50 protein-coding genes and 1 tRNA gene (2 of these 51 running past the window's edge) are annotated in these 56,194 nt (G+C 70.3%); 32 read left to right on the top strand and 19 right to left on the bottom strand.

The features are described from left to right. The 6 genes from galE to D2K64_RS12700 all read left to right on the top strand — a co-directional run. Nucleotides 1–995: the 3' portion of a UDP-glucose 4-epimerase GalE gene (gene galE / locus D2K64_RS12725; RefSeq protein ID WP_120008742.1), read on the top strand. It extends 43 nt beyond the left edge of the window; only the last 995 of its 1,038 coding nucleotides appear in the window; its start codon lies beyond the left edge, outside the window; the stop codon is at nucleotides 993–995. A 122-nt stretch (nucleotides 996–1,117) separates the two neighbouring features. Then, entirely contained in the window at nucleotides 1,118–2,734 is a 1,617-nt protein-coding gene (gene crtI, locus D2K64_RS12720; protein WP_120008741.1) for a phytoene desaturase family protein, read from the top strand. Next, a complete protein-coding gene (locus tag D2K64_RS12715) occupies nucleotides 2,731–4,311 on the top strand; it encodes a phytoene desaturase family protein (protein WP_120008740.1) in 1,581 nt (526 codons plus the stop codon). Before crtI ends, D2K64_RS12715 begins: the two co-directional genes overlap by 4 nt. A gap of 7 nt (nucleotides 4,312–4,318) precedes the next feature. After that, entirely contained in the window at nucleotides 4,319–5,158 is an 840-nt protein-coding gene (locus tag D2K64_RS12710) for a lysophospholipid acyltransferase family protein (RefSeq protein ID WP_238384163.1), read from the top strand. After that, nucleotides 5,155–6,258 (top strand): glycosyltransferase family 2 protein, encoded by a 1,104-nt coding sequence (locus D2K64_RS12705; protein WP_120008739.1) that lies wholly within the window; start codon nucleotides 5,155–5,157, stop codon nucleotides 6,256–6,258. The genes D2K64_RS12710 and D2K64_RS12705 overlap by 4 nt, the downstream gene beginning before the upstream one ends. After that, nucleotides 6,255–7,535 (top strand): aldehyde dehydrogenase family protein, encoded by a 1,281-nt coding sequence (locus D2K64_RS12700; RefSeq protein ID WP_162306190.1) that lies wholly within the window; start codon nucleotides 6,255–6,257, stop codon nucleotides 7,533–7,535. Before D2K64_RS12705 ends, D2K64_RS12700 begins: the two co-directional genes overlap by 4 nt. Before the next feature lie 33 nt (nucleotides 7,536–7,568). Here D2K64_RS12700 and D2K64_RS12695 read toward each other — a convergent pair whose 3' ends face one another. From D2K64_RS12695 to D2K64_RS12655, 9 genes are all read right to left on the bottom strand, one after another. Continuing rightward, nucleotides 7,569–7,946 (bottom strand): PRC-barrel domain-containing protein, encoded by a 378-nt coding sequence (locus tag D2K64_RS12695; protein ID WP_120008737.1) that lies wholly within the window; start codon nucleotides 7,944–7,946, stop codon nucleotides 7,569–7,571. 14 nt (nucleotides 7,947–7,960) lie between these two features. Then, complete coding sequence (locus D2K64_RS12690) at nucleotides 7,961–8,227, bottom strand: hypothetical protein (RefSeq protein ID WP_120008736.1); 267 nt, start codon at nucleotides 8,225–8,227, stop codon at nucleotides 7,961–7,963. 81 nt (nucleotides 8,228–8,308) lie between these two features. Continuing rightward, complete coding sequence (locus D2K64_RS12685) at nucleotides 8,309–10,570, bottom strand: xanthine dehydrogenase family protein molybdopterin-binding subunit (RefSeq protein WP_120008735.1); 2,262 nt, start codon at nucleotides 10,568–10,570, stop codon at nucleotides 8,309–8,311. 14 nt (nucleotides 10,571–10,584) lie between these two features. Next, nucleotides 10,585–11,598 carry an FAD binding domain-containing protein gene (locus D2K64_RS12680; RefSeq protein WP_120008734.1) on the bottom strand — a complete coding sequence of 338 codons (1,014 nt, stop codon included), beginning with the start codon at nucleotides 11,596–11,598 and terminating at the stop codon, nucleotides 10,585–10,587. Continuing rightward, nucleotides 11,595–12,116: a (2Fe-2S)-binding protein gene (locus D2K64_RS12675; RefSeq protein WP_120008733.1), complete on the bottom strand. Its 522-nt coding sequence runs from the start codon at nucleotides 12,114–12,116 to the stop codon at nucleotides 11,595–11,597. The genes D2K64_RS12680 and D2K64_RS12675 overlap by 4 nt, the downstream gene beginning before the upstream one ends. A gap of 464 nt (nucleotides 12,117–12,580) precedes the next feature. Next, a tRNA-Leu gene (locus D2K64_RS12670) sits at nucleotides 12,581–12,667 on the bottom strand. Between the two features lie 139 nt (nucleotides 12,668–12,806). Next, the gene (locus tag D2K64_RS12665) at nucleotides 12,807–14,285 is read right to left on the bottom strand and encodes an efflux transporter outer membrane subunit (RefSeq protein ID WP_120008732.1); all 1,479 of its coding nucleotides are present in this window, start codon (nucleotides 14,283–14,285) and stop codon (nucleotides 12,807–12,809) included. 5 nt (nucleotides 14,286–14,290) lie between these two features. Beyond that, entirely contained in the window at nucleotides 14,291–17,458 is a 3,168-nt protein-coding gene (locus tag D2K64_RS12660) for an efflux RND transporter permease subunit (RefSeq protein ID WP_120008731.1), read from the bottom strand. A gap of 7 nt (nucleotides 17,459–17,465) precedes the next feature. Beyond that, nucleotides 17,466–18,716, bottom strand: coding sequence for an efflux RND transporter periplasmic adaptor subunit (locus D2K64_RS12655; RefSeq protein ID WP_274379303.1), 1,251 nt, complete (start codon nucleotides 18,714–18,716; stop codon nucleotides 17,466–17,468). Nucleotides 18,717–18,827: 111 nt separating this feature from the next. Between D2K64_RS12655 and D2K64_RS12650 the strand changes: the two genes are divergently transcribed. The 5 genes from D2K64_RS12650 to D2K64_RS12630 all read left to right on the top strand — a co-directional run bounded on the left by D2K64_RS12650 (nucleotide 18,828) and on the right by D2K64_RS12630 (nucleotide 24,555). After that, nucleotides 18,828–19,460, top strand: a complete 633-nt coding sequence (locus D2K64_RS12650; RefSeq protein WP_162306189.1) for a TetR/AcrR family transcriptional regulator — start codon at nucleotides 18,828–18,830, stop codon at nucleotides 19,458–19,460. A gap of 109 nt (nucleotides 19,461–19,569) precedes the next feature. Then, nucleotides 19,570–20,970 (top strand): LLM class flavin-dependent oxidoreductase, encoded by a 1,401-nt coding sequence (locus tag D2K64_RS12645; protein ID WP_202910650.1) that lies wholly within the window; start codon nucleotides 19,570–19,572, stop codon nucleotides 20,968–20,970. Then, complete coding sequence (locus tag D2K64_RS12640) at nucleotides 20,970–22,289, top strand: paraquat-inducible protein A (RefSeq protein ID WP_120008729.1); 1,320 nt, start codon at nucleotides 20,970–20,972, stop codon at nucleotides 22,287–22,289. Before D2K64_RS12645 ends, D2K64_RS12640 begins: the two co-directional genes overlap by 1 nt. After that, nucleotides 22,286–23,983: a PqiB family protein gene (locus D2K64_RS12635; protein ID WP_120008728.1), complete on the top strand. Its 1,698-nt coding sequence runs from the start codon at nucleotides 22,286–22,288 to the stop codon at nucleotides 23,981–23,983. The genes D2K64_RS12640 and D2K64_RS12635 overlap by 4 nt, the downstream gene beginning before the upstream one ends. Before the next feature lie 8 nt (nucleotides 23,984–23,991). Beyond that, a complete protein-coding gene (locus D2K64_RS12630) occupies nucleotides 23,992–24,555 on the top strand; it encodes a PqiC family protein (protein WP_120008727.1) in 564 nt (187 codons plus the stop codon). Between the two features lie 19 nt (nucleotides 24,556–24,574). Here the strand turns inward: D2K64_RS12630 and egtD are convergent, their stop codons facing one another. The 4 genes from egtD to D2K64_RS12610 all read right to left on the bottom strand — a co-directional run bounded on the left by egtD (nucleotide 24,575) and on the right by D2K64_RS12610 (nucleotide 29,076). Further along, nucleotides 24,575–25,525 (bottom strand): L-histidine N(alpha)-methyltransferase, encoded by a 951-nt coding sequence (gene egtD / locus D2K64_RS12625; protein WP_202910649.1) that lies wholly within the window; start codon nucleotides 25,523–25,525, stop codon nucleotides 24,575–24,577. A 1-nt stretch (nucleotide 25,526) separates the two neighbouring features. Next, on the bottom strand, nucleotides 25,527–26,792 hold the full coding sequence (egtB, locus tag D2K64_RS12620; RefSeq protein ID WP_120008725.1) for an ergothioneine biosynthesis protein EgtB: 1,266 nt from the start codon (nucleotides 26,790–26,792) through the stop codon (nucleotides 25,527–25,529). Nucleotides 26,793–26,882: 90 nt separating this feature from the next. Further along, nucleotides 26,883–27,275, bottom strand: a complete 393-nt coding sequence (locus D2K64_RS12615; RefSeq protein ID WP_120008724.1) for a DUF427 domain-containing protein — start codon at nucleotides 27,273–27,275, stop codon at nucleotides 26,883–26,885. A 112-nt stretch (nucleotides 27,276–27,387) separates the two neighbouring features. Beyond that, on the bottom strand, nucleotides 27,388–29,076 hold the full coding sequence (locus D2K64_RS12610) for a methyl-accepting chemotaxis protein (RefSeq protein WP_162306188.1): 1,689 nt from the start codon (nucleotides 29,074–29,076) through the stop codon (nucleotides 27,388–27,390). Nucleotides 29,077–29,324: 248 nt separating this feature from the next. On the opposite strand from D2K64_RS12610, the gene D2K64_RS12605 reads away from it, so the two are divergent. Further along, the gene (locus D2K64_RS12605; RefSeq protein WP_120008722.1) at nucleotides 29,325–30,521 is read left to right on the top strand and encodes an acyltransferase family protein; all 1,197 of its coding nucleotides are present in this window, start codon (nucleotides 29,325–29,327) and stop codon (nucleotides 30,519–30,521) included. 101 nt (nucleotides 30,522–30,622) lie between these two features. Here D2K64_RS12605 and ilvD read toward each other — a convergent pair whose 3' ends face one another. Continuing rightward, nucleotides 30,623–32,473: a dihydroxy-acid dehydratase gene (gene ilvD, locus D2K64_RS12600; protein ID WP_120008721.1), complete on the bottom strand. Its 1,851-nt coding sequence runs from the start codon at nucleotides 32,471–32,473 to the stop codon at nucleotides 30,623–30,625. Between the two features lie 351 nt (nucleotides 32,474–32,824). Then, nucleotides 32,825–33,718: a LysR family transcriptional regulator gene (locus D2K64_RS12595; RefSeq protein WP_120008720.1), complete on the bottom strand. Its 894-nt coding sequence runs from the start codon at nucleotides 33,716–33,718 to the stop codon at nucleotides 32,825–32,827. Nucleotides 33,719–33,843: 125 nt separating this feature from the next. Here D2K64_RS12595 and D2K64_RS12590 point away from each other — a divergent pair, with 125 nt between their 5' ends. The 12 genes from D2K64_RS12590 (at nucleotide 33,844) to D2K64_RS12535 (ending at nucleotide 45,578) form a co-directional block, all read left to right on the top strand. Beyond that, entirely contained in the window at nucleotides 33,844–35,220 is a 1,377-nt protein-coding gene (locus D2K64_RS12590) for an ABC transporter substrate-binding protein (protein WP_120008719.1), read from the top strand. Between the two features lie 10 nt (nucleotides 35,221–35,230). Next, nucleotides 35,231–36,166, top strand: coding sequence for a branched-chain amino acid ABC transporter permease (locus D2K64_RS12585; protein WP_120008718.1), 936 nt, complete (start codon nucleotides 35,231–35,233; stop codon nucleotides 36,164–36,166). Next, entirely contained in the window at nucleotides 36,163–37,104 is a 942-nt protein-coding gene (locus D2K64_RS12580) for a branched-chain amino acid ABC transporter permease (protein WP_120008717.1), read from the top strand. Before D2K64_RS12585 ends, D2K64_RS12580 begins: the two co-directional genes overlap by 4 nt. Next, nucleotides 37,101–37,871 (top strand): ABC transporter ATP-binding protein, encoded by a 771-nt coding sequence (locus tag D2K64_RS12575; RefSeq protein WP_120008716.1) that lies wholly within the window; start codon nucleotides 37,101–37,103, stop codon nucleotides 37,869–37,871. Before D2K64_RS12580 ends, D2K64_RS12575 begins: the two co-directional genes overlap by 4 nt. Continuing rightward, nucleotides 37,858–38,514, top strand: a complete 657-nt coding sequence (locus D2K64_RS12570; RefSeq protein ID WP_120008715.1) for an ABC transporter ATP-binding protein — start codon at nucleotides 37,858–37,860, stop codon at nucleotides 38,512–38,514. The genes D2K64_RS12575 and D2K64_RS12570 overlap by 14 nt, the downstream gene beginning before the upstream one ends. Beyond that, the gene (locus D2K64_RS12565; protein WP_120008714.1) at nucleotides 38,511–39,428 is read left to right on the top strand and encodes an HpcH/HpaI aldolase/citrate lyase family protein; all 918 of its coding nucleotides are present in this window, start codon (nucleotides 38,511–38,513) and stop codon (nucleotides 39,426–39,428) included. The genes D2K64_RS12570 and D2K64_RS12565 overlap by 4 nt, the downstream gene beginning before the upstream one ends. Nucleotides 39,429–39,486: 58 nt before the next feature. After that, a complete protein-coding gene (locus tag D2K64_RS12560) occupies nucleotides 39,487–40,641 on the top strand; it encodes a CaiB/BaiF CoA transferase family protein (protein WP_120008713.1) in 1,155 nt (384 codons plus the stop codon). After that, the gene (locus tag D2K64_RS12555) at nucleotides 40,638–42,014 is read left to right on the top strand and encodes an MmgE/PrpD family protein (protein WP_120008712.1); all 1,377 of its coding nucleotides are present in this window, start codon (nucleotides 40,638–40,640) and stop codon (nucleotides 42,012–42,014) included. Before D2K64_RS12560 ends, D2K64_RS12555 begins: the two co-directional genes overlap by 4 nt. 14 nt (nucleotides 42,015–42,028) lie before the next feature. Next, nucleotides 42,029–43,198: an acyl-CoA dehydrogenase family protein gene (locus tag D2K64_RS12550; RefSeq protein WP_238384162.1), complete on the top strand. Its 1,170-nt coding sequence runs from the start codon at nucleotides 42,029–42,031 to the stop codon at nucleotides 43,196–43,198. Nucleotides 43,199–43,201: 3 nt separating this feature from the next. Further along, the gene (locus tag D2K64_RS12545; RefSeq protein WP_120008711.1) at nucleotides 43,202–44,050 is read left to right on the top strand and encodes an FAS1-like dehydratase domain-containing protein; all 849 of its coding nucleotides are present in this window, start codon (nucleotides 43,202–43,204) and stop codon (nucleotides 44,048–44,050) included. Between the two features lie 43 nt (nucleotides 44,051–44,093). Continuing rightward, nucleotides 44,094–45,086: a Bug family tripartite tricarboxylate transporter substrate binding protein gene (locus D2K64_RS12540; RefSeq protein ID WP_157985830.1), complete on the top strand. Its 993-nt coding sequence runs from the start codon at nucleotides 44,094–44,096 to the stop codon at nucleotides 45,084–45,086. Nucleotides 45,087–45,149: 63 nt separating this feature from the next. Continuing rightward, complete coding sequence (locus D2K64_RS12535) at nucleotides 45,150–45,578, top strand: VOC family protein (protein WP_120008709.1); 429 nt, start codon at nucleotides 45,150–45,152, stop codon at nucleotides 45,576–45,578. Between the two features lie 7 nt (nucleotides 45,579–45,585). Here the strand turns inward: D2K64_RS12535 and D2K64_RS12530 are convergent, their stop codons facing one another. After that, the gene (locus D2K64_RS12530) at nucleotides 45,586–47,697 is read right to left on the bottom strand and encodes a putative bifunctional diguanylate cyclase/phosphodiesterase (protein ID WP_120008708.1); all 2,112 of its coding nucleotides are present in this window, start codon (nucleotides 47,695–47,697) and stop codon (nucleotides 45,586–45,588) included. Nucleotides 47,698–47,883: 186 nt separating this feature from the next. On the opposite strand from D2K64_RS12530, the gene D2K64_RS12525 reads away from it, so the two are divergent. Beyond that, the gene (locus tag D2K64_RS12525; RefSeq protein WP_120008707.1) at nucleotides 47,884–48,723 is read left to right on the top strand and encodes a hypothetical protein; all 840 of its coding nucleotides are present in this window, start codon (nucleotides 47,884–47,886) and stop codon (nucleotides 48,721–48,723) included. Nucleotides 48,724–48,868: 145 nt separating this feature from the next. Next, the gene (locus D2K64_RS12520; protein ID WP_120008706.1) at nucleotides 48,869–49,372 is read left to right on the top strand and encodes an MOSC domain-containing protein; all 504 of its coding nucleotides are present in this window, start codon (nucleotides 48,869–48,871) and stop codon (nucleotides 49,370–49,372) included. A 160-nt stretch (nucleotides 49,373–49,532) separates the two neighbouring features. Here the strand turns inward: D2K64_RS12520 and D2K64_RS24390 are convergent, their stop codons facing one another. Then, nucleotides 49,533–49,694: a hypothetical protein gene (locus D2K64_RS24390; protein WP_157985829.1), complete on the bottom strand. Its 162-nt coding sequence runs from the start codon at nucleotides 49,692–49,694 to the stop codon at nucleotides 49,533–49,535. 114 nt (nucleotides 49,695–49,808) lie between these two features. Continuing rightward, nucleotides 49,809–50,120 carry an ArsR/SmtB family transcription factor gene (locus D2K64_RS12515; protein WP_202910648.1) on the bottom strand — a complete coding sequence of 104 codons (312 nt, stop codon included), beginning with the start codon at nucleotides 50,118–50,120 and terminating at the stop codon, nucleotides 49,809–49,811. Between the two features lie 105 nt (nucleotides 50,121–50,225). Between D2K64_RS12515 and D2K64_RS12510 the strand changes: the two genes are divergently transcribed. The 5 genes from D2K64_RS12510 (at nucleotide 50,226) to D2K64_RS12490 (ending at nucleotide 54,136) form a co-directional block, all read left to right on the top strand. Continuing rightward, a complete protein-coding gene (locus D2K64_RS12510; protein ID WP_120008704.1) occupies nucleotides 50,226–51,110 on the top strand; it encodes an MBL fold metallo-hydrolase in 885 nt (294 codons plus the stop codon). Nucleotides 51,111–51,410: 300 nt separating this feature from the next. Further along, nucleotides 51,411–51,770 (top strand): (R)-mandelonitrile lyase, encoded by a 360-nt coding sequence (locus tag D2K64_RS12505; RefSeq protein WP_120008703.1) that lies wholly within the window; start codon nucleotides 51,411–51,413, stop codon nucleotides 51,768–51,770. 341 nt (nucleotides 51,771–52,111) lie between these two features. Next, on the top strand, nucleotides 52,112–52,933 hold the full coding sequence (locus D2K64_RS12500; protein WP_120008702.1) for a carboxymuconolactone decarboxylase family protein: 822 nt from the start codon (nucleotides 52,112–52,114) through the stop codon (nucleotides 52,931–52,933). Between the two features lie 24 nt (nucleotides 52,934–52,957). Continuing rightward, nucleotides 52,958–53,476 carry a (R)-mandelonitrile lyase gene (locus D2K64_RS12495; RefSeq protein ID WP_306418944.1) on the top strand — a complete coding sequence of 173 codons (519 nt, stop codon included), beginning with the start codon at nucleotides 52,958–52,960 and terminating at the stop codon, nucleotides 53,474–53,476. Between the two features lie 303 nt (nucleotides 53,477–53,779). Next, nucleotides 53,780–54,136 (top strand): cyclophilin-like fold protein, encoded by a 357-nt coding sequence (locus D2K64_RS12490; protein WP_120008777.1) that lies wholly within the window; start codon nucleotides 53,780–53,782, stop codon nucleotides 54,134–54,136. A gap of 84 nt (nucleotides 54,137–54,220) precedes the next feature. Here D2K64_RS12490 and D2K64_RS12485 read toward each other — a convergent pair whose 3' ends face one another. Further along, nucleotides 54,221–55,114: a LysR family transcriptional regulator gene (locus D2K64_RS12485; RefSeq protein WP_120008701.1), complete on the bottom strand. Its 894-nt coding sequence runs from the start codon at nucleotides 55,112–55,114 to the stop codon at nucleotides 54,221–54,223. A gap of 293 nt (nucleotides 55,115–55,407) precedes the next feature. Here D2K64_RS12485 and D2K64_RS12480 point away from each other — a divergent pair, with 293 nt between their 5' ends. Beyond that, nucleotides 55,408–56,194, top strand: partial view of an MFS transporter gene (locus D2K64_RS12480; RefSeq protein WP_202910647.1) — the 5' portion only. It continues 338 nt past the right edge of the window; the window shows 787 of its 1,125 coding nt (coding positions 1–787); its start codon is at nucleotides 55,408–55,410; its stop codon lies off the right edge, out of view.

The following is a 56,194-nucleotide window of genomic DNA, read 5'->3' as shown; positions in this document are numbered from 1 at the left end:
GCCATGTCGTTCTGGCCTTGCGCGAGCGGGGCGACGAGGTGGTTGTTCTCGACGACCTGCGGCAGGGTCACCGCGCCGCCGTCCCGGTCGGGGTGGAGCTGGTGGTGGCCAACCTGGCCGATCGCAGGCGCGTCGACGAGGTGTTCGCCGGCTGGCGCTTCGACGGGGTGCTGCATTTCGCCGCCCTGTCCCTGGTGGGCGAGAGCATGCGCGAGCCGATGCGCTACCTCGCCGAAAACCTGTCCAACACCGCCAACCTCGCCGAGGCCGCGGTGAGGGCCGGATGCCGCCGCTTCGTGCTTTCCTCCACCGCCGCGCTGTTCGGCAATCCGGAGCGCATGCCGATCGACGAGACGGCGGGCATCACCCCCGGCTCGGCCTATGGCGAAAGCAAGTTCATGGCCGAGACGGCGCTGGACTGGGCCGACCGGGTGCATGGCCTGCGCTCCGCCGCGCTGCGCTACTTCAACGCCGCCGGCGCCGACCCGCAGGGCCGCCTGGGCGAGGACCACCAGCCCGAGACGCACCTGATCCCACTGGCGATCGATGCGGCGCTCGGCCTGCGCGACCCGCTGACGGTGTTCGGCACCGATTACCCGACGCCGGACGGCACCTGCATCCGCGACTACGTCCACGTGACCGATTTGGCGGATGCGCATCTGCGGGTGATGGACGCGCTCGAGACCGGACCCAGCGTCCGCTACAATGTGGGCAACGGCCTGGGCCATTCGGTGAAGCAGGTGATCGAGGCGGTGGAGCGGATCAGCGGCCGCCCGGTGCCGCACAGCATCGGCCCCCGCCGTGCCGGCGACCCGGCGGTGCTGGTGGCGTCGAATGAGAAGCTGCGCCGCGACACCGGCTGGAGCCCACGCTATGCCGGGCTCGACGAGATCGTGCGCACGGCCTGGGCGTGGCGCTCGGCGCATCCGCGCGGCTATGACGACCGCGCGGCGCCGGCGCTGCAGGATGCGCCACCGCCGGCCAGGGCGGCGTGATGACTTCCGCGGCAGCCATGGCATCGCGCCGCGGCTGCTGGCCAGCGCCTCATATTGCCTCTTGGCAACTCTGCCATCGACCGCACCTTCCTTCCTGATGTGACAGGGAGACGCTGTCGGGCATGAATATCCCGCTGGGCCGGCCGGCCTTCGATGATTCCGCGAACAGGCCGCATGTTGTTGTGATCGGTGCCGGGCCGGGAGGGCTGGCGGCGGCGATGCTGCTGGCCGCCCGCGGCCTGCGCGTGACCGTGCTGGAACGCGACGGGGTGGTTGGCGGCCGCAGCCGCACCCTGACCACCGAGGGCGGCTACCGCTTCGATCTCGGCCCTACCTTCTTCCTGTATCCTCGCATCCTGGAAGAAGTCTTCGCGGCCTGCGGCGCCTCGCTGCGCGAGGAGGTGCCGATGCTGCGCCTCGACCCGCAATACCGGCTGGTGTTCGGCGGCGGCAACGGGCCGGTGATCGACGCGACGCCGGACGTGGCCCGGATGGAAGCGGAGATCGCCAAGCTCAGCCTGGAGGACGCCCGCAATCTCAGGCCCTTCCTGGCCAACAACCGCCGCAAGCTGGAAGCCTTCCGCCCGGTGCTGGAGCGCGGCTTCGCCTCGGCCGCCGACCTGCTGGCCCCCGACATGCTGCGCGCCCTGCCGCACCTACGCCCGCACCTGTCGGTGGATGCCGAGCTGAAGCGGTACTTCCGCGATCCGCGCACGCGGCTGCTGTTCTCCTTCCAGACCAAGTACCTGGGCATGAGCCCATTCCGCTGCCCCAGCCTGTTCACCATCCTGAGCTTCCTGGAATACGAGCACGGCGTGTTCCACCCGCTCGGCGGCTGTGGCGCGGTCTCGGGCGCCATGGCCAAGGTGGCGCAGCGGCTGGGCGCGCAGCTCCGCCTGAACGCGCCGGTGGAGCGCGTGGTGTTCCAGGGCAAGCGCGCCACCGGGGTCGAGGTGGCGGGCGAGTTCGTGCCGGCCGACGCGGTGGTGATGAACGCCGATTTCGCCCATGCTGCGCCGAAGCTGATCCCCGATTCGGTGCGCCGCCGCCGCTGGTCGGACAAGCACATCGCCAAGGCGCGCTATTCCTGCTCCACCTTCATGCTGTATCTCGGCGTGGAGGGACGCTTTCCGCAGCTGGCGCACCACACGGTGCTGCTGGCCGGCGATTACCAGCGCAACCTGCGCGAGATCGAGACCGGGCTGCTGCCGGCCGAGCCCTCCTTCTACCTGCACAACCCGGTGGCCAACGATCCCTCCATGGCGCCGGAGGGGCACAGCAGCCTGTACCTGCTGGTCCCGGTGGCCAATCTGCGCGGCGTCACCGACTGGAGCCGGACCGCCCCGCTGTTCCGCGCCGAGGCGCTGCGCCGCCTTGCCTCGCTCGGCATCCCGGACATCGAGAGCCGCATCCGCTACGAGCGCATGGTGACCCCGGTGGACTGGCGGGACGAGTTCGCGGTCGGGTATGGTGCTACCTTCAACCTGTCGCACGACCTCGGGCAGATGCTGAACTTCCGGCCCGGCAACCGCTTCCGCGACACGGACGGGCTGTACCTGGTGGGCGGCGGCACGCATCCCGGCTCGGGCCTGCCGGTGATCTACGAGGGCGCGCGGATCAGCACCGACCTGCTGCTGCAGGATCTCGGCCTGCCGCGCAACGGCACGCGGCTGCCGGACCTGACCACGCCGGACGAGGCCGTGCCCGGATCGCTGGCGGAAAAGGAGAGCGTGGCATGAGTTCGTCGCATGTGGTGGTGATCGGCGGCGGCCTCGGCGGGCTGTCCGCGGCGGCGGTCGCTGCGGCGCGCGGCCACCGCGTCACGCTGTTCGACAAGAACGAATGGCTGGGCGGCAAGGCGGCGGTACTGAACCTTCCGTCCGGCGCCGGCGCCAACAGCGGCTTCCGCTTCGACATGGGGCCCACCATCCTGACCATGCCGCGCGTGCTGCGCCGCATCTTCGCCGAGGCGGGACGCGACCAGCAGGCCGAGCTGCCGCTGATCCGCCTCGACCCGCAATGGCGCTGTTTCTTCGAGGACGGCACGCGAATCGACCTCCAACAGGACGTGCCGGCCATGGCGGAGGCGATGAACCGCTTCGCCCCCGGCAATGGCGATGGCTACCGCCGGTTCCAGGACGTCGCGCACCACCTGCACGATGTGTCGGAGAAGTTTTTCTTCTGGAAGTCGGTGGAAGGCATCGCCGACACGCTGGACTTCAAGGCCAATTTCTCGCCCGACACCATGCGGGACGTGCTGGCGCTGCGCATGGGGCAGACCGTCGCCAAGGTGATCCGCGGCCATGTGCCGGATGCCCGGCTGGCGCAGATGCTGGACCACTACACCCAGTATGTCGGCTCCTCCCCTTATCTGGCGCCGGCGGTGCTGTGCGGCATCGGCGACATGCAGGCGGCGGAAGGCATCTGGTATCCGGAGGGCGGCACCCGCGCCGTGGCCGAGGGCCTGGCGAAGCTGGCCGCCGAGCTGGGCGCCGACCTGCGCCCCGGTGTGGAGGTGACCGGGATCGAGGTGGAGAACGGTGCTGTGCGCGGCGTCAGGGCGGGCCGGGAGCGCATCGCCTGCGACGCAGTGATCTCCAACATGGATGCGATCCGCACCTATGGCGAGCTGGTGGGCGGCGCGGCGGCGAAGAAGTACCCGCGCCGGAAATACGAGCCGGCCTGTTCCGGCGTGGTGCTCTATCTCGGGCTGAACCGCCGCTACGAGCACCTCGCGCATCACGACTTCGTCTTCTCCCGCGATGCGGAGGAAGAATTCGACGCCATCTACAAGAAGGGCATCCCCGCGCCCGATCCCACCGCCTATCTCGCCGCGCCTTCCGCCACCGACCCCAGCGTGGCGCCGGAAGGCGGGGAAGCGCTTTACGTGCTGGTCCACACGCCGCATCTGCGCCCCGGCCAGGACTGGTCGGCCATGCTGCCCGCCTATCGGCAGGTGATCCTGGACAAGCTGAAGCGCACCGCCGGCATGGAGGACATCGAGGACCGCATCGTGGTCGAGCGCGCCCTCACCCCGCAGGACATCCATGAGCGTTACCGCGTGCTGGACGGCGCCATCTACGGTCTGGCCAGCCACGGCCGGTGGACCGGTGCCTTCAAGCCGGGCAACCGCTCACGCGCGGTGAAGGGGCTGTACCTGGCCGGCGGGGCGGCGCATCCGGGGCCCGGCATGCCGATGGTGATGATGTCTGGCTGGATCGCCGCCGATTCGCTCGACCAGGATCTGGGCGGGCGCGGCATGGACGAGATGGCGCGCCGCGCCGGCGAGCGGGGGATGCCGCTGGCGGCGGAATGACCGGGCGATGCAGGCCGGCGGCCGGCATGGCCCGGCCACCCGCCCGGAGGCCGGGGCGCGGCTGATGGACCCGCTCGCCGCCTATTCGCCCCGCGCCCTTGCCTTCTATGATCTCATGTTCACCCGCTTCGCCCGCCGCCACATGCGGGCGCTGCGGGTGCCGCATTGGGGCCTGCCCCCGGAAACGGGCGACGCGCCGCTGGTGGTGTATGCCAGCCATCCCTCCTGGTGGGACGGCGTCGCCTTCATGTTGCTGTCGCGCCGCCTGTTCGGAGAGCGCCGCATGTTCATCCCGATGGAGGAAGCGGCGCTGGCCCGCTACCGCTTCATGCGGCGCATCGGCGTGTTCGGCGTGGAGCCGGCCAGCGCGCGCGGCGCGGTGGCGTTTCTGCGCACCGCGGGCCGGGTGCTGGCCCCGGAGCGCGACGACATGTTGTGGATGAACGCCCCCGGCCGCTTCGCCGACCCGCGCGAGCGCCCCGTGCCGATCGCCCCCGGCCTCGCCCGGCTGCCGGAACTGGCGCCGCACGCCACGTTCGTGCCGCTGGCCCTGGAATATCCCTTCTGGTCGGAACGCAAGGCGGAGATGCTGGCCGCCTTTGGCAACCCTTTGCCCGGCGCCGCTTTGCACGCCATGCCGCGCGAAGCGCGCGCCGAGGCATTGGCCACTGCCCTGGCCGGCACCATGGACTGCCTGGCCGGGGACGCGGTGGCGCGCGATCCGGCGCGGTTTCACGTCGTGGAGCAGGGAGGCGAAGGCATGGGCGGCATCTACGATCTCTGGCGGCGCGGCCGCGCGGCCCTGACCGGCCGGCGCTTCGACCCCCGGCACGAGTGGCGGCGATGAGCTGGCTGCCCTGGTTGTCGCTGGCGCTGGCCGCCTTTCCCTGGGCACTGGCCGGCCGCAACCTGTTCCGCCTGCCCCGCGCGCGCGGCGAGCCCTCGGCCCCGGTGCTGGTGTCGGTGCTGATCCCGGCGCGTGACGAGGCAGCGCAGATCGAGGGCTGCCTGCGCGCCGCCCTGTCCAGCCGCGGCGTCGCCATCGAGGTGGTGGTAATGGATGACGGATCGCGCGACAGCACCGCGGCCATCGTGCGGCGCGTCGCGGCGGAGGACCCGCGGGTGCGGCTGCTGGCCGCGCCGCCGCTGCCGCAGGGCTGGACCGGCAAGGTGCATGCCTGCGCTCGGCTGGCCGAGGCGGCACGCGGCACGCACCTGCTGTTCATCGATGCCGATGTGCGGCTGCGCCCGCAGGCCGCCGCCGCCATGGCGGCGCATGCCGAGGACCACGGCATCGCCCTGGTCAGCGGCGTGCCGCGGCAGGAGATGGGGGGCTTGGGCGAGGCGCTGACCGTGCCGATGATCAACCTGATGATGCTGGGCTACCTCCCCCAGGGCGGGCGTCGCGGCACGCGGCCTTCGCTCGCCGCGGCCTGCGGCCAGCTGGTGCTGGCGGAGACCACCGCCTATCGCGCCGCGGGCGGGCATGCGGCGGCCCCGGCCATCCTGCACGATGCCCTGTCGCTGGCCCGCCGCATGCGCGTCCATGGCTTCCGCACCGAGGTGGTGGATGGCAGCCGCCTTGCCGGCTGCCGCATGTACCGGCGCTTCGCCGAGGCCTGGAGCGGCTTCAGCAAGAACGCGCGGGAAGGCATGGCGACGCCGCTCGGGCTGCCGGTCTGGACGGTGCTGCTGGGCGGCGCGCACATCCTGCCCTGGCTGCTGCTGCCGCACCCGGCGGCGGTGCTGGCGCTCGCGCTGTCGCTCACCCTGCGCGGCCTGATCACCTGGCGCATGCGCGAGCCCTGGTGGAGTGTGCCGCTGCATCCCGTTGCGGTGGCCGTGGCGCTGGCCATCCAGTGGTCCGCGCTGCTCGGCGGCGGGCTGGGGCTGAAGCCCGAATGGAAGGGCCGCTCCTATGGCGGCCCGCCCGCCAACCCGGCATGACGCCGGCCGCGGCGCTGGCCGAGCTGCGCGCGGCCGGCCCGCCCCCTGCCATCGCGGAACGCCGTGCCGCGCTGAAGGCGCTGGCCGACGCGGTGATCCGCCGCGCCGATGATCTGGCCGCCGCCGCCGATACCGATTATGGCGGCCGCTCGGCGGTGGAGACCTGGATCGCGGACGTGTTGCTGGTGGCGCAGGCGGCCCGCCGGGCGCGGCGCTGGCTGCCCTGGTGGGCGCGGCGGCGCTGGATCCTGGCGCCGCTGGCCTTTCAGCCGTCGCTGGCCTGGGTGGAGCCGGTGCCCAAGGGCGTGGTGGGCGTGATGGCGCCGTGGAACTACCCGATCCAGCTTGCCCTCTGGCCGCTGGCGGAAGCGATCGCCGCGGGCAACCGCGTGGCGCTGAAGCCGAGCGAGCACACGCCGCGCACGGCGGCGCTGCTGGAGCAGATCCTGGCGGAAACCCTGCCCGCCCTGACGTGCGTGGTGCAGGGGGATGCCGGGGTGGCCGCCGCCTTCGCCGCGCTGCCCTGGGACCACCTAGTGTTCACCGGCGGCACCGAAACCGGCCGCGCGGTGATGCGCGCCGCCGCCGAGAACCTCACGCCGCTGACGCTGGAGCTGGGCGGCCGCTGCCCGGTGATCGTGCTGCCCGGTGCCGACCTGCGCCGCGCGACCCGCGCCATCCTGGCCGGCAAGGCGATGAATGCCGGACAGACCTGCGTGGCGCCCGATACCGTGCTGCTGCTCGGCCACAGCGAGGCGGCGTTCGATGCCGCCTGCCGCGAGGTGGCGGTGCCACTGGACAGCGCGGTGCTGCCGCGCCACCGGGCGCGGCAGGCAGCCCTGGCGGACGGGCGCGCGCCCTTGCCTGGCGGTATCACGCTGCTGCCGGATCATGGGGGGGAGGAGATCTTCGGCCCCGCCCTGGCGCTGCGCGAAGTGGCCTCGCTGGGGGAGGTGCTGGGCTGGCTGCAGGGCCAGCCGGCGCCGCTGGCGATCTACCTGTTTGGCGCCACGCGGGCGGAAGCCGCCGCCATCGCCGGCAACAGCCGCTCCGGCGCCATCGTCGAGGAGCGCTGCGTGGAGTATGCGGCCTTTCCGGCCCTGCCCTTCGGCGGCGTTGGCGCCTCCGGCTTCGGCCGCTATCATGGCCGCGCCGGGTTCGACAGCTTCAGCGACTGGCGCGCCCGGGTGCGGCACGGGCCTTTCGCCCTGTCGCGGCTGCTCGACCCGCCGCGGGATGAGCGCGCCCGCAAGCTGGCCAGGCGCCTGCTGCGCTGAGGCGGCGGCTCCCGGCCGCCGCCCGCGCCGGCTTCAGTCCTGATACCGGAAGCCGGGCAGGTCGCGTACCTGGTCGCGCGTCATGGCCAGGGTGACACGATCATTGTTGCTGGCGCTGGGCGTCAGCTGGGCCAGCGGCACCGCGACGTATTTCTCGGTGAAGCCGAGCCGGGACTCGATCTCGATCACCGCCAGGACCACCTGCTGCTGGGCGTTGAGGATCAGGTCCTCGACCTCGCCGATCTCCACATCGTCCGAGCTGTAGACGTCGCGGTCGAGCAGCATCTTGGCGCGGGTCTGGCCGGCCTCGATCTGGGTCGGCTGCGCGGCCGGGGCCTGGGCAGTGGCCGGCAGGGCGGCGAGGCCGAGGGACAGGGCTAGGCCGGCGGCCAGGATGGGGCGAAGCTTCATGAGGAGGATCCTGTTCAGTGGAGATCAGCCGGGCCCGCGACGGGCGGCGGCATGGAGGGACCGGGCGGCGACATCGGCGGCACCTCCGATGGCGGCGTGGTGGCCGGCTCCACCTCCGGCCCGCGCCCGGGAGCCGGGGTCTCCGGCGGCGGGGCGTCGGGCTGCGCCGGGGTGGGGCCCGGCGGCGGGTTCATCGGCGGCAGGCCCGGCAACTCTGGCGGCGGCCTGGTGTCAGGCTGCGTCTCGGGCTGGTCCGGCCCGTTGCAATGGCTGGCAGACATGGCGGCGAGCCTCCCTGTTGTGGCGTTCAACAGGGTCAACACGCGCGGGCCCGCGATGTTGCGGGGCCCGCGCCGCGTCGCTCAAGGCGCGACCGTGTCGTCCACCAGCTTGTCGATGGTGATCGGCAGCGCGCGCACGCGCTTGCCGGTGGCGTGGAAGATGGCATTCGCCACCGCCGCCGCGGTGCCGACGATGCCGATCTCGCCCAGGCCCTTGACGCCCAGCGGCGTCACCTCCGGGTCCGGCTCGTCCACGAAGATCACCTGGATGTCGTGGATATCGGCGTTCACCGGCACGTGGTATTCGGCGTAGTTGTGGTTCATGAACCGGCCATAGCGGTGGTCGGTCATCGACTCCTCGTGCAGCGCCATGCTGATGCCCATCACCACGCCGCCCAGGATCTGGCTGCGCGCCGTTTTCGGATTGATGATGCGCCCGGCGGCGACGGCGTTGACCACGCGGGTGACGCGCACCACGCCGAGTTCCTCGTCGACCCGCACCTCGACGAAGATGGCGCTGTGCGTGTTCCGCGATTTGCGCATCTGGCTGATCATGCCGCTGATGCCGGCGCTGGCGGTTTCCTCCACGGCGATCACGTCGGTACCGGAGGCCCGCATCACCTCGGTGATGGCGACGCCGCGCGCCGGATCGTCGCGCAGCGCGATGCGGCCGCCGCTGAACCGCACCGCCTCCATGGAGGCGCCGGCCAGCGGGCTGTTCTGCATCTTCGCCGCCGCCGACAGCAGCTTCTCCGCCACCGAGCGGCAGGCCAGCTGCACCGCCGCGCCGACCGAGGCGGCCATCCAGGAGCCGCCTTCCACCGGGGCCTTCGGCAGGCTGGAATCGCCGAGCCGAACGGCGATCTGCTCCACCGGCAGGCCCAGCGTGTCGGCCGCAGCCTGGGTCATCACCGTGTAGGTGCCGGTGCCGATATCGGAGGCGGCGCTGGCCACCTCCAGATGCCCATTCGCCGAGAGCCTGGCGCTGGCCGATGTCTTGGAGAACATCGCGTCCCACATGCCGGTGGCGACGCCCCATCCGACCAGCTCGCGGCCTTCCTTCATGGAGCGCGGCGCCTGGCTGCGGCGGCTCCAGCCGAAGGCCTCGGCACCTTCCGCATAGGCTTCGCGCAGCGCCTTGCTGGTGAACGGCGTGCCGTTCATCTGGTCGGTCTCGGAATAGTTCTTCAGCCGGAACTCCAGCGGATCGATGCCGGCCGCGTAAGCCAGCTCGTCCACCGCCATCTCGAAGAAGGTCATGCCGGTGGCGGCGCCCGGCGCGCGCATGTCGGTCGAGGTCGCCGTGTCCACCGGGGCGATGGCGTACTCGCCCGCGGCATTCTCGCAGGCGTAGTTCATCATGCCCCAGATCACCACATCCTCCATGTTGTTCTCGTAGCGCGAGGTGGAGGTGGTGGCGGAGTTGCGGATGGCCGTCATGGTGCCATCCCGCTCGGCGCCCAGCTGCACGCTCTGCAGCGCTTCGGGCCGGTGGCCATGGGTGAACATCTGCTGCCGCGTCATCACCACGCGCACGGAGCGCTGCAGCATGCGCGCGGCCATGACCGCGAGATACACCTGGTATTGCGGCCGGAGGCCCGAGCCGAAGGCGCCACCGACAAAGGGGTTCATCACCCGGATGGTGCTGGCCGACATGCCGAACACGCCCGCGAGGTAGTCGCGCACGTTCTGCGGACCCTGCGTCTTGTCGAACACCGTTAGGCTGCCATCGCCTTCCCACACCACGGTGGAGGCGTGCATCTCCATCGGATTGTGATGCTCGGTGGCCAGGTGGTACTCGGCCGACACCTTCACCGGCGCGGCGGCGAAGGCGGCGTCGGCATCGCCGCGATTCTTCGGCGGGTGGTAGGTGTCGCGCTTCTTGGACGGCATGAAACGCTCGGCCTGGGCCTTGTGGAAATCGGTGTTGTGCGGCTCCACCTCATAGGAAGCGCGCACCAGCGAGGCGGCATAGCGCGCCACCTCAAAGCTTTCCGCGATCACCAGCGCGATGGGCTGGCCGCTGAACAGGATCTTATCGTCATAGAGCGCCTTGAAGGGCGATCCCGGCGGCGCGACCATGTCCTTGTGGCTGCGGTCGAACCAGGCGACATGCGGGCGGTTCTTGTGCGACAGCACCTCGACCACGCCGGGCACGGCGCGCGCCTCGGAATCCTCCAGCGTGACGATGCGGCCCTTCGGGATGGCACCGGAGACGATGACGCCGTGGAGCAGGCCGGGCACCGGATGCTCGGCGGCGTAGCGGGCCCGGCCGGTCACCTTCTGCAAGCCGTCGACGCGGTTGATGGCGCTGCCGATCCCGACATTCTGCAGGACATTCATGATGCGGCCCCCCCTCAGGCGATGCGCTTATCGGTCTGCGACTGCGGCGTGCCGGCGGCGGCCTGCCGCAGCGCCCGCCGGATGGCACGCCGCGCCAGCCCGATCTTGAAGTCGTTGTGGCCCTGGCCCTGCGCGCCCCGCAGCAGCAGCTCGGCGGCACGATCGAAATTTTCCGCCGAGGCGGGCTGGCCCGCTAGCGCCTGCTCGGCCGCCGGCACGCGCCACGGCTTGTGCGCCACGCCGCCGAGCGCGATGCGCGCCTCGGCGATGCGGTCGCCCTCCATGCGCAGCGCCACCGCCACCGATACCAGGGCGAAGGCGTAGGACAGCCGGTCGCGCAGCTTCAGATAGGTGTGGTGGGCCGAGAAATCCTCGTCCGGCAGGTCGATGGCGGTGACCAGCTCGCCCGTGCGCAGCGTGTTGTCGTGCTGCGGAGCGTCGCCCGGCAGGCGGTGGTAATCGGCGAAGGCGATCTCGCGCTCGCCGTCCGGCCCGGTCACGCGCACCGTGGCGTTCAACGCCGCCAGCGCCACACACATGTCGGAAGGATTCGTCGCGATGCAGGACGGGCTGGCGCCCAGGATGGCATGGATGCGGTTCACCCCGCCGATCGCGCCGCAGCCGGTGCCCGGGTTGCGTTTGTTGCAGGGCGTGGCGGTGTCGTAGAAATAATAACAGCGGGTGCGCTGGTTGAGGTTGCCGCCATTGGTCGCGGCGTTGCGCAGCTGCGGGCTGGCGCCGGCCAGGATGGCGCAGGCCAGCAGCGGATAACGCTCCGCCACGCGTCGGTCATAGGCCGTGTCGGCGTTGCTGACCAGAGCGCCGAGGCGCAGCCCGCCGCCGGGCCGCTCCTCGATGCCGGCGAGGCCGACGCGGTTGATGTCCACCAGCGCGGAGGGGCGCTCCACATTCTCCTTCATCAGATCGATGAGGTTGGTGCCGCCGGCCAGGAAGCGCGTGTCGGCGCCGCCGCCGGCCCGCACCGCCTCGGGCACGCTGTTGGCGCGGGTGAAGCTGAAGCGGTTCATTCGGCGGCCTCCTTGATCTGGCCACGCGATTCCAGCACCTGCATCACCGCGTCGACGATGTTGGTGTAGGCGCCGCAGCGGCACAGATTGCCGCTCATCATCTCCCGCACCTCGTCGCGCGTGCGGGCCCGGCCCTCGTTCAGCAGCCCCTTGGCCGAGCAGATCTGCCCCGGGGTGCAATAGCCGCATTGAAAGGCGTCATGGTCCATGAAGGCCTGCTGCAGCGGGTCCAGACGGTCGCCTTCCGCCAAGCCCTCGATGGTGGTGATGCTGGCGCCATCCAGCGACACGGCAAGCTTCAGGCAGGAATTCATGCGCCGGCCATCCACGAGAACGGTGCAGGCGCCACATTGCCCGTGATCGCAGCCCTTCTTGCTACCGGTCAGGTCCTCCCGCTCGCGCAGCAGGTCCAGCAGCGTGACCCAGGGTTCGACGGAAAGCCGCCGCTCATGGCCATTGATGGTCAAGGTGATGGGCATCGCCGCGAAAGCGATGGAGATGGGCGCGACGTCGGACATGACGTGCCTCCTGCAAGGGGTGGCATTCGGCCCGGTAAACGCCGTGTCCTGACTGGAGGTTTAGGATAAGTTATTGATAATGATAATAACTCTCAACTGGTGGCGCAGAGCGGCCCGTTCGCCGCCGCCGCGTTGCGCCATTTCGGCATAATTCATGTATAAGACATCAGCCATGCGTTGTGCCGTGCTGCATGTGCAAATTCAGCAACGCTTCGTTCATGGATGCTCCCTATATTCCGGTGGCTGCCGCAGCATCGCGGCGCTCGAAAGGATCAAGGGGTTTACCCATGTCCGCTTTTCTGTTCGTCACTGTTGTTGCCGCCCTTGTTGGGGGTGGACTGTTTGCCCGCTCGATGATCGAGCGTGACCTGCCGGTGAGCCTGCGCGCGCTGCACGCCGCCGACTGAACCGGACCGACCGGGTGGGGCGCCTGCTGCGCCCCCTTCGGTTGCTGTTCGGAAACTTGGTGCGGGCGGCGGGAGTCGAACCCGCATGTCATTGAATGACCAGGGTTTTTAAGACCCATGCGTCTACCATTCCGCCACGCCCGCAGCGGAAGCCGGGTCTTCCTATCGCATTCCCACGCTTCTTCGAAGCCGTGTTGCGCCGCGATGATCGCTGCCCCGGAGTATCGCCTCAGACCTGCTTTGCCAAGCGGCCTTTAGCACGTTCTGGTTAAGAGGGTGCACCTCAGCGCACCGCCCTTCGCGTTCCTCCCTGCTGCCAGCCGCCGCCCAGCACCTTGTACAGCGTCACCAGATTCGCCAGCCGCGCCTGGCGCAGCGTGATCAGGTTCTGCTGTGCGCCATACAGGTCGCGCTGCGACACCAGCGTGGTCAGGAAATTGTCCACGCCGCTGCGGAAGCGCAGCTCCGACAGGCGGTAGCTCTCGGCGAAGGCGCGGGTCAGGCCCTGCTGCGCGCGCAGCTGGCTGTCATAGGTGCCGCGGGCGGCCAGTGCATCGGCCGTCTCGCGAAAGGCGGTCTGGATCGCCTTCTCGTAATTCGCGACCTCCACCTGCTTCTGCAGCCTGGCATAGTCGAGGTTGGCGCGGTTGATGCCGCCGGTGAAGATCGGGATGTCGATCTGCGGCAGAAAGCTCCAGGCACCGGATTGCGGCTGAAACAGGCGCGACAGCGCCGCGCCGCTGGTGCCGTACTGGCCGGTGATGGTGACAGAGGGAAAGAACGCGGCCCGCGCCGCGCCGATGCTGGCATTGGCGGCCAGCAGCGACCGCTCGGCCGCCAGCACGTCCGGCCGGCGCAGCAGTACCTCGGAGGACAGGCCGGCCGGCACCTCGGCCAGCAGCAGCGGCGAGTCGAGGCCCCTCTCGGCCACCGGCAAGGCAGGCGGCAGGGGCTGGCCGATCAGCTCGGCCAGCGCGTTCTCGTCCTGCGCCAGTTGGCGGGTGTAGAGGGACAGGTTGGCGCGCGCCGTTTCCACCGCCGTTTGCGCCTGCTGCAGCGTCAGCGCCGTTTCAGTGCCGCCGGTGGCTGCCGCGCGGGTCAGCCGCAGCGAGGTTTCCTGGCTTTCCAGCGTACGGCGCGTCAGTTGCAGCAATTCGCGGTCGGCAAGCACCGCCAGGTAGCCCTGCGCCACCGAGGCCACCAGGCTGATCTGCGCCGCGCGCCGGGTTTCCTCCAGCGCCAGATAGCTTTCGAAGGCGCTGCGGCTGAGCGAGCGCAGGCGGCCGAACAGGTCCACCTCATAGGCGGTCAACCCCACCCCGGCGCTCCAGGTGCGGGAGGTGATGGGCTGGGTGCGGTTGCCGCCGGCATTGGTCAGGTCGGCCGGGATCTGCTGGTAGTTGGCCGAGCCGCTGGCACCAATGTCCGGATAAAGGGTGCCGTGCTGGACGCGGAACTGCGCTTCCGCCGCGGCCACGTTCAGCGTCGCCACGCGCAGGTCGCGGTTGTTGTTCAGCGCGATGCCGATCAATTGCCGCAGGCCGGGATCGAGGAAAAAGGCATCCCAGGCGATGGCGTCCGCGGTGGGCTGGCCGGGCGCCGTGGCGGACACGGCGCGGTATGCCTCGCCCTGCGGCCAGGCGGCCGGGATCGGCGCGGCCGGGCGCTCGTAATCCGGGATCAGCGAGCAGCCGCCGAGCAGTGCGGCGCCGAAGGCCAGCGGAGCGAGCCGGGGGAGGAAGCGGGGAATGGTCGGGATCATGGCTCTCAATCCCCCGCGCCCGCCGGGGCCGGGGCCTCCTGGCGTTGCTCCTCGGCCGCCTGCCGCTCGGAAGCGCGCCGGGTGCGGAACAGCTTCAGCACCACCACGAAGAACAGCGGCACAAAGAACACTGCCAGCACCGTGCCGGCCACCACGCCGCCGATGATGCCGGTGCCGATGGCCACGCGGCCACCGGCGCCGGCACCGGTGGCGATGGCCAGCGGCACCACGCCGAGGGTGAAGGCCAGGGAGGTCATCAGGATCGGCCGCAGCCGCTCCTTCGCAGCGTGCAGGGCGGAGTCCACCAGGCTCTCGCCGGCCTCGAAGTGTTCCTTGGCGAACTCCACGATCAGGATGGCGTTCTTGGCCGACAGGCCGACGGTGGTGAGCAGGCCGACCTGGAAGTAGACGTCGTTCTCCAGCCCGCGCAGCAGCGTCGCCGCCACCGCGCCGAACACGCCGAGCGGCACCACCAGCATCACCGAGATCGGGATCGCCCAGCTCTCGTACAGGGCGGCGAGGCAGAGAAACACCACGATCAGCGAGATGGCATAAAGCGGTGCCGCCTGGGAGCCGGAAGCGCGCTCCTCATAGGACAGGCCGCTCCATTCCACGCCGAAGCCGGCGGGCAGCTCGGCGGCCAGGCGCTCCATCTCGTCCATGGCGGCGCCGGTGCTCTGGCCGGGGGCCGCGTCGCCGGTCAGCTCCACCGCGTTGATGCCGTTGAAGCGGGTGAGGCCGGGGGAGCCGGTTTCCCAGCTTGCCGAAGCAAAGGCGCTGAACGGCACCATCGTCCCCGAGGCGTTGCGCACGTACCACTGGCCGATATCCTCGGGCAGCATGCGGAACTCGGCGGCCCCCTGGAGGTAGACGCGCTTGACGCGGCCGCGGTCCAGGAAGTCTCCGGCATAGGAGGAGCCGAAGGCGGCGGACAGGGTGTTGTTGATGTCGCCCACCGCGAGGCCGAGCGCGCTGGCCTTTTCCCAGTCGATGCTGAGCTTGTACTGCGCCTCGTCCGGCTGGCTGCCGGGGCGGAGGCCGACCACCAGCGGGCTCTTGGAGGCGGCGGCCAGGATCTGGTCGCGCGCCTGCTTCAGCGCCGCCTGGCCATTGGCGCCGCGGTCCACCAGCTGCATCTCGAACCCGGTGGCGTTGCCGAGTTCCGGCACCGCCGGTGGCGCGAAGGCGAAGACCTGCGCGTCCTTGTAGGTGGCGAAGTGCCGCATGATGCGGCCGGCCACGGCACCCACCGCCTGGTCCGGGTTCTCGCGTTCCTCCCAGTTCCTCAGCCGCAGAAAGGCCATGCCGGCATTCTGGCCGCGGCCCGAGAAGGAGAAGCCGTTGATGGCCATGAGGCCCTCGACATTCTCCTTCTCCTGCTCCAGCGCGTAGCGGGTGATGGCGTCCAGCGCCTGCTGGGTGCGCACCGTGGTGGCGCCCGGCGGGGCCGAGACCTGCACCATCAGCACGCCCTGGTCCTCGTTCGGCAAGAAGGAGGAGGGCAGCCGCACATACATCACGCCGAACGCGGCGGCCACGGCGAGGTAGACCAGCAGCATGCGCCAGGGCCGCGCCACCACGCGCCGCACGCCGCCGACATAGCCGCGCGTGGTGCGGTCGAAGCCGCGGTTGAACCAGCCGAAGACGCCGGGCTTCTGCGCGCCGTGGTGCTTCGGCCGCCGCAGCAGCGTGGCGCACAAGGCCGGTGTGAAAATGATCGCCACCCCCACCGAGAGCGTCATGGCCGTGATGATGGTGAGCGAGAATTGCCGGTAGATGACGCCTGCCGAGCCGGCGAAGAAGAACATCGGAAAGAACACCGCCGACAGCACCAGGCCGATGCCGACCAGCGCGCCGGAGATCTGGTCCATCGATTTGCGCGTGGCCTGGAGCGGCGACAGGTGCTCCTGCTCCATCACGCGCTCGACATTCTCCACCACCACGATGGCGTCGTCGACCAGCAGGCCGATGGCCAGCACCATGGCGAACATGGTCAGGGTGTTGATTGAATATCCGGCCAGGGCCAGCACCGCGAAGGTGCCGAGCAGCACCACCGGGATGGCCAGCGTCGGGATCAGCGTCGCGCGCCAGTTCTGCAGAAACACGAACATCACCACGAAGACCAGCACCATGGCCTCGATCAGCGCCTTGACCACCTCGTGGATCGAGATCTCCACGAAGGGCGTGGTGTCGTAGGGCACCACCATCTCGATGTTGGCCGGAAAGGAACCGCCGATATCGGCCAGGGTCTGCCGCACCGCCTCGGCCGTGGACACGGCATTGGCGCCGGCGGCGAGCTGCACGCCGATCGCGGCCGAAGGCCGGCCATTGTACTGGCTGCTGACCGAGAAGCTCTGCGCGCCCAGCTCCACCCTGGCCACGTCGCGCAGCCGCACCTGCGACCCGTCGGCGTTCACCCGCAGCAGGATGTTGCCGAACTGCTCCGGCGTGTTGAGGTAGGACGGGCCGATCAGCGTGGCGTTCAGCATCTGCCCCGGCACCGCCGGCCGCGCGCCGATCTCGCCCGACGCCACCTGCACGTTCTGCGCCGAGATCGCCGCCGTGACGTCGGACGGCATCATGTTGAACGCGTTCAGCCGGTTCGGGTCGAGCCAGATGCGCATCGCGTATTGTGAGCCGAACAGGTTGTAGTCGCCGACGCCCAGTGTCCGCGTCAGCGGATCCTGCACGTTGGTGGCGATGAAGTCGGCCAAGTCGGCGCTGTTCATCGATCCATCCTTGGAGATGAAGCCGATGATCATCAGGTAGGCCGAGGAGGATTTGGCGACGCGGATGCCCTGCTGCCGCACCGTCTCCGGCAGGCGGGTCTCGGCCAGGGACAGCTTGTTCTGCACCTGCACCTGCGCCGTGTCGGCGTTGGTGCCCTGGGCAAAGGTCAGCTCCACATTGGCGCTGCCGTCGCGGTTGGAGGTGGAGGTGAAGTAGCGCAGGCCGTCGAGGCCGGTCATCTGCTGCTCGATCACCTGCACCACAGTGTTCTGCACCGTCTCGGCGGACGCGCCCGGATAGGTCAGGGAGATGCGGATCGAGGGCGGGGCGATGGTCGGGTATTGCGAGATCGGTAGGCTGCGCAGGCAGATCAGGCCCACCAGCATCACGGCCAGCGCCAGCACCCAGGCAAAGACCGGGCGGTCGATGAAGAAACGTGCCATGGCGCGCTCAGCCCCGGGTTTGCGGCTGGCCGTCGGGCTGCGGCCCGCGCAGCGCCTCGGCCGTGGTTTCGGTGACCTGCGGCTTGGCGCCGGCCTGCACGCGCTGCCCGCCTTCCACGATCACCTTGTCGCCGGCCTGCAGCCCGCCCCGGGCCAGCCAGTCGGTGCCGATGGCGCGCGTCGCGTCGATGGTGCGCTCCGCCACCGTGCCGTCCGGCTGCACCACCTTGACCACCGCCTCGCCACGCGGGTTGCGGGTCACGGCGCGCTGCGGCACCAGCAGGGCCTCCGGCGTGATGCCTTCCTCCACCTTCTGCCGGACAAACAGGCCCGGCATCAGCATTCCGTCCGGATTGGGGAATTCGGCGCGCAGGATCACCGAGCCGGTGCTCTGGTCCACCGTGACCTCCGACACCTGCAGCTTGCCGGGGTGGTCGTATTCGGTGCCGTCCTCCAGCATCAGCCGCACCTCGGCCGTGCCTTCATCGGCCTGGCGCAGGCGGCCCGCCGCCATCTCGCGCCGCAGCCGCAGCAGCGTTCCCGCCGGCTGCGTCACATCGACGTAGATCGGATCGAGCTGAGTCACCGTCAGCAGGGAATCGGTCTGGTCGGCGGTGACCAGCGCGCCCACCGTCAGCCTGGCGCGGCTGGTGCGCCCGGTGATGGGCGAGTTGATGGTGGTGTAGCCGAGATTGATCCGGGCCGTCTCCACCGCCGCGCGGGCTGAGGCGACATCGGCCTCCGCCTGCTTCTGCGTGGCCACGGCGGTTTCGTAATCCAGCCGGCTGACGGCATTCTGCGCCACCAGCGGGCGGTAACGCGTGGCGGTGACACGGGCGGCGCCAAGCGTCGCCTCGGCCCGCGACAGGTTGGCCTGGGCGCTGGCCAGGTTCGCCCGATACGGGGCGGGGTCGATCTGGAACAGCTTCTGCCCGGCCTGCACCGTCCCGCCCTCGCGGAACAGCCGCTCGCGCAGCACGCCACCGACCTGCGGCCGCACCTCGGCGGTCTGGTAGGCGACGACCCGGCCCGGCAGGGTGGTGTAGACGCTGACCGGGCGCGGCTGAACCGACAGCACGGTCACCGCCGGGGGCGCGCCCTGCCCGCCTCCGCCGGCTTGCTGCTCCGTCGCCGGCTCGTCGCAGGACACCAGCAGAGCCAGCGAGGCCAGCATCATCGGAAAGAAAGCCGCGGCGCCGACGCCCTGACGGCGCGGCCTGTCGCTGGCGGGCCGGGCGGGGATCGACGGTTCGGCCATGCGATGGGGCTCCTGCGGCACAAAGGGGCGAGGCGGCTGGAAACTCGTTAGTATCCGATCTATTGTCAAGCGACACTTCGCCGGTCCAGGGGCCAACAAATGGTACAAAAGGTGACTGAGGATCTGGCCGAGGCCGACAGGGCTTGCGAGCCCGCGGCGCTGGAGCGGATCTGCGCCGCTGCCGAGGCCGAGTTCCGCGAGCACGGCTTCCACGCCACCACCATGGACGCCGTGGCCCGTGCCGCAGGTTGTTCCAAGAAGACGATCTACAAGCTCTTCCTGTCCAAGGAGGCACTGTTTTTCCGCCTGCTGGACCGCGTCAAGGCGCGGGCGCAGCAGATCGAGGTACGGCAGGACCTGTCGCCGCAGGCGGCGCTGGAGGATTTCCTGTGGCGCATGGGATTGCTGCTTCTCGGCGAGGAAGCGGTCAGCACCCTGCGCATGGTGCTGGGCGAGTACAGCCTCAGCCCATCCCTGCTGGAGGCAGCGGAACAGCATTTCGGCGGCGGCATCCTGGCCCTGGACAGCTATCTGGCCCGGCTGGATGCGGAAGGGCGGCACCGGTTCGCGCCGCTCGACGAGTCGGCCCGGATGCTGATGGGCATGGCGTTCGGCGCCTTCCACCATGAACGGCTGATGGGATTGCTGCCCCACCTGCCGGAAGCGGCGCTGCGGGCCCGCATCCGCCGCTCGGTGGAGATCTTCCTGGCCGGCTCCCGCCGCGACGGCGGTGCGCCGGCGTGAGCAAGGGGGCTACACCCGACCTCGCGGGCCGGGCTACCCTCCGGGGCGGGGAAATGCTGGCAGCGGCCGATCGGTCCGCCACGGGGCGGCAGAAAGGAAACGCGATGCTTTGCAGCAAGCGGTCGAACGGCCGATGATGAACCTGATGACCAGCCTGATCGGCCTGGGCAGCCACCTGGCCGGCTGGCGGCACCCGGATGCCTGGTCCGGCACGGTGATGAATTTCGGCCACGCCCTGCGGATCGCGCAGCTGGCTGAACGCGGCAAGTTCGACCTGCTGTTCCTGGCCGACGGCAACGCGGTGCGGCAGATGGACAACCCGGTGCTGTTCAGCGCTCCGGCCCGGTCCGACCGCCCGGCGACCTTCGAGCCGCTGACGCTGCTGGCCGCCCTGTCGCAGCACACACGGCATGTCGGGTTGTTCGCCACCGCCACCACCACCTATGACGAGCCCTACCTGCTGGCCCGGCGCTTCGCCTCGCTCGACCACCTGAGCGGCGGCCGGGCCTGCTGGAACGTGGTCACCGGCTCCTATGCCGGCGACTCGGTGAATTTCGGCCGCGTCACGCATGTGCCGCGCGAGGAGCGCTACGAGCGCGCTCGCGAATTCATCCAGGTCTGCAAGGGATTGTGGGATAGCTGGGCGGAGGATGCCTTTCCCGAGGACAAGGCGAGCGGCCGCTTCCTCGATCCCGCCAAGGTCCAGCGGCTGGACCATGTGGGCAAGCACTTCTCGGTGCAGGGGCCGCTCAACGTGGCGCGGCCGGTTCAGGGCTACCCGCTGATCTTCACCGCCGGCCAGTCCGAGCCGGGCCGCGAGCTGGCGGCCGAATTCGCCGAGGGGCTGTTCTCGGTGGTGACCGAGAAGGCGGAAAGCATCGCCTTCTGCGCCGACGTGAAGAGCCGCATGGCGAAATACGGCCGCACCCCGGACCAGCTGCGCATCCTGCCGGCCTGCACCATGTATGTCGGTCGTTCCGAGGCCGAGGCGGATGATCTGTATGGGGAATTGCAGGAGCTGATCACGCCGGAACTCGGCGTCGAGTACTTGTCCCGGATCTGCCAGTTCGACCTGCGCGGCCTGCCGCTGGACGGCCCGCTGCCGGAGATTTCCGGCGAGGTGGACGGCGCCGTGTCCTATCGCGACGCCACCGTGGCGATGGCGAAGCGCGAGAACCTGTCCATCCGCCAGACCTACCAGCGCGTGGTGCCGACTCTTGGCCACATGGCGTTCAAGGGCGATCCGGTGCAGATCGCCGACCAGATGGAGGATTGGTACCGCTCCGGCGCCTGCGACGGCTTCAACCTGGACATGCCGGTGCAGCCGCGCAGCCTGGAAACCTTTGTGGAGCTGGTGGTGCCGGAATTGCAGCGGCGCGGCATCTTCCGCACCGAGTATCCCGGCGGCACCCTGCGCGACACCATGGGCCTGAAACGCCCGGAACGGGTGGTGCGGCGCAGCGCCGGCGGGGGCTTGCCTTCGGGCGATCCCCTGACACATTCCGCGTGATGTCCGCCTCCGCCCGCCCGACGCTCCGCTGCGACAACGCCGGCACGGTTCATGACGCCGGCCGGGCGGGGGGGGCCATTCCGCGCGAATGCGATGATTGCGGCCTGCTGTTGAGCATGCCGCGCGAGGCTGTGGGGATTGATTCCCGCTGCCCGCGCTGCAACGCCGCGCTGCGCCAGCACCATGCCAGCCCGCTCGACGCGCCCTTCGCCCTGGCCATCGCCAGCCTGATGCTGTGCGTGATCACGCTCACCATGCCGTTTCTGACGTTGCGCCTGCTGGGGCAGGTGCGCGGCAGCCGCGTCGAATCGGGCGCCGCCGCCTTTGTCGAGGACGGGTTGTGGCTGCTGGCGGTGATCGTGGTGGTGACGCTGGTGCTGGTGCCGCTCGCCCGGCTGCTGTTGCGCCTCACCGTGCTGGGCGGGCTGCGGCTGCGCCGGCCGCCGCCCTGGCTCGGCCTGCCGTTGCGCTGGCACGAGCATCTGGGCGCCTGGGGGATGCTGGAAGTGTTTCTGTTCGGCGCGCTGGTTTCCTACACGCGGCTGGTCGATCTGGCGGAGGTGGAGCTGGGCCCGGCGGTGTACGGCCTCGGCGCCGTGGTGCTGGCCCTGGTCGCCGCTGACGCCGCCTTCGAGCCGCAGGCCGCCTGGGACGCGCTGGAAGCGCGCGGGATCGCGGCCCGGACGCCCCCTTACCCGGCGCGGGGCGGGCGGATGCTGTCCTGCCATTGCTGCCGCAAGGTGACGCGGGCCGCGGAAGGCACCGCCTGCCCGCGCTGCGGCACTGCCCTGCACCATCGCAAGCGCAACAGCGTGTCACGCAGCTGGGCCCTGGTGACCGCTGCGGCGGTCCTTTACGTGCCGGCCAATTATTATCCGGTGATGACCATCGTCACCCTCGGCCAGGGCGGCCCGCACACCATCATGGGCGGCGTGGTGGAGTTCATCCACAGCGGTTTCTGGCCACTGGCGGTGATCGTCTTCCTGGCCTCGGTCGCGGTGCCGATGCTGAAACTCGTCGGCTTGTCGGTGATGTTGCTGTCGGTGCAGCGCCGCTCCCGCCTGCACCTGTACCGCAAGACGCAGCTCTACCGCGTGGTGGAGGCGCTGGGGCGCTGGTCGATGATCGACGTCTTTGTTGTCTCCGTGCTGATCGCCCTGGTGCGCTTCGGCGCCGTCGCCTCGATCCATGCCGAGCTCGGCGCCGCCTGCTTCGGCGCCGTGGTGATCCTGACCATGGTGGCCGCCGAAACCTTTGATCCCCGCCTGATGTGGGATGCGGCCGGCGCCAATGACCGGAAAGAATCCGACCGCCCATGAGTGACACGCCGCCCCGCCTCCCGCCTGAGCGCCTGGCGCCGGAGCTTGCCGAAGCGCGGCCGCAGCGGCGCCGCTTCTCGCTGATCTGGCTGATCCCGCTGGCGGCGCTGATGGTCACGGGCTACCTGGCCTATACCACCATCAGCAGCCGCGGCCCGCTGATCACGGTGCACTTCAACAGCGCCGACGGGCTGGCCGCCGGGCAGACCCAGGTGCGCTACAAATCCGTCGCCATCGGCACGGTGGAAGCCATCGCGCTGGCGGATGACCTGTCATCCGTCACCGCCCGCATCCGCATGACGCCCGATGTCGAGGCGCGGCTCACCGAGGCGGCGCGCTTCTGGGTGGTGCGGCCGCGGCTCACCGCCGGCAACGTGTCCGGCCTGGAAACCATCGTGTCCGGCGCCTATATCGAGTTCGACCCCGGGCCGGAGGATGGCGAGGCGCGCCGCGAATACCGTGGCCTGGAGGACCCGCCCGGCATCCGCTCGGACGAGCCGGGACGCATCTTCACGCTGAAGACCTATCGCCTCGGCTCGCTGAACCGCGGTTCCCCGGTGTTCTTCCGCGACGTGCAGGTGGGCGAGGTGCTGAGCTTCGACCAGCCCGGTCTCGACGGCACCGTGGCGGTGCGCGCCTTTATCCGCTCCCCCTACGAAGCCTATGTGCGGGAAGGCTCGCGGTTCTGGAACAGTTCCGGCGTCCGGCTCGGCTTCGGCCCGGACGGGCTGAGCGTGGAGCTGGAAAGCCTGCGCGCCGTGCTGACCGGCGGCATCGCCTTCGACACGCCGCCGCGCGACCGGGACGCGCCGCCGGCGCCGGACAACGCGCAGTTCACGCTGTATGGCAGCGCCGAGGCCGCGCTCGCCGCCACCTCGGAGAACCGGCTGGAGTTCCTGGTCTACCTCGAAGGCTCGGTGCGCGGGCTGACGCCGCGCTCCCCGGTGGAGATGCGCGGCATCCGCATCGGCAGCGTCACCAACATCGACCTGTCCTACGACCAGACGGAGAACCGCTTCAGCGTGCCGGTGCGCATCGCGGTGGAGCCCGACCGCATCGCCTTTCCTAACGGCCGCCCGCAATGGGAGGTGCGGCAGGCCATGGAGCGCTTCGTGGCGGAAGGCATGCGCGCCCAGCTCGCCAGTGGCAACTTGCTGACCGGGCAGAAGGTGGTGACGCTGGATTTCGTGCCCGACGCCCCACCCGCCACGGTGCGGCAGGAAGGCGATCTGCTGGTGATCCCGAGCCTCGGCGGCGGCGGCGACGACCTGATGGGCGCGGTGGGCGCCATCGCCGGCAAGCTGGAGAACTTCCCGCTCGACCAGATCGGCCAGAACCTGTCCGGGGTATTGGCCGCGGTGAACGGCCTGGTGGGTGGGCCGGAGCTGAAAGCCTCGCTGTCCAGCCTGACCGCCATCCTGGGCGACGCGCAGAGGCTGGTGCGCCGCACCGATAACGGTCTGGCGCCGCTGCTGCGCCGCCTGCCATCCATGGCGGACAACCTGGACCAGACCCTGGCCCGGGCCAATGCCGCGGTGACCTCGGTGGAGCGCGGCTATGGCACCAACTCGGCCTTCAACCGGGAATTGGCACGACTGCTGCAACAGGCAACCGACGCCGCGCGTTCCGTGCGTCTGCTCGCCGATTACCTGGAACGCCACCCCGAGGCCTTGCTGCGGGGCCGCACGGAGTGACGTCCCCCATGCTACGCCGCCGCGCCCTTCTTGCTCTGCCGGTCCTGCTGCCCGCCTGCGCCTCGCCCGAGCCGGAATATTTCCGCCTTTCCGCGGTGCCCGGCGCCACGCGGCGCAGCCGCCGCCGCGTGGTCGAGCTGCGCTCGGTCGGCCTGCCCCGCTATCTCGACCGTGCCGAAATCCTGCGGGCCGCGGGCCCCAACCGGCTCGACCTGCTGTCCGGCGACCGGTGGGGCGAGCCGCTGGCCGAGATGATCGGCCGCGTGCTGGGGCAGGATCTGACCCAGCGCCTGCCCGGCAGCACGGTGTTCAGCACCGGCGGCGCCTTGTCCATTGACAGCGACGCCGTGGCGGAGGTCGAGATCCAGCGCTTCGAGCAGGAGGAAGGCGGGCCGGTGCTGCTGCTGGCGCAGCTGGCGGTGCAGGCGGTGCCGCGGGGCCGCCGCACGGCGCGCATGGTGCGCATCCAGGCGCCGGTGGAGGGCACCGGCACCGCCGCCCTGGTGGCGGCGATGAGCCGGGCGCTGGGCCAGCTGGCCGACGCGCTGGCGGAAAGGCTCGCAGCCGCCTGACGCGTCGCCCCGCGCCGGGTCAGCGGGCGCGCAGCCCCGCCACCGCGAACAGGCGGTTGCTGTCGGTCCAGCCCTGCTCCACCACCCAGCCGCAGGGCCCGGCCACGTCTGCCAGACCGTCGAGATCGTATTTGCGCGAGCTCTCGGTGTGGATGCTCTCGCCGGCGCGGAAGGCGAAGCGGCGGCCCTGCAGCGTCACCACGCAATCTTCCCGGCTCACCAGATGCATCTCGACCGCCGATTCCGCGGCGTTCCAGCGCGCCTCGTGGCGAAAGCCGCCCGGTGGAAAATCGGCGTCGAGCTCGCGGTTGATGCGGGTCAGCACGTTCAGGTCGAAGGCCGCCGTAACCCCTTTGCAGTCGTCATAGGCGGCCAGCAGCGTGCCGAGATCCTTGCGCAGATCGACGCCGATCAACGCCGTGCCGCCCGGCCCGAGCTGCGCCCGCATGCGATGGAGAAAAGCCGAGGTTTCCGCAGCGTCGAGATTGCCGATCGTGGAGCCGGGAAAGAAGCCGCAGCGCGGCGCGCTGGCGGGAAGATCGGCCGGCAGATCGAAATCCGCCGTGAAATCGGCGATCACCGGGCGGATCGGCAGGCCGGGAAAACGCCGCGCGATACGGGCCGCGCTCTGCGCCAGGAAGTCGCCGGCGATGTCCACCGGCACGTAGAGGCGCGGCCGTAGCGCCTCCAGCAGGATCGTGGTCTTCACCGCGGCGCCGGCGCCATACTCCACCAGCACCGGCGCCGCGCCGCAGAACCGCGCCATCGCCGCCGCATGGTCGCGCAGGATCGCCGTTTCGGTGCGGGTCGGATAATATTCGTCGAGCTGCGTGATCTCCTCGAACAGCCTGCAGCCGCGGTCATCATACAGCCAGCGGCTGGGCAGCGTCTTCGGCGTGCGGGACAGGCCGGCGATCACGTCGTCGCGGAAGGCATCGCGCTGCCAGCTGAGTTCGGCGGCATCCAGCATCTCAAGCATCCTCGGCCAGGCGCAGACCGCTGAACTGCCAGCGCGCATCGGGTGGAAAGAAGTTGCGGTAGCTCGGCCGCGTATGGCCTTCGGGCGTGGCGCAGGAACTGCCGCGCAACACGAACTGGCCGCACATGAACTTGCCATTGTATTCGCCCACCGCGCCCGCGGCCGGGCGGAAGCGCGGATAGGGGGTGAACGGGCTGCGGGTCCATTGCCAGACTTCGCCGAACATCTGCCTGAGGCCCGGCGCATCAGGTGCCGGGCGCGGCTGCAGCGCCGGCGATGCTTCCGGTGCCAGACCCGAGGCGGCATGTTCCCATTCCGCCTCGCTCGGCAGGCGCTTGCCGGCCCAGCTCGCGAAGGCATCGGCCTCGAAATAGCTGACATGGGTGACCGGCGCCTCGGGCCGCAGCGGCACCAGGCCGTGCAGCGTCATGCCGTGCCAGACGCCATCCCGCTGCTGCCAGTAGAGCGGCGAATCCCAGCCCTGCGCCTGCACCGCGGCCCAGCCCGCCGACAGCCACAGCAGCGGATCGCGATAGCCGCCATCGGCCACGAACTGCATCCATTCGCCGTTGGTGACCAGCCGGTCCGCCAGGCGGAAGGGCTCGGTCAGGGCGCGGTGGCGGGGGCCCTCGCAATCGAAGCCGAAGCCGTCCCCGGCATGGCCGATCTCGACGATGCCGCCGTCAAAGGCGCGGAACTGCACCTCGCGCGGGGCGGCGGCGGCTTCCGCCAGAGCGGGCGCGGGCGCGGGCGCGGGCGCGGCATAGGCGGGATGCAGCGGGCTCTGCGCGAACAGGTGCAGGATATCGGTCAGCAGCAATTCCTGGTGCTGCTGCTCGTGATGGCAGCCCAGCTCCACCAGCTCCCGCACAGGCTGCGGCAACTCGCCGCGCAGCATCTCGGCCATGCCACGGTCAACATGGGCGCGATACGCCATCACCTGCTCCAGCGACGGCCGCGTCATCATGCCACGGCGCGGGCGGGGCTGGCGCGCGCCGAGCGTCTCGTAATAGGAGTTGAACAGGAAGTTGAAGCTTTCGTCGAACACGGCATAGCCGGGCCAGTTCGGACGCAGCACCATGGTTTCGAAGAACCACGTCGTATGCGCCAGGTGCCACTTCGCCGGGCTGGCATCGGGCATGGATTGCACGGTGGCATCGGCATCCGACAGTGGTGCGGCGAGCCGGCGGCTGTGCTCGCGCACCGTGCCGTAGAGCAGGGCGAGGCGAGCCGGTGGCGCGGCGGGCATGACATCCATCTGGCGTTCTCCCCGTGAGGGCTCGGCGGCGACCGCGGGCAAAACTGTCCCGCTGCCGGCAGGTGGCGCCGGATCGGCACATGGCAAGGATCAGGAATGCGCGGCTGCGTCGCGTCGCGGCTGGACGGCGATGGAATCGACACGCTCGGGATAGAAGGCGAGATGGCCGCGGATGGCCGCCACCGCCTCCAGCGGTGCCTCATAGCTCCACACCGCGTTTTCGGCGGAGCGGCCCGCATGCGGGATGCTGAAATAGCTGGCCTCGCCCTTATAGGGGCAATGCGAGCGCTCCGCGGTGCGGCGCAGCAGCGCCATCTCAGCATCCTCCCGTGGGAGGTAGAAGACCGCTGGCCGGCCCGGCTCGCGCAGGATCAGCGCGGCGCAGCTATCGGCCACGGTTCGGCCGGCGGCGGAGACCACCACCCGATCGGGGCTGGGCTCGATCCTGATGCCCGTCGCCGCTGGCTTGTCCGGCTGCGCCATTGCTTCTTCTCCCGCCGCTCATGCGCTGCACGGACCGGCGCATCGTTCGGCGCCGGCCCCTCCCTGTTCACGCAACGCCCGGCGGGAAGCGGCGTTGCGTGCCGATCCGGCGTCAGGCGGCCTTGACCTCGGACAGGAAGCCGGCGACCTCGCCGCGCAGCCGTTCCGACTGGCGGGACAATTCCCCGGCCGCCTGCAACACGTCGCCGGCCGCCTGGCCGGTGTCATCGGCCGCCTGGCTGACGGCACCGATGTTGCGCGTCACCGCCTGGGTGCCGCCGGCCGCCTGCTGCACGTTGCGGGCGATCTCCTGCGTTGCCGCGCCCTGCTCCTCCACCGCCGCCGCGATGGCTCCGGCGATCTGGTTGACCTCGTCGATGGTGGCCGCGATGCTGGTGATCGCCGCCACCGCTTCCCGCGTCACCTGCTGGATCTGGCCGATCTGGCTGCCGATCTCCTCCGTCGCACGGGCGGTCTGGTTGGCCAGCGCCTTCACCTCGGACGCCACCACCGCGAAGCCCTTGCCGGCCTCGCCCGCCCGTGCCGCCTCGATGGTGGCGTTCAGCGCCAGCAGGTTGGTCTGCCCGGCGATGTCGGAGATCATCTGCACTACGTCGCCGATGCGGCCCGCGGCGGCGGCCAGGGCCCGCACCGTCTGGTCGGTGCGCCGGGCATCCACCGCGGCGCGGCTGGCGACCTGCGAGGACTGCGCCACCTGCCGGCTGATCTCGGCGATCGAGACCGACAATTCCTCGGCCGCGGCCGCCACCGTCTGCACGTTGCCCGAGGCGGCTTCGGCCGCGTTGGCCACAGTCTGCGACTGGCGGCTGGCCAGCCCGGCGCTGCCCGACATGGATTGCGCCGTGGCATGCAGCTCCGTGGCCGCGGCGGACAACAGGCCGACCAGCTCCCCGGCCGAGGTTTCGAAGCGCTGCGTCAGCCCTTCCATCCGCTGGCTGCGCTGCTGCTGCTGGACGCGTTGCGCGGCCTGCTCGGCTTCCAGCGCCTCGGCCTGGCGCAGGCTGAGGCGCAGCGTTTCCCCGGCACGGGCCAGCCGGCCGACCTCGTCCGCCCGCTCCCCGCCCGGAATGGCGACGGCCAGGTCGCCCGCGGCCATCCGCGTCAGCCCGCCGGTCATCTGCTGCAGCGGCCGCAGCACGGAACGCCGCACGGTCAGCACCACGCCGGCGGCCGCCAGCCCGACCATGCTGCCTGCACCCAGCAGCAGCAGCAGCGACAGGCGCGTCCCCTCCGCCTCCAGCTCCTGCAGAAGCTGGGTGGAGCGGTCCCGCGCGGCGGTGGCGCTGCGGTCCAGGGCGGCGTTCAGCGCCTGGCGGACGGTGCGGTTCGCCTCGTTGTTGCCCTGCTGGTCGGCGGCGGCCGGTCCCTGCTCGAGGCCCAGGCGCACCGTTTCGCGGCGGAACCGGCTGAAGTTGGCGGCAGCCGCGACGACCTCGGCCATGACGGCGCGGTCCGCCGGCGGCACCAGCTCCTGCCAGCGCTGCAGATCGGCGTCCAGCCGCCGCAGCCCCTGCTCCAGCGGCGCAGCGAAGCGGCGCGCATCCTGGGCATCCCGGGCGTGGTAGATGCCGCGGCTTTCCATCACCACGGCGAAGATGTGGCCATTCACCCGCTCCGCCACCTGCGCTGCCAGGGCGGCGCGGCCGGCCTCCGTCGCCCGGCGCTGGATCTGGCCCAGGGCCCATCCCCCGGCCAGGGCACTGCCCAGGGCGGTGACGGCCAGCAGCACCATCAGTCCGTACAGCCGGGTCGCCAGGGATCGCCGAAACCAAGCCATCATGAGGGACGCTTCCTTTCCTCGGGGCGGCCGATGGCCCGCAGGCCAACCAGTCTCAGCCGCGAAGAATGCCGCGGACACCATGAGGAAAGGGTAAAAAGCCGGGACGCCTTGAGCGGAACCGTGGAACCCGGCATGACAAAACTTGAACAGGCCAGCCCGGAAATCGGGACGTTTGTTAAATTCCGATACAAAGATCCTGTTAGTCTTCCACCCAGCCGTCACGCCGCCGCTGAAGGAATTCTCTTGTCATGAGCGCACCGCCGCCTTCGCCCCGGTCGCCGGCTTCGCCCGGCGGCTCGCAGCGCTGGGACTATCTGGACCAGATGCGGGCGATCTTGATGCTGGTCGGCATCCCTTACCATGTGGGCTTGATCTATGCGTACCACGCTACCTGGATCATCGAGTCGCCCGACAAGTCGATGCCGCTGACTTGGTTCCTGCAATACAGCCACACCTTCCGCATGCCGGTGTTCTTTCTGCTGGCCGGCTTCTTCGGCATGCTGATGATCCGCCGCTCCGATGCCGCGACGTGGCTGAAGGGCCGCGTCTGGCGGCTAGGCCTCCCGCTGGTGACGGCGCTGGTGCTGGTCAGCCCGCCCATCGTGATGGCCAGCGCGGTGGCGAATGGCGGCTGGGGCCATGCCATTCCCGGCCTGCTGGCGGCGCTGCGTAGCCCGGACGCCAACTGGACCGTGCATCTGTGGTTTCTGATCTACCTGCTCGGCTATTGCGTCCTGCTGGCGGCGGCATGGGGGCTGCGCGGTCCCTTGCGGCTGGAGCGCGGACTGCAGGCCTTCCAGGACAGGGTGGAGCGTCACCCGGCCACGGGCTGGCTGGCCCTGCTCGGCACCGGTCTGGTGTGCGTCGGCTCGGCCGTGTTGGCCGCCCTGGCCGGTGCCAGCTACCTGCTGGGTGAGATCCTGATCCCGGCGATGTTTGTCGGACACGGGCTGGTGTTCCTGGCCGGCGCCCTGCTGGCCGTTCGCCTGTCCTGGCTGGAGGCTTTCACGCGGCCGCGCTGGGGAATCTGGGGTCTGGCGATCGTCAGCGCCGGGATCATGGCGGTGTTCCAGCCCGAGGACGACAATCTCAGCCGCCTCATCACCTATTTTCTGTGGCCGATCGTCGGGATCCTGTTCGCCCACCTGCTGCTGTCGGCCGCGCGGCAATGGCTGGATCATTCCACCGCGCTGTCCCGCGCCATGGTGGACGGCGCCATGACCATGTACCTGGTGCATGTGGTGTTCGCCTGCTGGCTGGCGGTGGGCTTCCTGTTCGTCGACTGGCCGGCCTGGGCGGAGTTCGGCATCATCACCGTGGCCGCCTTTCTGCTGTCCTGGGGCTCTCACCTGCTGGTGCGCCGCAGCCCGCTGCTGATGCTGCTGTTCAACGGGCGGGGCAGTGCCCCGGCGGGCCGCATCCGGCTCAGCACCGTGACCTCCTGAAACGCGAAACGGGGCCCTCGCGGGCCCCGTTCCATGCTGGCGCCCGACCGGCGCCGTGTTGCCGAATCCGGCCGGGCTGATCCCCGGCCGGGTTCCGTGTTTCAGCGGCGCCGCTGATCGACGTCCCGCACCGCGCCCCGCGCAGCGCTGGTGGTCAGCGCCGCATAGGCACGCAGCGCCGCCGACACCACGCGGTCGCGGTTTTCCGGGTGCCAGGCCTGTGCGCCCTTCGCATCCATCGCTTCCCGCCGCGCCGCCAGTTCCTCCGGCGGCACCGCCAGCACGATGGAACGGTTGGGGATGTCGATCTCGATCGGGTCGCCATCCTGCACCAGCCCGATCAGCCCGCCTTCCGCCGCTTCCGGCGACACATGGCCGATCGACAGGCCGGAGGAACCGCCGGAGAAGCGCCCATCCGTCACCAGGGCGCAGGCCTTCCCCAGGCCCTTCGACTTCAGATAGGAGGTCGGATACAGCATTTCCTGCATCCCCGGCCCGCCCTTGGGGCCTTCGTAGCGGATCACCACGATGTCGCCGGGGACGATGCGGCCGCCCAGGATGCCGTCCACCGCCGCGTCCTGGCTTTCGAAGATGCGCGCCGGACCGTGGAAGGTCAGGATCGAGGCGTCCACCCCGGCCGTCTTCACGATGCAGCCATCCTCGGCCAGGTTGCCGTACAGCACGGCCAGCCCGCCATCCTTGGAGAAGGCGTGCTCGGCATCGCGGATCACGCCCTTGGCGCGATCGAGATCCGGCTCCTCCCAGCGGGCGGACTGGCTGAACGCCTCGGTGGTGGGGATGCCGCCGGGCGCCGCGCAGAAGAAGTCGTGCACGCTGGCGCTCGCGGTGCGCTTCAGGTCCCAGCGCTCCAGCGCCTCGCCCATCGAGGTGGTGTGCGTGGTGGGCACGTCGCGGTTGATCAGCCCCGCGCGGTCCAGCTCGCCCAGGATGCTCATGATGCCGCCGGCGCGGTGCACATCCTCCACATGCACGTCGGCCACGGCGGGGGCCACCTTGCACAGCACGGGAACGCGGCGGGACAGCCGGTCGATGTCGCGCATGGTGAAGTCCACGCCGCCTTCCTGCGCCGCGGCCAGCAGGTGCAGCACGGTGTTGGTGGAGCCGCCCATGGCAATGTCCAGCGTCATCGCGTTCTCGAAGGCCGCGAGGGTCGCGATGTTGCGCGGCAGGGCGGTGGCGTCGTCCTGCTCGTAATAGCGGCGGGCAAGGTCGACGATCAGGCGCCCGGCCTCGACAAACAGGCCGCGGCGGTCGGAATGGGTCGCCAGCACGGTGCCGTTGCCCGGCAGCGCCAGACCCAACGCCTCGGTCAGGCAGTTCATCGAATTGGCGGTGAACATGCCCGAGCAGGAGCCGCAAGTCGGGCAGGCGGAGCGCTCGATCACCTCCACCTCAGCATCGGTCACGGAGCTGTCAGCGGCGGCCACCATGGCGTCGATCAGGTCGATCGCCCGCTTGGTGCCGCGATGCACCACCTTGCCGGCCTCCATCGGCCCGCCGGAAACAAACACCACCGGGATGTTGAGGCGCATCGCGGCCATCAGCATGCCGGGGGTGATCTTGTCGCAGTTGGAGATGCAGACCAGCGCGTCGGCGCAGTGGGCATTCACCATGTACTCGACGGAATCCGCGATCAGCTCGCGCGAGGGCAGGCTGTACAGCATGCCGCCATGCCCCATGGCGATGCCGTCATCCACCGCGATGGTGTTGAATTCCTTGGCAACGCCGCCCGCCGCCTCGATCTCCCGCGCGACCAACTGGCCAAGGTCCTTCAGGTGGACATGGCCGGGCACGAACTGGGTGAAGGAGTTGGCGACGGCGATGATCGGCTTGCCGAAATCGCTGTCCTTCATGCCGGTGGCGCGCCAGAGCCCGCGGGCGCCGGCCATGTTGCGGCCATGGGTTGTGGTGCGCGAGCGGTAGGCGGGCATGGCGATGTTCCTCCAGCGGGCAGGGAAGCCGGTGCCGGCCATGGCATTGCAGATCGCGGCCGGTTCACCCTCGTTTAGCGCCCCTGGGGGTCCGGAGCCAATCCTCACGACCGGGCAGGCGCCCTGCCCCAGCGGCATGGCGGCCACGCCGGCCAGGGAACTCCGCGCCGGCGGCGACGCCGCGCCGCCCTTCCCGGACCACACCGAAGGTCGGCCGGGCCTGCCACGCGGCCATCCGGCGCGTGCCGGCCCGCCTCGGCACCGGTCGTCATCGGCACCGGTCGTCATCGGCACCGGTCGTCATCGGCGGGGTGGACCGGGGGGGGGGCGCTGCTCCCGCGCTGGCGCCTCCTATTCCGGCGGCAACCGGCCGCGCACCAGCTCCCGGAAGGCCGCCGTCACGGCCGGCGCGGTGCCGTGCTGCAGCACCAGGCTCATCGCAGCGCGCGGTGCCCCGCCCTGGATCGGGCGATAGGTCACTCCCGGCGCGTGCAGATGGGCCATGGAAGCCGGCACGATGGAGATCCCGATCCCGGCCGCGACCAGCGTCACGGTGGACCCCATCTGCGGCGCTTCCTGCCCGATGCGGGGGCTGAAGCCCGCGGCCAGGCAGCCACCGACGATGGCGTCATACAGCGCGCTGCCGTTGCGCCGCGGGTAGAGGATAAAGGTTTCGGCGGCGAGCTCGGCCAGCGGCACGGCGTCCCGCGCTTCCAGCCAGTGACCGACCGGCAGCGCCAGCAGCATCGGCTCGCGGAACAGCGGCATCTCCTCCAGCCCCTCGGTTTCGCCGGCGGCGGGGCGGATAAAGGCGGCATCCAGGCGCAGGGCGCGAAACCGGGCCAGCAAGGCGCCGGTGTTCTCCTCCACCAGCTGCACGCCCACCTGCGGGAACTCGGCGCGGAAGTCGCGGATCACGCGGGTTACGAAGGGATTAAAGGAGGCGGAGGAGGTGAAGCCGATGCGGATCGAGCCCAGCTCGCCGCGCGCCGCGGCGCGGGCATTGTCGGCCGCCTGCTCCAGCTGCGCCAGAATCACGCGGGCATCGCGCAGCAGGCGCTGCCCGGCCTCGGTCAAGGCCACACCGCGGGGCAGGCGGTGGAACAGCGCCACGCCGATCTGCCGTTCCAGCTGCTGCATCTGCTGGCTCAGGGGCGGCTGCGCCAAGCCAAGACGCGCGGCGGCGCGGGTCACGCTGGCTTCCTCCGCCACGGCGACGAAATAGCGGAGGTGACGCAGTTCCATATCCAGAACCTATGGCAAAGGCTGCTTCAATATATTGGACAGCGGAGGCGGTCGAGGGCAGAGTTCGGCAGGCCCGCAGCCTCGACGCCGCGGGCAGCCAAGAACGCCCATGGGGAGAAACGGGGATGGTCGCCGAGATCGTGCCGCCGCGCGCATCGTCGCAGCCGGACAATGCCAGCCAGCTTCATTCAGTGACGCGCCGCGCCGCCCTGCTGGGGGCCGCCGGCATCGGCAGCCTGGCGCTGGCCGGCCGCGCCGCGCAGGCGCAGCCTGCGAAACCGGCCGAGATCAAGGTCGGCATCGCCACCTACCTGTCCGGCCCCGCCAGCGTCTTCGGCGTGCCGGGCCGCCAGGCGGCGGAGATGCTGTTCGACGAGCTGAACGAGGCTGGCGGCATCGGCGGCGTGAAGCTGCGGCCGATCTTCGTGGATGAAGGCCCCGGCGTCGACCATTTCGTGGGCGAATATCGCCGGCTGGTGCAGAGCGAGAACGTCAACCTGATCTTTGCCGGCATCTCCTCCGCCGATTGCCTCGCCTGCGCGCCGCTGTCGGACGAGATGAAGCGTCCCACCCTGCTGTGGGATTGCGGCACCCAGCGCGTGTTCGAGGACGGCAAGTACGAATATGCCTTCCGCCCCCAGGCGAATGCGACGCCGGAGGTGCTGTCGGCGCTGCTCTACCTGCTGCGCGCCAAGCCGGATTTCCGCTCCATCGCGGTGGTGAACCAGGATTACGCCTGGGGTCGCGACTCGTGGGATATCTTCCGTACCGGGCTGCAAACGCTGAAGCCCGGCGTGCGCGTCGCGGCGGAACTGTTTCCGCGCTTCGGCGCCACCGATTTCTCCACCGAGATCACCCGCCTGCTGGCGCTGCGCCCGGATGTGGTGCTGTCCACCACCTGGGGCGGCGACCTCGACGCCTTTATCCGCCAGTCCAACGACCGCAGGCTGTTCGAGCGCAGCACCTTCGTGCTGCCGCTGGCGGAATCCTCGCTGGAGCGCGTCGGCAAGTCGCTGCCGGCCGGCCACATCATCGGCGCGCGCGGCGACCATTGGTTCCTGCACCCGAACCCGGCCGACCCGGCGCTGCTCGCCCGCTTCACCGAGAACTACCGCAAGCGCTTCAACGCCTACCCGATCTATTCCACGCACCACATGGCGCAGGCGGTGTTCGCCATGAAGGCGGCCTACGAGAAGGCGCTGGCCGCCAAGGGCGGCGGCTGGCCCACCGATGCCGAGCTGGCGGCGGCGTTCCGCGGCCTGGAATTCCCCTCGCTCACCGGCCGCATCCGCATCCGCGAGGATGGCCAGGGGCTGGAGGACCAGCTGATCGGCACCACCGTCAACACCGACAAATACCCCTTCCCGGTGATGACCGACATGGTGGTGTTCCCGGCGGACACCGTCACCGCGCCGGTCGGGCAGAAGAGCCTCGATTGGCTGAAGACGCTGAAGCCCGAGATGGTGCAGGCGATGCCGCAACCCGTCGCCTTCAAGCCCTGAGGCCGGCGCGATGGCGGATTGGCTTTCGCAGAACGGCCTGCTGCTCGGCCTCGCCGCGCTGGACGGGCTGTCCTCGGCGGCGGCGATCTTCATGGTGGCGGTGGGGCTGAACCTGGTGTTCGGCGTGCTGCGCATCCTGAACATCGCGCATGGCAGCCTGTACGCCATCGGCGGCTACGCGGCGGCGTCGCTCGGCCTGTTCCTGACGGCGCGCGGCCTGCCGGCCTGGATGTCGCTGCCGGCGCTGGTGGTGGCCGCGGCCCTGGTCGGCGTGCTGCTCGGCCCGTTGATCGAGCGGCTGCTGCTGCGCCGCGTCGAGGGCCAGGAGCCGGTGCTGCAGCTTCTCGTCACGTTCGCGCTGTTCATGGTGCTGGAGGATCTGCAGAAGCTGGTTTGGGGCGTGCAGCCGGTGGTGTCGGACACGCCGGTGCGGCTGCTCGGCAATGTCGAGGTGCCGTTCGGCGCCGACACCATTCCCTTCACCGCCTATCAGCTCTTCGTGCTGCCCGGCATCGCCTTGCTGACGCTGGTGGGCCTGGCGTGGTTCCTGCGCCGGACGCTTGCCGGCCGCATGATCGTCGCGGTGACCGAGGACCGGGAAGCGGCGCGCGCCATGGGCATCGACGCCGCGAAGGTGACGCTGCTGTGCTTCACCGCCGGCGCCGCCCTGGCGGCGCTGGGCGGGGCGCTGGCCTCGCCCACCGCATCCCTGGTGCCGGGCGTCGGCGCGCAAACCATTGTGCTGAGCTTCGCCGTGGTGGCGACCGCCGGGCTCGGCCGGGTCGAGGGAGCGGCGGTGACCGCGCTGCTGATCGGCCTCGGCCGCGCCTTTGCCGTGTATTTCGAGCCCGAGCTGGAGGTGGTGGTGCCCTACATCATCATGGTGCTGGTGCTGCTGGTGCGACCGCAGGGCCTGTTCGGCACGCCGGAGACCCGCCGCATATGAGCCGCACCACTGAGATCCTGCTGGCGCTGGCCGCCGCCGCGCTGGTGCTGCTGCTGGCCTGGGCGGTGCCCTGGCTGCGCTTCGTGTTGACCATTGCCCTGGCCAAGGGCCTGGCGGTGCTCGGCATCCTGCTGCTGCTGCGCGCGGGGCAGGTCAGCTTCGGCCACGCGCTGTTTCTGGCCTTCGCGGCCTATGCCGTGGCATTCGGCGCCTCAACCATTCCGGAGGCGCTGATATTGCTGCCGCTGGCGGCGATCGGCGCGGCGCTGCTCGGGCTGGTGATCGGCCTGTTCGTGGTGCGCTACCGCGAGATCTTCTTCGGCATGCTGAACCTGGCCTTGTCGATGGTGTTCTATTCGCTGCTGGAGAAATTCTACGCCATCACCCACGGCACCGACGGCATCCGCCTGCCGCCCATCACCTTCGCGGGCCAGACCCTGGGCAGCGAGGCGCAGGGCTGGGCCATGCTGGTGCTGGCCCTGGTGCTGGCCCTGGGCTTCGGGGCGCTGGTGCGCACCTATCTCGCCTCCCCCATGGGGCAGGCGCTGGCCGGCATCAAGACGCGCGAGGCGCGGCTGGAATTCATGGGTGCGTCCGGGCGCAGCGTGCTGCTGGCCGCTTATGTGCTGTCGGCGCTGATGGCCGGGGCGGGCGGGGCGGTGCTGGCGATGACCTCGCGCCACGTCACGCCGGCGCTGGCCTACTGGACCGCCTCGGGCGAGCTGGTGTTCATCGCCATCCTGGGCGGCGCCGGCAGCGTGTTCGGCCCGTTCCTCGGCGCCGTCGCCTATGAGCTGACGCGGGTCTATGCCGCGGCGCTGGTGGCGGATGCGTGGCAGATGATCCTCGGCATGGTGCTGCTGCTGGTGATCCTGTTCGCCCCCGGCGGGTTGTGGGGCATGGGACGCGCCCTGCTGGCGCGGCGGAGGGCGGCATGAGCGTGCTGCTTTCCGCGCGCGGCCTACGCATTGCCTTCGGCGGGCTGAAGGCCGCCGACGGCATCGACCTCGACGTGATGGAGGGCGAGTTCCTGGCCATCATCGGGCCGAACGGCGCCGGCAAGACCACCTTCATCAACATGACCACCGGCTACCTGCGCCCGCAGGCCGGCAGCATCACCTATGACGGCCGGCCGATCCTGGGGATGAAGCCGCGCCGCATCGTCCGCGCTGGCATCGCCCGCTCCTTCCAGCTGCCGCAGCTCTTCACCGAGCACACGGTGCTGGAGAACGCCGCCCTGGCCATCGCCGCGCGCGAGGGGTTGTGGTCGCCGCTGGCGCCGCTGCTGCGGCGCCGCTTCCGCGCCGAGGCCGAGGAATTGCTGGACCGCTTCGGCCTGCTGCCGCTGGCCGGCCGCCGCGCCGATGCGCTGAACGAGGGCGCGCGCAAGCTGGCCGACATCGCCATGGCGGTGGCGCTGCGCCCGCGCCTGCTGCTGATGGACGAGCCCACCAGCGGCGTCGCGTCGGCGGAAAAGATGGCGGTGGTGGAAACCCTGGCGCGCGTGCTGCGGCAATCCAGGGTGACGGCGGTGTTCGTGGAGCATGACATGGACGTGGTGGCACGCTTCGCCGACCGCGTCGCGGTGTGGGGCCAGGGCAAAATCATGGCGCTCGGCCCGCCGGAGCAGATCCTGAACGATCCCGCCGTGCTGCGCGACGTGATCGGCATCGCACCGAGGGAGGGCAGCCATGCTGCGGCTTGACGGCGTGTCGGTGGAGATCGCGGGGGCGCCGGTGCTGCGCGGCGTGTCACTCGCGGTGCCGCCGGGCGGATGCGTCGCGTTGATCGGCCGCAACGGCGCCGGCAAGACCACCACGCTGCGCACGCTGATGGGGCTGCTGGCGCCGACCGCGGGCGAGGTGGCGCTGGATGGCCGCCCCTGCACCACCGTGCCGGCGCATCACCGTGCCCGCCTCGGCGTCGGCTACGCGCCAGAGGAGCGCAAGCTGTTCGGTGCCTTCACCGTGCGCGAGAACATGCTGCTGCCGGCCCAGGTGCTGGGCCTGCCCGCCGCCGAGGTCGCGCGCCGGCTGGACGCGGTGTACACGCTGCTGCCGGAGCTGCGCGACTTCGCGCCACGCCGCGCCGCCGGGCTGTCGGGCGGCCAGGGCAAGATGGTGGCGCTCGGCCGCGCCTTGATGGTGGGCACCCGCGCGGTGCTGCTGGACGAGCCGTTCCAGGGCCTCGCCCCGGCGCTCGCGCAGCGCTATGCGGAAGCGCTGGGCCGGCTGCGCAGCGCCCTGCCCGACGTCGCCATCCTGATCACCGAGAGCAGTCCGGAATTGCTCCGCTCCCTGGTGAACAAGACCTTTGTGATCGAGCGCGGGGAGATCGCCGCCGCATGAGTTCCTGGCCCCGCTGGCGTTCGCTGCTGTTCGTGCCCGCCCATGCCGAGCGCTTCCTCGCCCGCGCGCATGAGCGCGGTGCGGATGGCATCATCCTCGACCTGGAGGATGCCGTGCCGCCGCCGGAGAAGCCGGCCGCGCGCGATGCGCTGGGCGGCACCATTGCCCGCGTCGGCCGCGGCGGCGCGGCGGTGCTGGTGCGGGTCAATGCCGGCCTGCGCGATCTGGCGCGTGACCTGGAGGCAGCGGTGCAATCCGGCGTCGCCGCGCTGGTGCTGCCCAAGGTGGAATCGGCCGGCTGGTTGCGTGCCGTCGCCGACGCGGTGGAGGAGCTGGAAGCCGAGCGCGGCCTGCCCGCCGGCGCGATTCGGCTGGTGGCGCAGATCGAGAGCCCGGCGGCGCTGCCGCGCCTTTCCGCCATTGCTGCGGCGCATCCGCGCCTGCTGGCGATGACGATCGGGCCGGAGGATTTCAGCGCCGCGCTGGGCGCGGTGCCGGGGCCCGAAGCGCTGCTCGGGCCGAACCTCGCCGTGCTCTGCGCCGCCCGAGCCGCCGGGCTTCTGCCGCTCGGCTTCGTCGGCAGCATCGGCGAGTTCACCGACCTGGACGCGTTCCGCGCCACCGTGGCGCAGGCGCGGCGCCTCGGCTTCCGCGGCGCCATGGCGGTGCATCCGGCACAGGTCGCGGTGCTGAACGAGGGCTTCGCGCCCACGGAGGCGGAGCTGGACTGGGCCCGCCGCGTGGTGGAGGGCGATGCCGCCGCCCGCGCCGCGCGGCAGGGCGCCTTTCGCCTCGACGGCAAGATGGTGGACGCGCCGGTGGTGCGCCGCGCCGAGGAGATCCTCGCGCTGGCCGGTCCGTCCCGGCAGCAGGACGATCCCGCGGGATCGAGCACAGGAAGCGAACCCACATGATCCAGATGCACCACGGCTCCCGCCACCCCGCCATGCGGGGTGCGACGGGGTCCGGCGCATGAGCGCGGCGCAGCCGGTCAGGCCGCTGGAGGGGCTGACGGTGGTGGCGCTGGAACAGGCCGTGGCCGCGCCCTTCTGTTCCTCCCGCCTCGCCGATGCCGGCGCCCGCGTCATCAAGATCGAGCGGCCGGAAGGCGATTTCGCGCGCGGCTACGACGCCGCCGTGCACGGGCTGTCGAGCTACTTCGTGTGGCTGAACCGCGGCAAGCAGAGCCTCGTCGCCGACATCAAGGACGAGCAGGACGCGGCCTTGCTGCACCGGATCTTGCGAAGCGCCGACGTGTTCATCCAGAACCTCGCCCCTGGCGCGGCGGAACGCGCCGGCTTCGGCTCCGACACGCTGCGCCTCCGCTACCCGCGGCTGATCACCGTGGACGTGTCCGGCTACGGCGCCAACAATGATTACGCCGCGATGAAGGCCTATGACCTGCTGGTGCAGGCCGAGAGCGGGCTGGCCTCGATCACCGGCCATCCGGCCGGGCCGGGACGCGTCGGCGTGTCGGTGTGCGACGTGGCCTGCGGCATGGCGGCGCATGCGGCGGTGCTGGAGGCGCTGATCGCGCGCGGCATCACCGGACAGGGCCGCAAGCTGGAGGTCAGCCTGTTCGACGGCATGGCCGACTGGATGAACGTGCCGCTGCTCTACTACGAGGGCACCGGCCGCGTGCCGCAGCGCGTCGGCCTCGCGCATCCCTCGATCTGTCCCTATGGCGCCTTTCCGCTGGCCGATGGCAGCTTGGTGTTGCTGTCGATCCAGAACGAGCGTGAATGGGCGCAGTTCTGCGCGGTGGTGCTGGGGGAGGCGGACCTCGCCACCCGCCCCGGCTACGAGAGCAACAATGCGCGCGTGGCCAACCGCCCCGAGGTGGATGCGCGTGTCGCCCGCAGCCTGTCCGCCATGAGCCGCGCGGAAGCGGCGGAACGCCTGACGCAGGCGCGAACCGCCTTCGGCTTCGTCAACGAATTGCCGGACCTGCCCGGCCACCCGGCGCTGCGCCGCGTACCGGTCGAGACGCCGGGCGGTCCGGCCTCAATCGTCGCGCCGCCGGCGCTGGCGGATGGCGCCGCGCCGGTGCTCGGCCGCGTGCCGGCGGTGGGCGAGCACAGCGAGGCGATCCGCACCGAGTTTTCATCCACGGGAGACGCCGCATGACCAGCGTGCCGGTCACTGAACACCTCTCAGGCTTCGCCGCCGGCGTGGCACTCGCCGATCTGCCGCCGGAGGTGGTGGCGCGGACGCGGCTGCTGGTGCTCGACCTCGCCGGCAACGCGGTGCGGGCGCGGCACGATGCGGAAAGCACCCCGGCGCTGCTGGCCGCCGTGCGCGCGCTGGGCCTGGATCGGGGCGACAGCCGCGTGTTCGGTGACGGCGCAACCTACGCACCGGCCGGCGCGGCGCTGATCAACGCCACCCTCGGCCATTCGCTCGACTTCGACGACACCCATGCCGAGGCGGTGGTGCATCCCGGCGCCCCGGTGATCCCCGCCGCCCTGGCCGCCGCCGAGATGACCGGGGCCTCGGGCGCCGAAGTGATCGCCGGCATCGTCGCCGGCTACGAGGTGGCGTTGCGCCTGGCGCTGGCTCTGCCGGCCGGGGCGCATTACGACCGCGGCTACCACCCTTCGGCCACCTGCGGCGCCTTCGGGGCGGCCGCCGCCGCCGGGCGGGTGTTCGGATTGGACGCAGCGGACATCGCCTCGGCCTTCGGCATCGCGCTGAGCCAGAGCGCCGGCAGCCTGCAGTTCCTGGCCAACGGCGCCTGGACCAAGCGGTTCCAGGTCGGCTGGGCGGGCATGGCCGGGCTGGTCGCCGCCACCCTGGCGCGGGAAGGCTTCAAGGGCGCCGCGGCGCCGCTGGAAGGCCGGCACGGCTTTCTCAACGCCTACTCCCCCGCCCCCGTGCCGGAGCGCGCGGTGCGCGACCTGGGACAGGTGTTCGAGCTGATGGCCACCGGCGTGAAGCCATACCCGTCCTGCCGCTGGGGTCATGCCGGCATTGACGCGGCGCTGGCGCTGCGCGAGGAGCTGGGGCTGCGGCCGGAGGAGATCGAGGGCGCGACCCTGGGCATCTCCCGCGCCGGGCTGCTGCTGGTGGGCGAGCCGGCCGCGCGCAAGGCCGACCCGCAGAACATTGTCGACGGCCAGTTCAGCGGCCCCTTCGTGATCGCCGCCGCGCTGGCCACCGGGCGGATGGACTGGGACAGCTACAAGGCGCTGCACGACCCGCTGATCCGCGGGCTGATGCCCCACATCGCCTGCGAGAACGACCCGGAGATCGAGGCCGAGTTCCCCGCCAACATGTCCGGCAAGCTGACGCTGCGCGCGCGCGGTGAGGTGTTCACCCGCACGGTGATCGTGCCCAAGGGCGAGCCGGCCAATTTTCCCAGCGAGGCGGAGCTGCGCGGCAAGTTCAGCGGGCTGGCCGATGCCGTGCTCGGCGCCGAGCGCGCCACCGCCCTGGCCGAGGAGGTGCTGCGCCTCGACCGCCTGAACGATGGCGCCGCCCTGCTGCGCCACGCCGCCTGAACAGGAGCCAAGCCATGGATGCGATGAGCCATCGCGACGACCCTCATGCCGACCTGCGCGAGGAAGTGGCCAAGCTCTGCGCCCGCTTTCCGGGTGAATACTGGCGCAGGATGGACGAGGTGCGCGGCTACCCGACGGAGTTCGTCAACGCGCTGACGGAGGCCGGCTACCTCGCCGCGCTGATCCCGGAGGAATATGGCGGCGCCGGGCTGGGCTTGTCCGCCGCCGCCGCCATCCTGGAGGAGGTGCAGCGCCAGGGCTGCAACGGCGCCGCCTGCCACGCCCAGATGTACATCATGGGCACCATCCTGCGGCATGGCAGCGAGGCGCAGAAATCCGAATACCTGCCGAAAATCGCCTCGGGCGAGCTGCGGCTGCAGGCCTTCGGCGTGACCGAGCCCACCAGCGGCACCGACACCACCGCCCTGCGCACCACGGCGCGGCGGGAAGGCGACAAGTACATCGTCAACGGCCAGAAGATCTGGACCAGCCGCGCCGAGCATTCCGACCTGATGCTGCTGCTGGCGCGCACCACGCCGCGCGACCAAGTGGCGAAGAAGACCGAGGGGCTGTCCACCTTCATCGTCGACATGCGGACCGTGCTGGACAAGGGCCTGTCGATCCGCCCGATCCGCACCATGATGAATCATAATTCCTGCGAAGTGTTCTTCGACAACATGGAGGTGCCGGCGGAGAACCTGGTCGGCGAGGAAGGCCGCGGCTTCCGCTACATCCTCGACGGCATGAATGCCGAGCGGCTGCTGATCGCCGCCGAATGCATCGGCGATGCCAAATGGTTCATCGAGAAGGCCGTGAACTACGCCAAGGAACGCGTGCTGTTCAACCGCCCGATCGGCCAGAACCAGGGCGTGCAGTTCCCGATCGCCCGCGCCTATGCGCAGATGCGCGCCGCCGAGGCCATCGTGCAGAAGGGGCTGGAGAAGTTCGAGCGCGGCGAGCGCCCGGGCGAGGAAGCCAACATGGGCAAGATGCTGGCCGCCGAGGCCAGTTGGGCTGCGGGTGAGGCCTGCATCCAGACCCATGGCGGCTTCGGCTTCGCCGAGGAATACGACATCGAGCGCAAGTTCCGCGAAACGCGGCTCTACCAGGTGGCGCCGATCTCGACCAACCTGATCCTGTCCTATCTCGGCGAGCACGTGCTCGGCATGCCGCGGAGCTATTGAGCCATGGATGCGGATTACACCGCCTGGATCGGGCGGCAGGAACAGCAGCACGACATCGTCGCCCCCGGCCCGCTGGACCGGCTGGCGGCGACGCTGGACCGCGACGACCCGCCCTGCGCCCCCGGCGACGCGGCGCCGCCGCTGGCGCACTGGATCCTGTTCCTGCCGCAGGCGCGCCATTCCACCTTGGGCGCGGACGGGCATCCGGCGCGCGGCGGCTTCCTGCCCCCCGTTCACCACCTGCCGCGCCGCATGTGGGCCGGCGGGCGGCTGCGCTTCCACGCGCCGCTGCGCGTCGGCGCCGCGCTGACCCGCACCTCCACCATCGCCGAGGTGACGCGGCGCGAGGGGGCCTCCGGCGAGCTGGTCTTCGTGACGGTGCGGCACGAGCTGCGCGAGGATGGGCAGGACGCGGTGCTGCTCGGCGAGGAACACGACATTGTCTACCGCTCGGCCGACACGCCGGCGGTGAAGGCGGCGCCGGCCGCGCCACCCCCGGGGACATGGCAGCGCACGCTGTCGCCGGACGCGGTGATGCTGTTCCGCTATTCCGCGCTAACCTTCAACGGCCACCGCATCCATTACGACCGCGACTACGTGACGCGCGAGGAAGGCTATCCCGGCCTGATCGTGCACGGGCCGCTGACCGCGACGCTGCTGCTCGACCTGGTGCGGCGGCAGATGCCGCAGACCGTGGTCACCGCCTTCTCGTTCCGCGCCCTGTCGCCGCTGTTCGACGGGCAGCCGGTGACGCTGCACGGCACCGCGCCGGATGCGGAGGGCCGCATCGCGCTGTGGGCCACCAATCCGGAAGGTGGGCTGGCCATGAAGGCGGAAGCCCGGATCGGCTGATCCGCCGCCACGCCAGCGCAGAACAGCACCAGGGAGGAACATGATGAAGCGCAGAACATGGATCGCTGCCACGGCCGGGGCGCTGGCCCTGCCTGTCCTGGCGCTTCCCTCCCGGGCGCGCGCCCAGGGCTGGAAGCCGGAACGGCCGGTCACCATGCTGGTGCCCTTCGCCGCCGGCGGCCCTACCGACGTCATGGCGCGGCTGCTGGCGCAGAAGCTGGCCGCCATCCTGGGCCAGCCGGTGCCGGTGGAGAATGTCGGCGGCGCCGGCGGCATCCTCGGCACGCAGCGCGCGGCACGGGCTGAGCCGGATGGCTACACCATCGGTCTCGGCCACATGGGCACGCATTCGGCCAACCCGTCCTTCTACAAAGCGCTGCCCTACGACCCTGTGGCGAGCTTCACGCCGCTCAGCCTGTTCGCGGTGAACCCAATGGTACTGGCGGCGAAGCCCCGCTTCGTGCGCGACCTGCCGGAGCTGCGCGACTGGATCGGCCAGAACAAGGGGCGCCTGACCGTGGCCACGGCGGGCACCGGCTCGGTTTCGTTTCTCGGCGCGCTGCTGTTCGATCGCGCCACGCAGGCCGGCGCCACGCTGGTGCCCTATCGCGGCGCGGGGCCGGCACTGCAGGACACCATGAACGGTGTCACCGACGTGATCGTCGATCAGGCCGTCACGGTGATCCCGCAGGCGCAGGGCGGCACGCTGGTGCCGCTGGCGGTGACGGTGCCGCAGCGCCTGCCGCAGCTGCCCGCCGTGCCGACCGCGGCCGAGGCCGGACTGCCCGCGCTCGACATCGCCGTGTGGAACGCCGCCTACGCCCCCGCCGGCATTCCCGAGCCGCGCGCCCGGGTGCTGACCGCGGCCATCAGCCAGGCGCTCGACGATCCGGCCCTGGCGGCCCGCTTCGCCGAGATGGCGATCCAGGTGACGCCGCCGGATCAGCGCGGCCCGGAGCCGCTGCGCGCCCTGATCGCGCGCGAGATCCCGCGCTGGGCCAGACTGACGCAGGAAGCGGGGGTGAAGCCCGAATAGCCGCGCTTGCACGCCGTTGCGGCGGCGTGCTTGGCCTGGAGCTGCAGCACGGGGGACCACAGCATGAGCCAGAGCCTGCCACCGCCGATCGGCGGCGTGCTGGAAACCGGCCTCTATGTCGCCGATCTCGGCCGGGCCCGCCGCTTCTACGAGGATGTGCTGGGCTTGCGGCCGATGTTCTCGGATGCGCGGCTGGCCGCCTATCCGATGGCGCCTGGCAGCGTGCTGCTGCTGTTCCAGCGCGGCACCACAGAGGCGCCGGCCGATCTTCCCGGCGGCACCATCCCGCCGCATGACGGCCAGGGCCGGCTGCACTACGCCCTGGCGATCGCGGCCGATCATCTGAACGCCTGGACCGCGCATCTGGCCGCGCGCGGGGTGGCGCTGGAAGGCACGGTGGACTGGCCGAAAGGCAGCCGCAGCCTGTATTTCCGCGACCCGGACGGACATCTGGTGGAGCTGGCCTCCCCGGGCCTATGGCGAAACTACTGAGCCGCCGTCACGAGGCGCAGGCGAACTGGCTGAGTCGGGCCAGCATCGCCGGAATTTCAACCGCCGGGCGCGGGTGGCTGAACAGGTAGCCCTGCGCCTCAATGCAGCCTTTTTGCGCCAGGGCGCGGAACTGTTCCTCGGTTTCCACCCCTTCCGCCGTGGTGCGCATGTCAAGGCCCTGGCACATGCCGGCCACGGCGCGGATGATGGCGCCGCTCTGCTGCGTCTGGCCCAGGTCCCGCGTGAAGCAGCGGTCGATCTTCACCTTGTCGAACGGAAAACGCTGCAGGTAGCTGAGCGAGGAATAGCCGGTGCCGAAATCATCCATGGCGATGCGCACGCCCAGCGCCTTCAGCCGGTGCAGCGTGGACAACGTCGCCTCCGTGTCCCGCAGCATCACGGTTTCGGTGATTTCCAGTTCCAGCCGGCGGGGGTCCAGCCCGGACTCCCGGAGGGCCCGCTCCACCGTGTCCACGAGGCCGCGGCTGGAGAACTGCACCGGGGACAGGTTCACCGCGATGGTGGTGTCGCCGGCCCAGCGCGCCGCCTGCGCGCAGGCTTCCTCCAGCACCCATTCGCCCAGCGGCAGGATCAAGCCGATCTCCTCGGTCAGCGGAATGAAGCTGTCAGGCGGCACCAGCCCGCGCTCGGGGTGGTTCCAGCGCAGCAGCGCCTCCAGCCCGGTGACGCGGCGAGACCGCACCTCGACGATGGGCTGGAAGAACAGCTCGAACTCGCGCGCCACCAGGGCGCGGCGCAGATCCATCTCCAGCCGCCGCCGCGCCTGCATCTTCGCATCCATCTCCGGCTCGAAGAAGCAGAGGCGCCCGCGCCCGTCGGCCTTGGCGCGGTACAGCGCCATATCGCCGTTCTTCAGCAGCGTGTCGGCTTCCAACCCGTCTTCCGGAGCCAGAGAGATGCCGAGGCTGGTGCCCACCACCACCTGATGGCCCTGCAGTTCGAAAGGCTGCGTCAGCACCTCGATCAGGCGCCGTGCCAGCCGGGTCGCTTCGCCGGGCTGCGACACCTGGGATTGGATGATGGCGAATTCGTCGCCGCCGAGCCGGGCCACCGTGTCCACGTCGCGCAGCTCCGCGCGCAGCCGCGTCGCCACCGCGTGCAGCAACGCATCGCCCAGGGAATGGCCCAGCGTGTCGTTCACCTCCTTGAAGCGGTCCAGATCCAGGCACAGCACCGCGAAGCCCTCGCCGCGCCGGGCGCGGGCCACCTGCTGCTCCAGCCGGGCACGGAACAGGGTGCGGTTGGGCAGGCCGGTCAGCGCATCGTGGTGGGCGATGTGGGCGATGCGCGCTTCCGCCTCGCGCTGCTCGGTCACGTCGATGATGGCGCCCGTAGCATGGGTGACGTGGTCCCGGCCGTCATAGCCGAAGCGCAGCCTCGCCTCGAGATGGCGGAGCTGCCCGTCCGGGCGATGGATGCGGTAGTCCAGGGTCACCCCTTCGGCGCGGGCGCCGATCGCGGCTTGGCTCTGCTCCCGCAGCCGGTGGCGGTCCTCGACCAGCACGGCGGCGAACCAGTCGGCCGCCGACACCGGCTCCTCCCCCTGCGGCAGGCCATACAGCGCCCGCGTCCCGGCACAGCATTGCACCTGGTCGGTGGTGAAATCATGCCGAAAGCTGCCGATGCGGCCGACATCCATCGTCAGCCGCAGCAGGCTCTCGCTGGCATGCAGCCGTTCTAGCGTGCGGTGCGCGGCGGTGACGTCCTGCACGATGGCGACGCAGCGCCGCGGCCGCCCATCCGCCCAGCGCACCAGCACCGCAACGCTGAGCCGCGCCCACACCACCGTGCCGTCCGGATGCAGGTAGCGTTTCTCCGCCTCGCGGAAGCGGCCGCTGCTCGCGCCCTCGCGCCACAGGGCACGATCCGCCGCGCGGTCCGCCGGATGCACCACATGCGACGGCCCGCGACCGTCGAGCAGCTCGGCGGCGCTGCGGCCGGTCATGGCGCAGAAGCGGCTGTTCACGCGCAGAAAGCGGCCGGTGCCGAGATCCACCTCGGCGAAGCCGGCGGTGTCGCTGTTGAGCAGGGAATCGAAGGCCGCGCCTTCCGCTGGCGCGTCGTCAGGTCGGGAACGGGAGCAAGGTGTTGCGGACATGACGCGCCTTCCGAAGGAACGCCAGTTCACCGCGGCCAGGTTACCGACTGGTTGCGGAACATCGGCAGGCGGTGCCTCACCGCGCAAACAGCCGCCGCAGCGGCGGAGCCGGCGCGGCCCCGCACATATTGACAGGCTTCAGCCTGCATGGCCTCAATCCGCCGGACCACAGGAGAAAGCCGCACCATGGCCGATTCGCTTCGCGCCTTCGGCGTGCTGTGCTGCGTGGCCGGCGGCCTCCTGCTCGCAGCGGAGCCGGCCGCAGCGGAAACCCAGCCCGACGACACGGCTTCGGCGCCCTCGGAGGATGAGCGCGTCCAGGTGGACCAGGGCTTCCCGGTCAGCCTGGAAGGCGCCGGCGTGGCGGAGCGTGGCGAGGCCGAACTGCGGCTGGGCGCCGGGTACAGCCGGCTGCGCGCGTCGCGCGAGGACGGGGATGACGCCGCCAGCGGTCGGGATCTGACCACCCCTGGTCTGGAAGCGGAGATCGGGCTCGGCCACGGCCTGTCCGCCAGCCTCGGATTGTTCTACGCCTTCGGCAATGCCGAGCCGGCGAAAACGGGCGAGGCCGAGTTCAGCCTGAAATGGAACGTTCTGCGGCAACAGGGGCTGCGGCCGGCGCTGACGGTGCTCGGCGGCATTTCCGCACCCTTCGGGCCAGGCCATGAGCCGTCGGAAACGGCGCTGGGCCTGCTGGTCGCGCAGCCGCTCGCCCGTGGCGCAGATACACCGGTGCTGCACGGCAACATCCTGTGGTTCCATGCCCTGGACCAGGGTGAGAACGAGCGTTCAAACCGCTACGCGGCATCCGTCGCCCTCGCGGTGCCGGTGGCGCGCAAGACCGGCGTCTTTGTCGGCTATGCGCGGGAACAGGATTCCGAGCCCGGCAAGGCCAGCCAGCTGATCGAACTCGGCGTTCGCCAGAAGCTGGGAGGCGGCTTCATCCTGGCCGGCGGCGCCGGCATCGGCGTCGGCGACAGCGACACTGATTTCCGTTGCCTGTTTGGCTTGCAAAAAACCTTCTGAGGACACCATCTGGCGGTAAAGGCGAACCGGGGCGAACACGCAATGTTCCGCAGCCGGGTGCGTCGTGCCGTGTGGCAAGGCGCAGTGTCCGGGTGGCCGAGGCCGGCGGCAGCCGCCAGCGTGAGATGCCGGAACGGGACCCGCCTTGATCCATCCTCTTTCCCCCTTGTCACGCTTGCTGTCGGCCCCTGCGCGGCCGGGCCGGGTCTGCTGGATCGGCGTTCGCCCGGCCCGGCGGCAACCGATGCTCAGCCAGGGGGCGATCATGCTCGACCCCGAGGCGGGGCTGCCGAGCGATCATTACCACAGCCGGACCCAGCGGGCACGGCAGGTGACGCTGGTCGGCACCGAGAACCTCGCGGCCATCGCCAGCTTCCTGGGCCGGGATGCCGTCGGGCCGGAGCAGCTGCGGCGGAACATCCTGGTGTCCGGGGTCAACCTGCTGGCGCTGAAGAACCGGCGCATTCGTGTCGGCGCCGCCGTGCTGGAGGTCACCGGGGAATGCCAGCCCTGCTCCCGGATGGAGGAGATCCTCGGCCCGGGCGGTTACAACGCCGTGCGCGGGCATGGCGGCGTGACGGCCCGGATCCTGGTGGGCGGCACCGTGCAATCCGGTGATCCGGTGCAGCGCATCGATGACGGCGACTGAACACGGCCGCCAGGCCGGCGGCCTGGGGAAGCGGACGGCTGCACGCCGGGGTCAGGCCCCTGATCTGCGCTTGGCGGGGCCAGATCCGCCTCGCGCCAGCCTCGCGCTCCCTGTTTGGATCCGGCTGGAACCGGTGTTCACCACCACGGGTGGCGGTCCGTCACGACGCACCGGAAAACCACAACAACCCCACCACGAACACACCCAGGGCAGCAGCGCCGCACCACAGCAGCAACACCACCAGGCCGATGATCGTCCAGCGGAGCCCTGACACCTGTTCCTCCTCGCGGCGGCCCAGGTCGCGATAATGCTGCACCAACATCGGCAAGCTCCTTGCGGCACTGGGAAGTAAACGCCTGGTTGGGTCGATGGGCTTCGTCACCCTGTCGCGCAATTGAAGCGCAAGCGGGGCAAGGCCCGGGGAAGGCCGGCGGTCTCAGCCGCCCGGGGTGCAGAAGATCTCCGCCAGGGTGTCCAGCAGCCGCGCGGCGCGGGGGTCCTGGAGGCGGTAGTGCAGCGTCTGGCTTGCCCGCTGGAAGGTGACGATTCCATCATCGCGCAGCTTGGCCAGGTGTTGGGACAGGGCGGACTGGCTGAGGCCAACAGCCTGGGCCATGGCGGTGACATCCATCTCCTCCTTCGTGGCCAGGAGGCACAGGATCAGCAGCCGCTTCTCGTTCGCCAGCAGGCGCAGCATCCGCGCCGCCTCGCCGGCCTTCTGTTCCAGGCGCCCGGGATCGGCCAACATCGCCGCCTCCATTGCCGCATCCGCGATGACGTTGACGCTAATTTAGAGTTTACTTATGTTCCGGTTCAAGACGAAAGCCCCTGTTCAACCCCAAGGGAGTTCGCGATGACCACGCCCGGCCCCGTGATCCGTGCCTTCTTCGATGAGCCGACCCACACGGTCAGCTACCTCGTGTCCGATCCCGTCAGCCGCCGCGCCGCCGTGATCGACCCGGTGCTGGATTACGATGCCGGCTCGGGCGAGGTGGATACGCGCTCGGTCGAGGCCATCCTCGCCGCCGCGGCGGCGGACCGGCTGAGCGTGGAATGGGTGCTCGAAACCCATGCCCATGCCGATCACCTGTCGGGCGCGCCCTTCATCAAGCAACGCACCGGCGCCCGCATCGGCATCGGCGAGCACATCCGCGACGTGCAGCGGATCTTCCGGCCGATGTTCGATGCCGCCGACGTCAAGCCGGAGGGCGGTGATTTCGACCACCTGTTCCATGACGGAGAGCATTTCGCGATTGGCGGACTCGGCGTCGAGGTGCTGCATGTTCCGGGTCACACGCCGGCCGACGTGGCCTACCGCATCGGCAACGCCGTGTTTGTCGGCGACAGCCTGTTCATGCCGGATTACGGCACGGCACGGGCGGATTTCCCTGGCGGCGATGCGCGGCACCTGTTCCGCTCGATCCGCCGCCTGCTCGCGCTGCCGCCGGACACCCGGTTGTTCATGTGCCACGACTACAAGGCCCCCGGGCGCGACCACTATGCCTGGGAAAGCACGGTGGCCGAGCAGCGGGCCGCCAACAAGCATGTGCGAGACGGCGTCACGGAAGATGAATTCGTGGCGCTGCGCCAGGCGCGCGACAGCACCTTGTCGGCCCCGGCCCTGCTGCTGCCTTCCATCCAGGTGAACATCCGCGCCGGCCGGTTTCCCCCGGCCGAGGCCAACGGCGTCAGCTACCTGCGCATTCCGGTGAAGCCGAAGGGCAGCGCCCTGGCCTGACATCGGCATCCCCGTGCTCGCCAAGATCCCGGCCGCGATGGCAAGGCTTTTCATGGTGGTGCCCCGGCATGCCGGCATCGGAACGGGCCGGGCTCGGCGCCCACGCGCGCAATGCCGCGCCACCGTCGGAGGAGCGGCGGGTTCGTGGAACCCTGTCAGGGAATTGAGAAGCTCCCCTTATAGGCCCATGCCGGTTTGAGACCCTAATCCCCGGAGTCCTGATCCCTTACCTCCTTGACCGGATGGCCATGGACCCCTCGCGGAAGGGTCCGGCCAGTCCCGGGCACGAGGAGAGAGATGATGGAGATCACACGTGCAGGAGCTCAGCCCTCCGCCCAGGGACCGGAGGAATGGTTCACGGGCCGCATTCGCATCGACCCGCTGTTCAACCCGCCCGATCCGGCCCGGGTCGCCGGCGCCCTGGTGACCTTCGAGCCCGGCGCCCGCACCGCCTGGCATACCCATCCCCTCGGACAAACCCTGATCGTCACCATGGGTCGCGGCCTGGTGCAGCGCGAGGGTGGCCCGGTCGAGGAGATCCGGCCCGGTGACGTGGTCTGGTTTCCACCGGGCGAGAAGCACTGGCACGGCGCCGCGGTGGCCACCGCCATGAGCCACATCGCCATTCAGGAAGCCTTGAACGGCTTCCCCGTGACGTGAATGGAGCCCGAGACCGACGAGCAGTACGGGCGTCGATGACGGATCTCCTGCTTCGTGGTGGCCGGCGGCAGCTTCATCGCGGGCGCACGGGTCCGGCCTAGGAAGAGGCCTGCCACGTCGAACCGCCGGCCATGGCGGGTGCTTCGGGCCGGCCGGCATCCCGGCGCAACGAACGGACGAACCGATCAAGGCAGCCTGCCGTGGTGGATATCCTCGGCCCGCGGGGGCGTGCCCGACAGGAAGCCCGGGGTGGTTGTCGGCGGCGGTTCACCCAACCCCTGCCGTTGCCGCGCACCGTGCCTTCACCGGCCGGTTCTGCTTTCTTGGAAAGGAACAAATGGATGAGGCTCCTCGCGACAGCGCTGATGGTCTGCTCCCTGGGTGGTGCATCCCTTGGGCACGCCCAGGGAGCAGGCGCTCCGCAGAACACCGGTCCCAGCCTGCCTGCTCCCAGCTCTCCCGCTCCCAGCCTCCCCACCCAGGGCCATGTGCGGGCAGTGTCGCCTGCCCTGGAACGCTATGAGCAGAACACCATTTTCGGCGATCTGTGGCGCCGCCCCGACCTGTCCTCGCGGGATCGCGGCATCGTCACGCTGTCCGCGCTGATCGCGCGCAACCAGACGAATGAGCTGCCGCGCTACCTCGGCCTCGCGCTCGACAGCGGCGTCGAACCCGGCGAGATCTCCGGGCTCATCACCCATCTCGCCTTTTATTCCGGCTGGGCCAACGCCATGGCGGCCAGCTCGGCGGCGCGGGAGGTTTTCGCGGCACGCGGCATCGGCGCCGAGCAATTGCCCGCGGCTCGGCCCGATTTGCTGCCGCTGAATGCGGCAGCGGAAGCGCGGCGCGCGGCCCAGGTGGCGCAAACCGTTCGCCCGATCGCGCCGGGCCTCGACCAGTTCACGACCGACACGCTGTTCCACGACCTTTGGCTGCGGCCCGACCTGGCCGCGCGGGACCGCAGCCTCGTCACGGTCAGCGCCCTGATCGCGACGGGCCAGGTTGCCCAGATCCCGTTCCACCTCAACAGGGCGATGGATAACGGCCTGACGCGGGCCCAGGCGTCGGAGGCTGTGGCGCACCTCGCCTTCTACGCCGGCTGGCCCAATGCCTTCTCGGCCGTTCCCGTCGTCAAGAATGTGTTTGACACCCGCCCGAATTGAGCCACTCACCCCGAGGAACCCTGCATGAACCGGTTTTCCATTCTCGGCCTGGCGATGTTTCTGCTCGCACCGGCGGGCGCTCACGCCACCGCCCTCGCGCAGGCGGCCGCGCCGGCCTCTCCCGGAGCGTCACCAAGCCAGGAGGGATTGCGGATCGCGCGCGCCGGTTCGCAGCCCTCGGCGAAAGGACCCGCCGAATATTTCACCGGCTCCGTTCGCATCGACCCGCTGTTTCCGGCAACGGCGCCGTCGCGCATGTCCGGCGGCAGCGTCACCTTCGAGCCTGGCGCCCGCTCCGTCTGGCATACCCATCCGGTGGGGCAGGTCCTCGCGGTCACGGCGGGCCTGGGCTGGATCCAGCGTGACGGCGGTCCTGTCGAGGAGATGCGCCCCGGCGACGTCATCTGGATCGCACCCGGCGTGAAGCACTGGCATGGCGCCGCCGCAACAACCGGGGTGACGCACATCGCCTTGCAGGAACAGGCCGACGGCCGGGCCGTGAACTGGATGGAGGCGGTCACGGACGAGCAATACCACCGGTGACCCCGCCTCCGGAGATACCCCGCCGCCGGGGGAAACAGGCGCCGCAAGCCGGCGCGGTCCCGCGGCGAGACAGCACGATGCAGCCCGCCACCCCGCCGCTGACAGGAAGCCGGCCGCAGGAACGCCGGCATCGGCCGGAGCGGCCAGACACCGAAACCCCGATGCGGAGCAGCTTCCGCGAGAACCGTGGCGATGCGAACCCGACGCCTGTGGCTCCTGGCGGCCCTGTTCCTCCCGATGACCGCCGTGATCGGAACAACTGGCGCCTTGGCGCAAGCCGCATCCGGCCCTCAGGCGACAACCATGAAGATCCGCATCGACATCAACGGAACCAGGATCAACGGCACGCTGGAGAACAATCCGACGGCGCGGGACTTCGCCTCGCTGCTGCCGCTGACGGTCACGCTGGACGATCACGCGCGAACGGAGAAAACCGCTTCCCTGCCGAGACCACTCTCCACGGCCGGTGCGCCACCGGGCGCCGACCCGTCGGTCGGGGATATCGCCTACTACGCGCCCTGGGGCAACCTCGCCCTCTATTACCGGGACTTCGGCTACTCGAGCGGGCTGATCAAGCTCGGTAAGATCGACGCCAGCACGGTCACAGCGCTGAGCCGATCGAACTCCGGGCAGGCGACGATCTCCCTGGTCGGGGACTGAGAAGCCACGGCCAGGGCTTGGGTACGTGGCCGCCGCCGGACTGCCGGCGCGGATCGCGGGACGCCGGTTCCCCGGTGGTGCGCTTCAGCCCCGAAACCGCAGCGCCTCGACCAGCAGCGCGAAGGCCGATGTCGGCTGCCGGCGGCTCGGATAATAAAGATGGTAGCCGGGAAAGGGCGGGCACCAATCGGCCAGCACGCGCACGAGCCGCCCTTCGGCGACATGCTCCCGCACCTGGTCCTCGAACACGCAGGCGATCCCGAGCCCGGCCAGGGCCGATCTCAGCAGCAGAGGAGCGTAGTTGAACACCAGCGGCCCCTCGACATGGACCTTGAGCTCGTGCTCGCCCTTCTCCAGTTCCCACGCATAAAGGGAGGCATGCGTCGGCAGGCGCATGTTGATGCAGGCATGCTCCGTCAGGTCCTGCGGCACCTCGGGCCGTGGCCGCCGGGCGAAATAGGCGGGCGCGGCGACAACCGCCATCCGCATATCCGGGCCGATGCGCACCGCGACCATGTCCCTCGCCACCTGCTCGCCGAAGCGGATGCCCGCATCGTGGCGGCCGGCGGCGAGATCGGTGAGGGCGTTGTCGACGTCCACTTCAACCTTGATGTCGGGATAATCCGGCAGGAGCCTTTCCAGGACCGGCATCAGGATCGTTTCCACCGGGTGCTCGCCCGCGGTGATGCGGATCGTGCCGGACGGCTTCTCGCGGAGTTCACTGAGCGCGGCGAGCGCGCCATCGATCTGATCGAAGGCTGGGCCTAGGGTCCGGAGCAGGCGCTCGCCCGCCTCGGTTGGTGCCACGCTTCGCGTGGTGCGGGTCAGCAGACGGAGGCCGAGCCGGGCTTCGAGCCCTCGAAGGGTCTGGCTCAGGGCCGATTGCGAGACGCCGAGCTGCGCCGCGGCCCGCGTGAAGCTCCGCTCGCGGGCGACGGCCAGGAACACGTCCAGATCATTGCGGTCGATCCGCGGCATTCAGAAGCCCTGCTAATAGCCCCATGCGGCTTTTAGCACCTAATCCGTGGCCGTCGACGCCGCTATCTTCGGTGAAAGCCCATCCTAACCTGATCGCCTGCCGGCCCCCTTCGGCAAACCAGGGCGGCGGCGGGCGTGTGAAGCCGGCCGCCATTGCGCCGGCGGCACGCGCACCCAGCCTTCCACGGCCCATTCCGGCGCCAGCACTCGCAAGGTCATTGATGAACGGACAAACCCTCTCGGGAGCCGATGCGCTTCCCGCCCGATCTCCGATCCCGGGGGCGGTTCTCGCGATGACCTTGTGTGCCGCCGCGCTGATCGCGTCGGAATTCATGCCGGTCAGCCTGTTGACGCCGCTGGCGTCGGATCTCGGGCTGACTGAGGGGCAGGCCGGGCAGGCGATCTCGATCTCCGGCATCTTCGCCGTGCTGACCAGCCTTTTCGTGTCGGCTGCGGCGGGGCAGATCGACCGGCGCACGGTGCTGCTCGCCTTCACCCTGCTCATGGTCGTCTCCGGCACGATCGTGGCTTTCGCGCCGAACTATGCCGTGCTGATGGCGGGAAGGGCGTTGCTCGGCGTCTCCATCGGCGGGTTCTGGGCGATGTCGACGGCCACCGTGATGCGCCTCGTGCCCCGCGACGAGGTGCCGAAGGCGCTGGCGATCCTGAATGGCGGCAATGCCCTCGCGGCCACCGTGGCGGCGCCTCTGGGGAGCGTCCTGGGGGCCTATATCGGCTGGCGCGGCGCCTTCTTCTGCGTGGTGCCCCTCGCCCTCCTGACCTTTGTGTGGCAGTGGATGACCGTTCCGCCGCTGCCCGCCGAACGCTCCTCCGGTGCCGGAGCCGCCTTCAGGCTCCTGGGCAGACCCCCGGTGGCGGCGGGCATGCTCGCGATCCTGTTCCTGTTCATGGGACAGTTCGCGCTGTTCACCTATCTGCGGCCGTTCCTGGAAACGGTCACGCAGGTGAACGTTTCGGTCCTGTCGCTGCTCCTCCTGGTGGTAGGCGTCACCGGCCTGATCGGCACCTCACTGGTCGGCTGGTTTCTGACGGCGAGCCTGCACGGCGTCCTGGTGGCGA

Source organism: Teichococcus vastitatis, from assembly GCF_003604215.1.
Lineage (GTDB): Bacteria > Pseudomonadota > Alphaproteobacteria > Acetobacterales > Acetobacteraceae > Pseudoroseomonas > Pseudoroseomonas vastitatis.
Note: the sequence above shows the minus strand (reverse complement) of the source record. Positions and strands in the feature narration are given on the sequence as shown.

Coding starts and splice junctions, on each gene's coding strand:
- crtI (WP_120008741.1), top strand. CDS start 1,118: ATGAATATCCCGCTGGGCCGGCCGGCCTTCGATGATTCCGCGAACAGG.
- D2K64_RS12715 (WP_120008740.1), top strand. CDS start 2,731: ATGAGTTCGTCGCATGTGGTGGTGATCGGCGGCGGCCTCGGCGGGCTG.
- D2K64_RS12710 (WP_238384163.1), top strand. CDS start 4,319: ATGCAGGCCGGCGGCCGGCATGGCCCGGCCACCCGCCCGGAGGCCGGG.
- D2K64_RS12705 (WP_120008739.1), top strand. CDS start 5,155: ATGAGCTGGCTGCCCTGGTTGTCGCTGGCGCTGGCCGCCTTTCCCTGG.
- D2K64_RS12700 (WP_162306190.1), top strand. CDS start 6,255: ATGACGCCGGCCGCGGCGCTGGCCGAGCTGCGCGCGGCCGGCCCGCCC.
- D2K64_RS12695 (WP_120008737.1), bottom strand. CDS start 7,946: ATGAAGCTTCGCCCCATCCTGGCCGCCGGCCTAGCCCTGTCCCTCGGC.
- D2K64_RS12690 (WP_120008736.1), bottom strand. CDS start 8,227: ATGTCTGCCAGCCATTGCAACGGGCCGGACCAGCCCGAGACGCAGCCT.
- D2K64_RS12685 (WP_120008735.1), bottom strand. CDS start 10,570: ATGAATGTCCTGCAGAATGTCGGGATCGGCAGCGCCATCAACCGCGTC.
- D2K64_RS12680 (WP_120008734.1), bottom strand. CDS start 11,598: ATGAACCGCTTCAGCTTCACCCGCGCCAACAGCGTGCCCGAGGCGGTG.
- D2K64_RS12675 (WP_120008733.1), bottom strand. CDS start 12,116: ATGTCCGACGTCGCGCCCATCTCCATCGCTTTCGCGGCGATGCCCATC.
- D2K64_RS12665 (WP_120008732.1), bottom strand. CDS start 14,285: ATGATCCCGACCATTCCCCGCTTCCTCCCCCGGCTCGCTCCGCTGGCC.
- D2K64_RS12660 (WP_120008731.1), bottom strand. CDS start 17,458: ATGGCACGTTTCTTCATCGACCGCCCGGTCTTTGCCTGGGTGCTGGCG.
- D2K64_RS12655 (WP_274379303.1), bottom strand. CDS start 18,716: ATGGCCGAACCGTCGATCCCCGCCCGGCCCGCCAGCGACAGGCCGCGC.
- D2K64_RS12640 (WP_120008729.1), top strand. CDS start 20,970: ATGTCCGCCTCCGCCCGCCCGACGCTCCGCTGCGACAACGCCGGCACG.
- D2K64_RS12635 (WP_120008728.1), top strand. CDS start 22,286: ATGAGTGACACGCCGCCCCGCCTCCCGCCTGAGCGCCTGGCGCCGGAG.
- D2K64_RS12630 (WP_120008727.1), top strand. CDS start 23,992: ATGCTACGCCGCCGCGCCCTTCTTGCTCTGCCGGTCCTGCTGCCCGCC.
- egtD (WP_202910649.1), bottom strand. CDS start 25,525: ATGCTGGATGCCGCCGAACTCAGCTGGCAGCGCGATGCCTTCCGCGAC.
- egtB (WP_120008725.1), bottom strand. CDS start 26,792: ATGGATGTCATGCCCGCCGCGCCACCGGCTCGCCTCGCCCTGCTCTAC.
- D2K64_RS12615 (WP_120008724.1), bottom strand. CDS start 27,275: ATGGCGCAGCCGGACAAGCCAGCGGCGACGGGCATCAGGATCGAGCCC.
- D2K64_RS12610 (WP_162306188.1), bottom strand. CDS start 29,076: ATGATGGCTTGGTTTCGGCGATCCCTGGCGACCCGGCTGTACGGACTG.
- D2K64_RS12605 (WP_120008722.1), top strand. CDS start 29,325: ATGAGCGCACCGCCGCCTTCGCCCCGGTCGCCGGCTTCGCCCGGCGGC.
- ilvD (WP_120008721.1), bottom strand. CDS start 32,473: ATGCCCGCCTACCGCTCGCGCACCACAACCCATGGCCGCAACATGGCC.
- D2K64_RS12595 (WP_120008720.1), bottom strand. CDS start 33,718: ATGGAACTGCGTCACCTCCGCTATTTCGTCGCCGTGGCGGAGGAAGCC.
- D2K64_RS12590 (WP_120008719.1), top strand. CDS start 33,844: ATGGTCGCCGAGATCGTGCCGCCGCGCGCATCGTCGCAGCCGGACAAT.
- D2K64_RS12585 (WP_120008718.1), top strand. CDS start 35,231: ATGGCGGATTGGCTTTCGCAGAACGGCCTGCTGCTCGGCCTCGCCGCG.
- D2K64_RS12580 (WP_120008717.1), top strand. CDS start 36,163: ATGAGCCGCACCACTGAGATCCTGCTGGCGCTGGCCGCCGCCGCGCTG.
- D2K64_RS12575 (WP_120008716.1), top strand. CDS start 37,101: ATGAGCGTGCTGCTTTCCGCGCGCGGCCTACGCATTGCCTTCGGCGGG.
- D2K64_RS12570 (WP_120008715.1), top strand. CDS start 37,858: ATGCTGCGGCTTGACGGCGTGTCGGTGGAGATCGCGGGGGCGCCGGTG.
- D2K64_RS12565 (WP_120008714.1), top strand. CDS start 38,511: ATGAGTTCCTGGCCCCGCTGGCGTTCGCTGCTGTTCGTGCCCGCCCAT.
- D2K64_RS12560 (WP_120008713.1), top strand. CDS start 39,487: ATGAGCGCGGCGCAGCCGGTCAGGCCGCTGGAGGGGCTGACGGTGGTG.
- D2K64_RS12555 (WP_120008712.1), top strand. CDS start 40,638: ATGACCAGCGTGCCGGTCACTGAACACCTCTCAGGCTTCGCCGCCGGC.
- D2K64_RS12550 (WP_238384162.1), top strand. CDS start 42,029: ATGGATGCGATGAGCCATCGCGACGACCCTCATGCCGACCTGCGCGAG.
- D2K64_RS12545 (WP_120008711.1), top strand. CDS start 43,202: ATGGATGCGGATTACACCGCCTGGATCGGGCGGCAGGAACAGCAGCAC.
- D2K64_RS12540 (WP_157985830.1), top strand. CDS start 44,094: ATGAAGCGCAGAACATGGATCGCTGCCACGGCCGGGGCGCTGGCCCTG.
- D2K64_RS12535 (WP_120008709.1), top strand. CDS start 45,150: ATGAGCCAGAGCCTGCCACCGCCGATCGGCGGCGTGCTGGAAACCGGC.
- D2K64_RS12530 (WP_120008708.1), bottom strand. CDS start 47,697: ATGTCCGCAACACCTTGCTCCCGTTCCCGACCTGACGACGCGCCAGCG.
- D2K64_RS12525 (WP_120008707.1), top strand. CDS start 47,884: ATGGCCGATTCGCTTCGCGCCTTCGGCGTGCTGTGCTGCGTGGCCGGC.
- D2K64_RS24390 (WP_157985829.1), bottom strand. CDS start 49,694: ATGTTGGTGCAGCATTATCGCGACCTGGGCCGCCGCGAGGAGGAACAG.
- D2K64_RS12515 (WP_202910648.1), bottom strand. CDS start 50,120: ATGTTGGCCGATCCCGGGCGCCTGGAACAGAAGGCCGGCGAGGCGGCG.
- D2K64_RS12510 (WP_120008704.1), top strand. CDS start 50,226: ATGACCACGCCCGGCCCCGTGATCCGTGCCTTCTTCGATGAGCCGACC.
- D2K64_RS12505 (WP_120008703.1), top strand. CDS start 51,411: ATGGAGATCACACGTGCAGGAGCTCAGCCCTCCGCCCAGGGACCGGAG.
- D2K64_RS12500 (WP_120008702.1), top strand. CDS start 52,112: ATGAGGCTCCTCGCGACAGCGCTGATGGTCTGCTCCCTGGGTGGTGCA.
- D2K64_RS12495 (WP_306418944.1), top strand. CDS start 52,958: ATGAACCGGTTTTCCATTCTCGGCCTGGCGATGTTTCTGCTCGCACCG.
- D2K64_RS12490 (WP_120008777.1), top strand. CDS start 53,780: ATGAAGATCCGCATCGACATCAACGGAACCAGGATCAACGGCACGCTG.
- D2K64_RS12485 (WP_120008701.1), bottom strand. CDS start 55,114: ATGCCGCGGATCGACCGCAATGATCTGGACGTGTTCCTGGCCGTCGCC.